The sequence below is a fragment of the Psychromicrobium xiongbiense genome (assembly GCF_030271165.1).
Taxonomy (GTDB): domain Bacteria; phylum Actinomycetota; class Actinomycetes; order Actinomycetales; family Micrococcaceae; genus Renibacterium; species Renibacterium xiongbiense.
On the sequence record NZ_JASSZH010000012.1, the window covers coordinates 56813 to 107372 of the forward strand.

The following is a 50560-nucleotide window of genomic DNA, read 5'->3' on the forward strand; positions in this document are numbered from 1 at the left end:
CGACGTACCTGGCCCGCATGCTCAAAACCATCGGCATCACGGTCACCCGTCTGGCCTCCGGCCTGCCAGTGGGCGGCGACCTCGAATACGCGGACGAGATCACTCTCGGCCGGGCCTTCGAAGGCCGCCGCAACGCACTGACGTAGTCGGCTCAGCCCTCGATCTGAGGGCTTCCGGCGATGTTGACCATCCAGGACACGCCAAACTGATCGGTCAGCTGACCAAAGCTGTCGCCCCAGGGCGCCTGGTTCAATGGCAGAGTGATCTGGCCCCCTTCGGCCAGCTTCTCCCAGTAGCCGCGGAGTTCAGGCTCATCGTCCCCGCTCAGGGACAGCGTGCCATTGGCAGAGAGTTCCATGCCTGGCATGCTCCGTGGAAGGTCTGCAGCCATCACCGTCAGCGGCCCTGCCAACAACATTCCATGCATGATCTTGTGGTCTTCAGAGGGGTCGGTGCCCATGGGGATATCGGCGAAGGTGCTCAGCGTCAGCTCGCCGCCGAAGACGCCCTGGTAGTAGGTCAGGGCATCGCGCGCGGTGCCGTCGAAGTTCAGATAAGGATTCAAACGGGTTGTCATGATGCACTCCCTCGGTGAACGCGTTGGGGCCCGGTCACCCCACCCGCACGGCTCATTCTAGAAGCCTCCGGAGCTCAGCAACACCCCCCGGTTCTCGCCGGCGGACATCTGACCAATCACGCCAAAAGTGTGCCCTGGGCGCAGGATTCACAGATAACTTCCCTCAAACATCAGATAAACCTGTTGACCGTCTGTGAATTTGCTATTAGATTCGTCTCAGCATTCTGCTCATTGTTTCACGGTTTTTCCACATTCTTCTCAAAGGAGAGATCTCTGTGCCACGACACCTCGGCGTACTCGCCAGCCTGACTGGGGTCCTGCTGCTGGCCACCGCCTGCGGCTCCTCGACCCCCACCAGTAATGTCCCCCAGGATGACAACGCAACCCTGGAGGTCTGGACCCGCACCACGCCTGGCGGCTCCGGCGAACAGGGGCTGAAAAAGCTGGCTGCCGCCTTCGAAGCCAAAACCGGCAAAAAGGTCAACGTCACCGCGATCTTCGATGACTTCGAAACCAAACTCGCCCAGAGTGCCGCACAGAAGCACCTGCCCGACCTGGTGCTCAACGATTCCTCCCAACTGGGCACCATGGTCACCCAGGGCATCGTTCGCGAGGTCAAGCTGGACACCCTCTCCAACGGCAAGGATCTGCTCGCACCGGCGCTTCAGGCAGCCAAGGCCACCGACGGAAAATACTATGGCGTCCCCTACTCCGCCCAGTCCTCCGCGCTGTTGATCCGCAAGGACTGGCGCACCAGGCTCGGGCTGCCGGTGCCCACCACTCGCGATGATCTTCTCGCCCTGGCGAAAGCCTTCGCCACGCAGGATCCGGACGGCAACGGCAAAGCGGATACCGCTGGTCTGGCGGTTCCTGGCTCCACCAAGCGAGGCTACGCCTCCTGGTATTTCTCCAATTTCCTCTGGGCAGATGGCGGCGATTTCGTCACGGCGAAGGATGGCGGAAAGTTCAGCCCCTCGATGAGCACGCCGGAGGCTGTGGCCTCCGCCCAGTGGTTCACCGATCTGCAGTGCAAGAGCAAGGTCATGCAGCCCGGTGCCGCCTCAATGGACACCCCGCCGACCAATGAGACCTTTGAATCCGGCAAGGCCGGGATGTACGTGGTGGGCCCCTACCTGCTGCCCCGTTTCGACAAGACTCTGGGCGCTGATAAGTATGAGGTGGTGCCGATGCCCAAGGGCGCCAAGGACGCTTCGGTGCTGGCCGAAGGCGGCAGCGTCTACCTGATGGCCGGGTCCAGAAATGAAAAGGGCCAGGATGCTTTTGCGGACTATGTCATCAGCCCGGAGGGGCAGAAGGTGGGCATGGAGGGCGATGGCGCCTTCATCATCCAGCTGCCGGTGAACAAGAACGTCAATGTCAGTGATGTCCGCAAGGACCCTCGCTGGGATGTGTACGCCAAGACCTACGCCGATGCCGGCCACTACGCCCCGTCTCTGCCCAACTGGACAGCGATCCGGCAGAGCAGCGCGGACACGCTCAATGCACTGATCGCTGACTGCAGCCTCAATGTGGGCTCCGAGTTGAAGAAGCTGGACGGCAAAATTGCCGAGTCGCTCGCCCAGCAGGGCATCGGCGCGTCATGACCGTCAGTTCCGCAGCCCGGCGGCGCCGGCGCTTTGGCCCCTGGTGGGTGCCGTGGCTCTTCCTGGCCCCCGCCCTGGTGTTGTTCACCTACTTCAAGTTCATCCCGATGGGCAATGCGTTTCTGATGTCCTTCCAGGACGTCAAGCCCTATCTGGGCAACGCCTGGGTCGGCCTGGCCAACTACACCGAAATTCTGGCTTCCTCCTCCTTCCGCGGCGCGGCCTGGAACACGGTGGTCCTGGCGCTGGGCCAGACTGTCGGCTCGCTAGGGCTCGGTCTGGTGCTGGCCCTGCTGGTGGAAGGCCAGACCCGCAAGCTCTCCTTCATCCGTTCGGCAGCCTTCCTGCCGGTCGTCGTCCCACTGGCCGTGATCGCCGAGCTGTGGCGGATCATGTACCACCCCACAGCGGACGGCCTGATGAACAGCATTCTGGGCCTGGTCGGGCTGGGGCCCTCGAGCTTCATCAACAGCCCGGATTCCTCGATGGCCTCCATCGTGGTGATGGGCATCTGGCGCGGGGCACCCTACGACATGATGATCATCCTGGCCGGGCTGGCCGGCATCGACCGCGGGCTGTATGAGGCAGTGACGGTCGATGGCGCCAACCGCTTCCAGCGCATCCTCCATGTCACGTTGCCAGGGCTGCGTCCGGTGTTCTCCATCCTGTTCATCCTGGCCGCCATCCGCGGATTCCGGGTCTTCACCGAGGTGTTCCTGATGACCAACGGCGGCCCGAACGGCTCCACCGAGGTGGTCATGACGCTGATCTACAAGCTTGGGCTGGAACAGAACCGACTCGGCGTGGGCTCTGCCGGAGCGGTGCTGCTGCTCCTGGCCACCCTGGTTCTCACCCTGTCCGTTCAGCTGCTGCGCCGAAGGAGCAAAGAAGCATGAGTGCCGCTACCGAAACCGCCCTTGGGCTGACCGAGAGCCGCGGCCCAGTGGCCCGCACGCTGAAGGTCATCATCTATGCTCTGGTGATCACGGTTTTTGCCGGCCCCCTGCTGGCCCTGCTGGTCAGTTCCTTCCTGCATGTCTCGGACCCGACGCAGTTGAGCATCATCCCGAACAACCCCACACTGGACAATTTCGCCATCGCCTTCAACTTCGGGGTGGCCAAATATCTGGCCAATTCCTTCTTCGTGGTGGGTTTCGGCCTGGTGCTGCAGGTCATCGTCTCGGTCCTGGCTGGCTACGCCCTGGCGCGTAAGAAGTTCCGGTTCTCGGCACTGGTCATGGTGGCGGTGCTGGCCACCATGATGCTGCCGGAGGAGATTCTGGCCCTGCCGCTGACCGTGATTCTGGGCGATCTACCGCTGCTGCACGTCAATCTCATGGGTTCGATCGCGGGCATGGTCCTGCCGCTGGGCGCCTGGGCTTTCTCGATCCTGGTGATGACGGAGTTCATGAAGGATGTTCCAGTGGAGCTGGAGGAGGCGGCCAGGCTCGATGGCGCCAGCGAGTTCCGCGTGTTCAGCCAGATCATCCTCCCGCTGTGCCGCCCGGCACTGGGGATCGCCGGAGTCTTCGGCTTCACCATGATCTGGGATCAGTACCTGTTGCCGCTGCTGGTGGCGACCAATTCCTCCACCTACACGCTGCCCCTGGCGCTACGGACGCTGCGGATCGATCCCGTGGTCACCCCTGGCGTTGTGATGGCCGCATCCCTGCTCGCTCTAGTGCCCTCCGTTATCGTCTTCCTGCTCTTCCAGCGATCCTTTGCCAAGGGCCTCACCTCCGGAGCCCTCAAAGGCTGATCTGTCACTACCCCTCGGCCAGACGGCCCCCAGACCCCTGCAACCCGCACTCTGCAACAGGTCACGTTATTCCTCATCCTCACTCAGGAGAAGTACATGAAACGTCGATTGTTCCTGTCCACCGCCGTCATCGCCGCCGGCACCTCAGCCCTCTCGGTGGCCACTGCGGTCTCCGCTCAGGCCCGGCCACTGGGGCCAGCCACCCAACAGGGCGGGGCTGCCGCCCGGACCTTCGGCCTGAGAATGGCCGGGGTCGTGCCGGTCTCCACGGTCAGCGAGCTTCGCACCGCGCTGACCTCGGCCGTCCCCGGCGACACCATCACCGTGGCCAATGGCAGCTATGCCGTGCCTGCCAGCGCCCCGATCGCGGTGACCAACGTCCAGGGCACCGCTGCCGCCCCGGTGACCGTGGTGTCGGCCTCCCGGGGCGGCGCGGTCTTCACCTCGGAGGCCAGCTTCGTCTTCAGCGGCTCCGCTTATGTGACAGTGAGCGGCTTTTCCTTCCGCCAGTCCACCACCCTGGAGATCGCTCCGGACAACCACCACATCCGCCTCACCCGCAATGATTTCCAGTTCGCGGACATCGAAGGCCTGCTCAATGTGATGGTGCGTGCCGATGACACCAAGATCGACCGCAACCACTTCCATGGCAAGTCCACGCTCGGCGTCTACCTGGGGGTGGAGGGCGCTGGTACCACCGAGATGGCACAGCGGGTCTACATTTTCCGCAACTACTTCTCGGACCACAGCTACCCCGGGGACAACGGCGGAGAGCCCATCCGTCTGGGCGTGAGCCCGCGCGCTCTGAGCAGTGCAAACGCCACGGTTGAATTCAATCTGTTCGAACGCTGCAATGGCGACCCGGAGGCCATTTCGGTCAAGTCCTCCGACAACACGATCCGTTACAACACCATCCGCAACAGCAAGGGCGGCATTGTGCTCCGGCACGGCAACCGGAACCGGATCGACGGCAATTTTCTGCTGGACGGACCCAATGGCGTGCGGATCTACGGCAACGATCATCTGATCGTGAACAATCACCTGGCCGGGGTGAGCGGTGCGGCCGTCGTGATCGGCAAGGGCACCGAACGGGACCACCTGCCCGATGAGGACCCGGCGGCCCGGCGCGGCAATGACGCACCGGACAGGGTGCAGATCTCACTGAACACCCTGGTCAGCAATGCCTCGGGCATCATCGGCGAGACCAGCCGACCGGAGGAACCTCGCGATCTGGTGATCACGGACAACGTGATCGTCGGTGACACCGGGCTGCTGGCCGACGTCCAGCAGTCCTCCGGCTTCCTCTGGAAGGGCAATCTGCTCTGGGGCGCGGCGGCCAATGGCAATATCCCCACCACCGGATTCAGCCGGGCCAACCCAGGGCTCACGATGGCGTCAGACGGCATTGCCCGCCCAGGTGCCGGTAGCCCGGTGATCAATGCTGCGAGCCGCTCCTATCCCCTGGTTCCGGCGGATATCAACGGCGTGGCGCGTGTGGGCATCGCCGATCTGGGGTCCCATGAGGTGGGATCCGCTGTTCGGTCCCCGCTCTCCCCTGCACTCGTGGGACCGAACGCCGCCTGATCAGGCCTCTGATCAGGCGAGCCTGGCGGGAAGTATGACCGCTTCCCGCCAGGCATCGGCCAGAATCCGGTGACCCAGAGCAGAGGGGTGGACGCCGTCCGGAGCCAGAGCGGGGCCGCCGTGCTCCCGGGCGGCTGCGGTCATCACCGCCTGGGCCGGTACCAACTGGGCGGAGAATTCCTGGGCCAGACGATGGACCACCTCGATTTTCGGAACAAGATCCTCCAGCCATTCCTGCTGCTCATCGGTCACCGGAATCAGAAAGGGTTCCACCATCACGATGGCCGCATTACTTTCCGAGGTGGTGCGCTGAAGAATACTGCGGTAATTCGCTTCGAATTCTTCAGCGGACGTCGGGTCATTCTGATCATATCGGCGCCAGGTGTCATTAATTCCCACCAATATCGACACCATTGCGGGCTGATGGGCCAGAACGTCCTCCTCCCAGCGAGCCGTCAGATCCCTGACCCGGTGGCCGTTGATGCCCCGGTTCAGCACGGCAATGTCCTGAGCCGCCAGCTCTGTGGCCAGCCGGGCGACGTATCCCTGCCCCAGCGCTGGGGCCCCGGGTTCCCGTCTGCCACAATCCGTCACACTGTCGCCAATAAATAGAACCATTTCCTCGGACTGGTCTGAAATATTCATCATCATGCCTTTCGCTATCCACACTGTTTTTCCCCGAATGTGAAGAAACCTAACTTTCACATCCATTCTTGTCAACCACTATCCACAGCACTCTCAAAGGATGAATATGCCTCTCAAACCTCTGGCCATCCTGGTGATGGAGCAGGATCGCCGCGCCGATGTGTACCCCGATCCGGTGATCGCCCGGCTGGACGAGATGGTCACCCTGCAGCGCCCCTTCCACACCCGGGAATCCCTGGCACACTGTCTCACCCTCGACCCGACGGCACTGGCGGAGACCCGACTGCTCTTCACCAGCTGGGGAGCGCCCCGGCTCGATGCCGGTCTGCTGAGCGCCATGCCCCGCCTGGAGGCCGTGTTCCACGCGGCAGGCTCGGTGAAGACCATCACCACCGACGAGTTCTGGCAGGCGGGCATCCCGATGGTGTCTGCCGCTTCCGCAAACGCCGTTCCGGTGGCCGAGTTCGCCGTCGCCCAGATTCTGCTGGGCCTCAAACAGACTCATCGGCTCAGCAGAGAGATCCGTGATCGAGGGGCGTTCCCCCCGGTCAAGCCTGTGCTTGCCGGGGCTGCGCAGTCCACTGTCGGGCTGTTGTCTCTCGGCGAGATCGGCAGTGCCGTGGCCAGCTGGTTGCAGTCGACCTCAGTGCGTGTGATCGCCCACGATCCGATGGTCTCCCCCGACCGCGCCAGTCGGCTGGGCGTGGAGCTGGTGGGTCTCGAGAAGCTCTTTGCGGCATCGTCCGTGGTCAGCATCCATACTCCGTTGCTCCCACAGACGCACGGCCTGGTCACCGGACGACTGGTGTCGATGCTCCCGGAAGGTGCCACCCTGCTCAACACCGCCCGGGGTGCAGTGATCGAGGAGGCTGAACTCGTGGAGGTGCTGGGGCGGCGCCCCGATCTCACCGCGGTCCTCGACGTCACCTGGCCAGAGCCACCCCTCCCGGGTTCGGCGCTGTATACGCTGCCCAATGTGGTGCTGACGCCGCATATTTCCGGTGCAATGGGAGTCGAACGGGGGCGGATGGGGCAGCTGGTGGCCAGAGAAGCTGGCCGCTGGGTACACGGAGTTCCGTTGAACCATGCGGTGCGCCGGGACCGGATCGCTCATATAGCCTGAGGTGGACCTCAGCGGACCCGTATGACCGGCTCTGTGTCACCACATGGCCTGTTGATTCTTCCGAGCCCTTGCCCGGCGGATAAACTGAGCACTGATCTGACCTCAACTCATTCAGGAGTTCACTCGTGCCTCAAATCCGTGTGGTTGCGCCATGGCGTTGATCGTGCAGAAGTACGGCGGTTCCTCGGTGGCCGATGCCGCCGGGATCCTTCGCGTTGCGCAACGGGTGGTCCAGACTCACCGTGCCGGGAACGACGTCGTCGTGGTGGTCTCCGCCATGGGTGACACTACCGATGAGCTGCTCGATCTGGCAGGCCAGGTGGCTGATCAGCCGCCCGCCCGCGAACTCGACATGCTGATGACCGCCGGTGAGCGGATTTCGATGGCGCTGCTCGCGATGGCGATCGACGGCAAGGGTGATACCGCCCAGTCCTTCACCGGTAGCCAGGCCGGCATGATCACGGACGGCATCCACGGCAAGGCCCGGATTATCGACGTCGATCCGCATCGGGTGCGTACCGCGCTGGACAAAGGCCATGTGGCAATCGTCGCCGGGTTCCAGGGCATGAGCCGGACCACCCACGAGATCACCACGATGGGCCGCGGTGGCTCCGACACGACCGCCGTCGCCCTTGCTGCCGCTCTGGGCGCCGATGTCTGTGAGATCTACACCGACGTGGACGGCGTCTACACCGCCGATCCGCGCGTGGTGCCCAGCGCGAAGAAAATCGACCGCATCTCCAGCGAGGAAATGCTGGAGATGGCGGCCTCGGGCGCCAAAATCCTGCACCTGCGCAGCGTGGAATACGCCCGCCGGTTCGGGCTGCCCATCCACGTCCGCTCGTCCTTCAGCGAGCATGAGGGCACCTGGGTCATGCCCAGCCCCGATGACAAGATCACCCTGGCCGAAGGAGCCGCTTTGGAACAGCCCATCATCTCCGGTGTTGCACATGACCGTTCCGAGGGGAAGGTCACCGTGGTCGGCGTGCCGGACATCCCGGGCAAGGCCGCCGAAATCTTCGGCATCATCGCCTCTGCACACTCGAATATCGACATGATCGTCCAGAACATCTCCACCCAGGGCCGCGGCAAGACGGACATCTCGTTCACGCTGCCGATGGTGGAAGGTGCGGATGCCCTTCAGGCGCTCAAGGATGCTCAGGAGCAGGTCGGCTTTGAGGATCTGATGTACGACGACGCCATCGGCAAACTGTCGCTGATCGGTGCCGGAATGCGCTCCAACCCTGGCGTCTCCTACACCTTCTTCAAGGCGCTCTCCGATGCCGGAGTCAATATCGACCTGATTTCCACCTCGGAAATCCGGATTTCCGTGGTGACCCGGGCTGACCGTCTGGATGCCGCCGTCCGTGCCGTGCACCAGGCCTTCGATCTGGACACCACGGAGGAAGCCACCGTCTACGGGGGCACCGGCCGCTGAGGCCTGCTACCCTCGCTGGTCTGCACGGACGGCGTGCATCGCCGCGTGCAGGAGTTCCCGTGCAGCATGAGATGCGGGGAGTTCGCCCCGTTTCCATACGGCGCCGAGCTGACGGTGAAAAGTGACGTGGTCTACCCGAACCCGGACCAACCGGCCGTCCTGGACGTAGGGCTCCGCCGGGCGAGTGCTGATCACGGCCGGTGCCACTGTGGCGACGGCAGCCTGGAGCACCGCAATGTTGCTGGGCAGCTCGAGCAGCGGAGCGGCGAATTCCGATCTCTCGACGCCGTGCTGGAGGAGCGCTGCGTGGAGCACCGCGCGGCAACCCGAACCCTGCTCGCGGGTGACGAGCGGGGTTCCGGCAAGAGTCCAGGAGCTGATGTGACCGAGCGCGGCCCAGCGGTGCGTCGGTGCGACGTAGACCGCAAGCTCGTCCTGCGCCAGGTCCTGGTATCGCAGGCCCTGCGGCGGCTCATTCCCCTCGACGAAACCGAGGTCTGCCTCGGACTCGGAGACCATCCTGACGACCTCCCGCGTGTTCGTTGCGCGTGATCTCACCGAACGCGGATCGTTGCCGTTCCTGGCAAAGGTCAGAATCCACTGTGGCAGAAAGTACTCAGCGACCGTAAGGCTGGCAGCCACCGTGAGCGGCCTTTCCGCGAGGAGAAGTCCCGCCAGTTCACCGTCCATGGCGAGAGCCGCGCCAAGAACGGGCCGCGCGATGGTGAGCAGCGCCGTGCCGTACTCGGTCAGCTCCGAGGAACGGGAAGCCCTGATGACGAGCTGCCTGCCCAGCCGTTGTTCGAGCCGGCGCAACCGGAGCGAGGCCGCTTGCTGAGTGACTCCCAGCTCGCCCGCCGCCAGAGTGATCGACGCGGTTCGCGCGATGGCGTCGAGCAACTCAAGCGCTCGAAGGTCGGGCATCTCTGAACTGAACACCGCCTCATCCTACACACAACCACACCTTGTGGAACGGCAACCTCCGGTTCGTTGTGGGGCACTTCTGCCGATCCTAGTGTTGAAAACAAGGGCGCCGACCAAATGCGCCCCGGTTGAAATTGGAGACATCGTGGCAAAAATCCTTATTGTGCTCTACCCGGACCCCGTCACCGGGTACCCGCCGGTGTACGCACGGGAGACCATCCCTGAAATCACGGAGTACCCGGGTGGGGTGACGGTTCCGTCTCCGAAGGCCATCGATTTTGTTCCCGGCCAGCTGCTCGGCAGCGTCTCCGGTGGGCTCGGCCTGAAAAACTGGCTGGAGTCCGAAGGCCACACCGTGGTGATCACCAGCGACAAAGAGGGCGCCGACTCCGTCTTCGAGAAGGAACTGCCCGATGCCGACATCGTGATCTCGCAGCCCTTCTGGCCCGCTTACCTCACCGCAGAACGCATCGAGAAGGCCAAGAACCTCCAGCTGGTCGTCACCGCGGGCATCGGCTCCGACCATACCGACCTCAACGCGGCTAACGAACGAGGCATCACGGTGGCCGAGGTCACCTACAGCAACAGCATCAGTGTGGCTGAGCACACCGTGATGCAGGTACTGGTGCTGGTGCGCGACTTCGTCAAGCAGCACCAGATCGCAGCGGAGGGCGGCTGGAACATTGCCGATGCCGTCGAGCGCTCGTATGACCTCGAAGGCATGCGGGTGGGCGTCTTCGCTGCCGGCCGCATTGGCCGAGCCGTCATCGAACGCCTGGCACCGTTTGGCGTGCGGCTGAGCTACACCGACCGGTTCCGCCTCCCGCAGGAATACGAGGAGAAGTACAACCTCACCTTCCACGAAAGCATCGAGGACCTGGTGAAGGAGATCGATGTGCTCACCGTGCACGCACCTCTGACCGAGGAGACTCGCGGCCTGCTGAACGACGAACTCCTGGCCACCATGCCACGGGGTGCATACATCGTCAATCCGGCGCGTGGTGCCATCGCCGATCGGGATGCGATCGTCCGTGCACTCGAGTCCGGTCAGCTTGCGGGCTATGCCGGAGACGTCTGGGATCCCCAGCCTGCGCCGGCTGATCACCCGTGGCGGACAATGCCGCACAACGCGATGACGACCCACACCTCAGGGACCTCGTTGTCCGGGCAGGCACGCTACGCCGCCGGAACCCGGGAAGTCCTCGAGGACTGGTTCGCGGGCTCGCCCCTTCGACCGGAGTACCTCATCGTCGAAGGCGGCAGCTACCGGGGAACGGGCGCACACTCCTACGCCCAGCAGCCGACCCACAGCGACGAGCAGCAGAACAACCAGTAGTCCGGCTGCAGAACGGGGCGGGCGAGAATCCACTCGCCCGCCCCGTCGTCACCTACGACACCGAGGATCGCCCACTACGCCGAGGAACCATATGAACAGCATGGGGCAACCGACTTCCCAGGAGACCACGGCGCGTGACAGCAGGCTCTCCTCCCTCCGCAACCGTCTGGGTCCGGCCCAGACCGTCATCCCCTGGCATGTCATTGTCGCCGCGTCCATCGCCGGTGGACTGACGATCGCCGTTCTCGCCGCCACGGGGGATCTTGTCGGAACACCGATTCTCATCGCCGCCTTCGGCTCATCCTGCGTGCTCGTCTTCCTCCTTCCGTACGCTCCACTCTCCCGGCCGCTCAACGTCATCGGCGGCCACTTCATCTCCGCACTGTGCGGCCTCGCCGTTCAGGCGTTCCTGCCCGTGGCCTGGTGGAGCCTCGGCCTGGCGGTTGGCCTGGCCATGGCAGCGATGGCCTCCCTGCGAGTGATCCACCCTCCCGCCGGCGGCACCCCCATTGCGATCTTGCTGACTCACGCAGGCTGGGGCTATCTCCTTACTCCCATACTGGCCGGCGCAGTGATTCTGAGTCTCTGCGCCCTCGGCTACCGGATGCTGCTCCGTTGGGCCGCCGCCCGAGCGGACTAGACTGAATTTCGACTGCTGCAACCCAATACTTCCGGCCGCACCAGCGCTCCCGGATCGACAGACTTCCAGGCAAACTGGCTGGATCCACCGAAAAGAAATGAGGAACACCATGGGCGACCACAACAAGAACGACGAACTGCGCGAGGAGCGATCCGAGCAGGAGGAGCACCGGCAGGACCTCCGCGACGAGGTGTTTGAAGAGGCCGACGGCGAGGTCGACGACCTCGGATCGCAGGATAAGCGACGTAAGGAAGGCCTGGGGCGCGCCTGAGCCTCACCGTCCAGAGATTGACCAATGGTCCAGGGAGTACTCCCTGGACCATTGGTGTTTCCCTGCCACGTCCTGTTCCTGACGGGTTCAGATGCGTCAAAGTTTTAAGCACTTACCCATCGAAGCAGCCAGTAGATCCCTGAATCGTCGGGGTTTTTCTGCGTGCCAGGCTCAGTAAGTGCTTGAACCTTTGACGCCATCCGCCCTCAGCACCCCACTAGGCTAGAAGCCACGCGTTCCCTCGGCTGAGGAGGCCTCTATGCATCTCGACATCCTGCTGCCCCTGCTCCTCGGAGCGCTCGTGGTGACGGCGATAGCCCGCAAACGCGGCTGGCCGGCACCCCTGCTGGTGACGGGCGTCGCCATCGCGGTCTCCTTCATCCCGGCACTTCCCGCGGTGGAGATCAACTCCTCGGTCATTCTGACCGTGGTGCTGCCACCGTTGCTGTATTCGGCCGCACTGGATATCTCGATCCAGGACTTCCGCACCTCACTACGGCAGATCCGCCGACTCGGCATCGGGCTGGTCATTGTCACCGCTCTGGTGGTGGGCGGCCTGGCCAATATCCTGCTCGGTGACATCTCGCTGGCCGCGGCCCTGCTGCTGGGCGCCATCGTGGCCCCGCCGGATGCCGTCTCAGCCACCGCGATCGGCAAGAAACTGGGGCTTCCGCGCCGCGTCATGTCCGTGCTCTCCGGGGAGAGCCTGATCAACGATGCCGCCGCGCTGACCATGTTCACGCTGTTCCTGAACGCGGTCACTCTGGGCACCGCGATCAGCGTGGGAGACGGCGTCGTCATGCTGCTCGTGGCGATCGGTGTGGGAGTGGGCGTGGGTCTGCTGATCGGCGTGGCCATTCAGTTGCTGCGCAAGCGGGTGCAGGATCCGCTGATGGAGACGGTATTCGGCCTGCTGGTGCCTTTCAGCGCCTACCTGGTGGCCGAGCATTTCCATGGCTCCGGTGTGCTCGCGGTGGTCGCCGCAGGGCTGTATCTGGGCTTCAACGCCCCGAAGGCGAGCTACGCGATGCGCCTGCAGGAGCAGCCCATCTGGGCCTCGCTGGACGTCATTCTGGAGGCGTTTGTCTTCGCGCTGATCGGCCTGCAGTTCAAATCGGTGCTCATCGACAGCGTGCACAGCCCGCACGGCCTCTGGCCCAGTCTGGGCTTCGCCGGAATCATCCTGGTGGTGACCATCCTGATCCGCCCGGCGTACGTCTTCGCCTCCTACTATCTGGGTCAGCTACCCCTCTTTGCCGCCCGGCGACGGCGCCAGAAGCATCCGGAACCGACCTTGAGCTGGCAGGACCTGACGGTCATCTCCTGGACCGGCATGCGCGGCGTGGTGACTCTGGCGGCAGCGGTGGCAGCGACCAGTGCGGCAGTGGAGCCCAAGGACCTGATCATGCTGACGGCCTTCGTCGTCACCATTGGCACCCTGTTGATCCAGGGCCTGACCCTGCCGTGGGTGATCACAAAGCTTGAGGTGACAGATCCGGATCAGGAGGATCGCGACCGGGCAGCAGAGAAGGCGCTGATGAAGCGCACGTACGAAGTCGCGATGACCGAGATGGCGCCACTCTGGCAGAAGCTGACCGACCGGCTGGGGCCCGATCGGGCGGAGCAGATCAAAAAGCGGGTCATCGGCTCCAGCATGGCGCGGATGGCGGTCAGTAGCTCAGCGAACGATGACGCCGAGGCCATCGCCGCGGACCGTGCCTCGCGCCGGGAGATGGCTACCTACCTGACCGAGGCCCGCCGTCAGCTCAACGAGTTGCGGCGCACTGTACTCCTGGATGAGCGGGAGCAAGGAAACCTCGACGACGAGGTGATGCGGACCGTGCTGCTGGAACTGGATACTGAACAATTCGCATTGGATACCTCCTGGCAGTCCCGCATGCGGTCCTGACGCAGCACTCGATGCACGTCAGTCGCCTTGCGGCAGTTCCCATACCTGATGGAGCATACGCTGGTAGCTCTGCCCCTCACTGGTGTCCAGAAACTGATTCATGTGCACCTGCCACGCCTGATCCAGCGGCTCCTTCGCCATACCCGCCGTGAACACCTCCCAGTCCTCCACTTCCACCTCGTGGAACAGCTCGGTGCCGGAGCGCCAGATCCGCCAGGCATGCACCCCATGCTTGCGCAACAGCACATCCAGCTCAGGCCAGATCACTGCGTGTGCCTCCTCATACTCCACTTCCAGGCCTGGACGGAGCCGGGTGTGCAGGGCGATCCTTTGCATAAGTTCCTCGCTGAACTAGGCCCAACACACCATCCGGCGTCGGGTAAACATATGATGTTGCCAACCATACGCTGGAAGGTTTCCAGCTGAAAGGGGACCACCATGACCAAGCCTGAGCCTCGCGTTGATTCTCATCACCATCTCTGGGATCTAGACATCCGACCACAGGACTGGATTGACCCGCAGTCGATGCTGGCGATCCACCGCTCCTTCCGGGCTGCGGACTTCGAGGCCGTCGCCCGGCCCGCCAACGTGGTCGCCAGCGTGCTGGTACAGACCGTCTGTGTACCCGAGGAAACTCCCGAGATGCTGCTGACAGCCCAGGCCTCCGAGGTGATCAGCGGCGTCGTCGGCTGGACAGATCTGGAAGCGAGGGACGTCGCCGATCAGCTGGCCGCGCTCCGCGAGGGTCCCGGTGGGCGTTGGTTGCGCGGCATTCGGCATCAGGTCCAGCAGGAAAGCGATCCCGACTGGCTGGCCCGGCCAGCGGTGCGCCGTGGCCTGCAGGCCGTGCACGATGCCGGGCTGAGCTACGACTTTGTGGTGCGCTCCTCCCAGCTGCCCGCAGTGGCGCGCACCGCGGAGGCTCTGCCTGAGGTGAACTTTGTGCTGGACCACGCCGGGAAGCCGCCCATCGCCGCCGCTCGGGAACCCGGCAGCCTGGAGCGGTGGCACCGAGACCTCCGACTGCTGGCACCGTTCCCGCAGCTGAGCTGCAAACTCTCCGGCCTGGTCACCGAGGCCGACTGGGAGCACTGGACGGAGGATGATCTGCACCCGGTGGTGGAGACACTGCTGGAGGTCTTTGGCCCCCAGCGGCTGATGATCGGCTCCGACTGGCCGGTCAACCTGCTCGCAACGCGCCCTCCGGCTGATCAGTCCGACGCTGATCAGCCGGAGCCGTACCAGCAGATCTGGGACAGCTACGAGCATCTGGTCTCCACCCTGAGCCCGGCTGAGCGTACAGCCCTGCGGTCCGGAACGGCGAGGCGGGTGTATCGACTGGGCTGACCCCCTGGGGGCGTTCGAACCCCGTGAACTCGAAGCTGGGAGAATAGACGCATGTCCACCAACCCAGTCGCCGAGGGCGCCGCCGCAGCACGCCCCGCTGCGGAGCTGACGCTGATGACTCCGGAGGAATGCCTCGCTCTCCAGGAGCACCAGGAGCAGCGGGTGGACCGCTACATCCAGCCCTATCTACAACGCCGTTCCGCCGGGCAGAAGCACCCTGTGGAGGATTTCCTCTTCACCTACTACTCGCTCAAACCAGCACAATTGCGTCGCTGGCACCCCGGAGCTGGGGTGGTGCTCTGCGGGGCGCAGGCCCGCCAGAGGCTCGACTGGCGCTTCTACCGGCCACTGACCGAGGCTGAGCTCCGTCAGCATGATCTGGCCGGGGACGAACCCGCCATCACGATGGACGTGGAAGCCTTCTGCCGCGAGCGCTCCGGTGCCATCGACTTCGCCCGGGTGATCCTGCACGGTACCGCAGCCCGGCCCGGCAACTTCGGCTGCTTCGGCCTGCATGAATGGGCGATGGCGTACCGCAGCGAAGACAATGGCGTGCGCCACGAGTACCTGCCGCTGCGGCTTGGCGCGTCCGGGACAGATGCCGTGGTGGAGGCCCACCGGATTCGCTGTTCGCACATTGATGCCTTCCGCTTCTTCACCCCGCAGGCCGTCAGCCTCAATGAGCTCCAGCCCAGCCGGGAGACCCAGCGGGAACTGGAGCAACCCGGTTGTCTCCACGCCAACATGGATCTGTATAAGTGGGCCTACAAGCTGTTGCCTTTAGTGCCCAGCGAGTTAGTGCTGGAGGCCTTCGAACTCTCCTGGCGCATCCGCATCATGGACATGCGGGCTTCGCCCTACGATCTGGCGGACTGGGGCTACCCGGCCCTGCCCATCGAAACCACTGCGGGCAAGGCCGACTATGTGAGCCTTCAGCGTGGCTTTGCCGACGATGCCGCCGGGCTGCGCGAGCGGATCGCCCGGGAGCTGGAGCAGCGGTTGTCACTCGGGGACGCCCCACACGATGCTGCACAGAACTAAGCTGGTGGCATGGCAATCACTCGCGTAACGGCGATCGTGACGCTACTGGTCCTGACGGCTTCCACGCGCGCGCTGGTCTCCTGCAGCCCACATCAACGGCCTTCTACCAGCACGCCCAGTTCTTCGGCCCAGCCCAGCACTCCCAACAGCTCGCTGCCCCAGTTCTCCGCTCCGGAAACCGGTGCCACCCCCGCGCCCCCGCAGAGCGGCACCGACCGTTCAGAGATCACCGTGCGGATCCATGCCTCGGCCACCGGGCCCGTGGTGACCGCGCTGCTAAGCTGCCAGGGATCCTCCGCGGCCTCGGCGGTCAACATCGCAGATCCGGCAGGTGCCTGCCTGGCGCTCGTCCAGCACGGCGCTGCCGCCTTCGCTCCCCCGGCCACCATCTGCACCCAGCAGTCTGGCGGCCCACAGACTGCGGAGGTGACCGGCATCGTCAACGGGCGTCAGGTCGACAAGACCTTCGATCAGCACAATGGCTGCACTATCGAACAATGGAATCTGCTGAAACCACTTTTCGGCTCCGCTGCCGGCGGCGGTAACTGAGGTCTATACACTGAGCCTATGGCCCTGACGGATGAAGCAATCAACAAAATCAAAGGCATGATTGTTGCCGGTGAGCTCGCCGCGGGTGACCGTCTGCCTCCGGAGAAGGAACTCAGCGAGAAGCTGGGGCTCTCCCGCAGTTCCTTGCGCGAGGCAGTCAAGGCATTGGAAATCGTCCGCGTCCTGGACGTCCGGCGCGGTGACGGCACCTACGTCACCAGCCTGGAACCTCAGATGCTCAACGAGGCCATCTCCTTTGTGGTGGACCTGCACCAGGACAGTACGGTGCTGGAGATCTTCGCGGTGCGCCGCATGCTGGAGCCGGCGGCTGCGGCGATGGCAGCCAGCAAGCTCAGCCCGGACGGTGTCGCCGCCCTGCGCGCGAATATCTCCTCCGTGAATGCCGCGGACACCACGATCGAAGAACTCGTCGAAAATGACCTGCAGTTCCACCGACTGATCAATCAGGCCAGCGGCAACCAGTACCTGCTCAGCCTGCTCGATGGCATGTCCAGCAGCACCATTCGCGCCCGGATCTGGCGCGGCCTCACCCAGGAGGGCGCGGTGGAGCGCACGCTCAATGAGCATGCCGCGATTGCCGACGCGCTGAGCAGGGGCGATGGCGAACTGGCCCGGGCACTGGTGACCGCGCATGTGAGCGGCGTCGAGGGCTGGTTGCGGAAGGCTCTGGAGCACCAGGAGTAAACGGTCTGGGCAGTTGTCCCCATGGCAGGCCGCACAGGCAGCACCCTAGGATTTTGCTATGACCCGCCCCACGCTGCGTCACCTCACTGCGGCCTGCGGGCTTGCCCTGATGATGGCGCTGACATCCTGCTCTCTTCTGCCCGGCGGCTCCTCGAGCCAGTCCTCCACGCCACCTCGACCAGCCCCGGCATCCATGGAGCAGATGCGCGCCCTCAATGTCTGTGCGCTGCTGCCTCTGAGCGATCTTCGGGCCACGCTGACCAGCCTCGGGGGTGCTCAAGCCTGGCGGGCCCTCGGCCGCGACCCGGATACCTGTGACATCTATACCGATGACCGATCTGGATCCACCGCCAGACCGACAGCGACGGTTCTGCCCCTTCTTCAGCTTCCGGCCGTTTCCGTGTCGGTGGACAATTTTCCAGACCAGGACACCTGGTCGCACAACTTCAGCGAGGGAAGCTACCTTAGATTAGATTCCGTCCCCGGCGGCTGGCTTGCCGCCCCTTCAACCGGGACCGGAAAAGTCTCGCACGCCTACAGCGCCAAGGGCTACGCCTTCACCCTCATCGCAGGCAGCTCCGCCGATTCCAGGGCCTCCGCGGCAATCGGCAAAATCCTGCTGAACGCGCTGGATTCTGGCACCAGCGCACCCGAGATTGCGTGGGCACCGCACAGCATTTTCACCGCGGATCTGTGCGCTCTGGCCCAGAGCAGCAGCTTCACAAACACTCTTGAGCCCCAGTTCGGAAAGGTTTTCGCCGCGAAAAATGCCACCCACCGCTCCTGCGATCTGGGCAAGGCCCCCACCTACGTCAACCTCTCTGCCACCTTAGACTCCGGGACGTCGGCCGGCGCTTCAACACTGACCATCGCTCGGCATCCGGCGACACTCAGCGAGGGCCCGGGTTCGTGCCAGCTCAAAGTGACGTTCCCGGACGATCCGGCAGTGGTGGGCAGAACCATCCCAGGCTCCGGAATTCCCACCCTTTCCGTGACGACCATCCAGGACAAGCCAGATTGCGCCACCCTGGTGACAGCGACCACCGCTCTGGTCGCTGAGTTGGACAAGCGCTGAGCCGCCCCGGGGCGCAATCGAGTGGTGACGTACGGCCGTCAACCGACCGGGTTGAGGGCCATACGTCACCACTCGACGCGCTATGGGTAGTCCTCTCCATAGTGATACTCCACGTAGCTGCTTAGGCTGACCACATGGAGCGGAGACCATCCCGGATCAGCATGGGCGCCACGGCCTGCATTCTTCTGGTGGCCATGGTCACCAGCTGTTCAACGGCACCGAGTGTTCCCAGACCGGCCGATCCCTCGCAGCAGGTGGCTCGTGGACTCGACGTCTGCACGTTCCTCCCGGTGGATGAACTTGCCGCGATACCGCTCAGCAGCAAGGGGGCGAACCCCGCCCTAGGCTGGGACTTCAGCCCGGCGAACGGCTGTGTCGTCTTCTCGGACGGGCCTTCGCAGCCTTCCTTCGGCCTGCCGGACTTTACCGTGTCCATAGAGAGCTCGCCCACGGACGACGGCGCGTGGGCCAGGATACTGAGCGACTCCCAGACCAGGAAGGTTACCGGCGGCTGGCTCTGGGAATCACCCCTCCACACCCTGGAGGCCTACAGCCCCAAAGGGTATTCCTTCGTCATCAACCCGCGGTACGGCATCAATTCCCCCGACAGCAGGTCGCAGGCCATCGCCATCAGCACTGTTCTGCTCAAACATCTGGACTCCACTGCGCCAGACCAGTTGCCAACCATCACCTGGGCGTCAGGAAACCTGCTCTCGCTGGACATCTGCGCCGCCGCCGAGCAGATTCATTTTGCACAGCTGGCCGGAGGGGACCAGTCTGCAAAAGTGGCCGCTGGCGATCCTGGTCACCGCGAATGCAGCGCTGGGTCCCTTGACGCCCCGCTGCAGTTCAACATCAAGGCAGCGCTGAGCGGTGGGCTGAGCGATCCGCAGCACACCGCCACATCCTTTGCCGTGGAGGGTCACCAGGCTCAGCATCTCTTTACCCCCAAGAGTTCCAGCAGCGTGAGCAAGTGCTCCGTCGCGGTGCAGTACCCGGACGACCCAGCACTGACCGGTCATGCGCCCTACTATCCATCATCGAAGCTGACTGTTCTCACGACCACCATCACCGGGCGGGACGAAAGCGCCTGCCCGGCGCTGATCACCGCGACCACAGCCCTGGTCGCTGAGTTGGACAAGCACTGAACTGGACAAGCGCTGAGCCCGTCGAGTGGTGAGATCTGGCCCCTAACAGTGACTGTTAGGGGCCAGATCTCACCACTCGACGGCACAAACCTACGCCGGGATCAGCCCCCGGCGGATCAGCTCCACCCAGAGTTCCTCCGGGACAGCAGTCTGGGCTCGCTCAACGTTCTGCTCCATCTGTGCGGGCGATGCCGCACCCACCACCACGCTGCGCACCGCCGGATAGCGCAGGCTGTACTGCAGCGCCGCCGTCGGCAGGTCCACCCCGAACTCCTGGCACACCTCCGCGAGTGTCCTGGCCCGCGCAATCAGCTCGGCGGGTGCCTGCGCGTAGTTGTAGTGCGCATCCTCGGGAACCACTGCCCGGGCCAGCAGACCCGAGTTGTAGACGCCCACATTGACCACACCCACACCGAGTTCCATACACAGCGGCAGCAACTCGGCCAGCGCGGGCTGCTCCAGCAGGGTATAGCGCCCGGCCAGCATGACCAAATCCAGGCCATGCCCCTGCTCATGAGCCGCACGCACGCACGCCACCAGCGCCTCAGCGGAGTTTGCACCGACGCCGATGCCGCCCAGCGCACCTTCCGCACGCAGCGTCGCCAGCGCGGGTAACCCCTCGGCGATGCCCTGCCCCAGATCGTACACATCCGGATCATGCAGGTAGGCAATGTCGATCCGATCCAGGCCTAGTCGCTCCCTGGATTCGTCCAGACTGCGGCGCACGCCCGCCTCGCTGGGATCCCACTGGCGACGCAGCGTGCCGGGGACGGCAAACCCGGAAGCCATATCGTCCTCAGTCGGATCCGGATTCGGCACCACGAGTCGCCCCACCTTGGTGGACACCAGGTACTCATCCCGCGGCTTATCCGCGAGCGCAGCTCCCAGGCGGCGTTCGGAAAGACCCAGTCCGTAGTGGGGTGCGGTATCGAAATAGCGCACCCCGCCGTCCCAGGCAGCCTGCACCGTGGCGGTGGCAACCTCATCGGAGACCTCGCGGTAGAGGTTGCCGATCCCGGCTGCGCCGAAGCCCCACCGCCCGAGCTCAGGATGCAAGTCCGCTGCGGGCATCAGGCGTCCTTCAGGAAAAGTTCGATGACGGGCACCGCGGATTCGGGCTGGCGCACGGGCAGCCGGAGGGTCAGGGTGCCGGCAGGTTGTGCCCCCGGCGTGGTGTTCTGCGCGCTCTGATTCGGATCAGCGCCGCTGAAGTGGATCTCCGAGGCATCGGAGAGCAGCTGCGCGTATTCCACCTTGCCGTCCAGATCAGGCAGGTGAACGTGCTCAAACGGCCAGGCGAAGAGGTGCAGATAGAGCCGGTTCCCGCGCTGGGTGTACCGGGCATCCGCGGGCGGCGCATACGCGGAGGGGCCGGCGCCGTAGACGGAGCGGGAGTTCAATGCCATCCACTCGCCGATCCCGGCCAGCGACTCCAGCGCGTGCGGGTCAAAGTTTCCGCGCCCTGTCGGGCCGACGTTGAGCAGCATATTGCCGCCCTTGGAGACGCCATCGACCAGCATCCGGATCAGCAGCGGAACCGATTTGTAGTCTTCGTTATCCCGGTCGTAGCCCCAACTGCCGTTGAGCGTCTGGCAGGCCTCCCAGATAATCGGCCGGCCAGCGGCATCGAGCATCTCCCCGGCCGGCTGGTACTGCTCCGGTGTGATGAAGTCGCCCGGGATCTCCAGACGGTCATTGACCACGATGCCCGGCTGAAGTTCGCGAACCAGCGCCATCAGGTCTTCAGAGCCCCAGTCCTGCGCACCCTTGCCACCCCAGACGTGACCGGAGATCCCCTCCGGGTAGGTGTCCGTGCTGTAGGAGAAATCGAAGAACAGGTAGTCGATGGTGCCGTAGTTGCTCAGCAGTTCCCGCACCTGCCCGTGCAGGTACTCCCGGTATGTGGCGATATCGCGGCTCTCGTTGAGCTGCGCGGCCTCCGGGTGGTTGCGCAGCGGGTGGTGGCCGTCGATCGGGAAATCCGGGTGGTGCCAGTCAATCAGCGAGTGGTAGAAGCCGACCTTCAGCCCCTCCTCACGCAGGGCCTGAACATACTCGGCCACCAGGTCTCGTCCAGCGGGAGTGTTGGTGACCTTGTAGTCGGTCAGGGCAGAATCCCAGAGGCAGAATCCCTCGTGGTGCTTGGTGGTCAGCACTACGTACTTCATGCCGGCGGCCCTGGCGGCCTTGGCCCAGGCACGGGGGTCATAGAGATCCGGGTCGAAGAACTGTGCGTACTTTTCGTAGTCCTCCGGTGCGGTCTGCTCGCGGGTCATCACCCACTCGTGGCGGGCTGGCAGGGCGTAAAGCCCCCAATGGACGAACATGCCAAAGCGCGCTTCGGTGAACCAGGGTGCGTGGGAAATCATGGTGCTCCGTTCAGAATGATTCGGTTAAGAGGATTTCAGAGAAAGCTCAGAAAACAGGGTCAGCGCCCACCGAGGCCGCTGGTGACGATGCCCCGGACCAGGTGCTTCTGCAGCAGGAGGAGCAGGGCGACGGTGGGTGCCATGGAGATCACAGCTGCCGCCATCACCAGATGCCACTGTGAACCCTGCTGGCCGAAGAACATCTGCAGGCCCAGCGGGATGGTGCCCAGCGTCTGGGCATCGTTGATCACGATCAGCGGCCAGAGGAACGAATTCCAGTAGGCGATGAAGGTGAACACCGCGAGCACCGCCAGGCTGGGCCGGGCCAGCGGCAGCATCACCGAGAAGAAGGTCCGCACCGTTCCAGCACCGTCCACCCGGGCAGCATCGTCCAGTTCCTGAGGCAGGCCCAGGAAGAACTGGCGGAGCAGGAAGGCGCCGAAAGCGGTGAAGGCCCAGGGCACGATGAGCGCCGCGAAGGAGTTGGTCAGGTTGACCTTCTGCATCATGACGAACATCGGTACCACCAGGACTTCCTGCGGGATCATCAGGGTCGCCAGGAAGACCGCGAAGATGGCATTCCGGCCCCGCCAGCGCAGCCGGGCGAAGGCGTAGCCGGAGAGCGCGGAGACCGCCAGAGTGATGGCGGTTCCCAGCACGGCAACGATCAGGCCGTTGAGCATGAACTTCAGGAAAGGAGCATATTTGAGCGCCTCCGCGTAGTTCCCCCAACGCAGTTCTGAGCCGAACAGGGTAGGTGGGATGGTGAAGATTTCGTTCGGCGGCTTGAGCGAGGTGGCCACCATGTAAATCAGCGGCGACATGAAGATCAGCCCGATCAGGCACAGCAGGGTGTAACCGATCGCCCGCCTGACCCTCTCACCCAGCGGACGGCTGCGTATCGCAAGCTTCCGTGCGGCGACGGCATCATGCGTCATAGTGCACCCACTTCTTCTGACCCAGGAACTGCACGGCCGTCACACCCAGGATGATGACGAACAGCACCCAGGCCGCAGCAGAGGCCAGGCCGAGCTGATGGAACTGGAAGCCCTGGTTGTAGATGTAGAGAACAATCGTGGACGTCGAGGATCCGGGGCCGCCTTTGGTCAGGATGAAGGGCTGTGCGAAGACCTGGAAGGAGGTGATCAGCGTCATCATGGTAGCGAAGAAAATGGACGGCGAGATCATCGGGAACTTCACCCGCCAGAACACCGTCCAGGCATTGGCGCCGTCAATCTGCGCCGCATCGGTCAGCTGCTCCGGGACCGCATCCAGAGCAGCAGAGAACACCAGCAGGTTGTAACCGAAGCCCTGCCAGACGCTCATCGCCACCACGGCCAGCAGCGCCCAGTGTTCGTCACCCAGGAAATTCGGCGCATGCGCTCCGGTGGTCGACTGCATCATCCCGTCGATGAACCCGCCCGGCTGATAGAGCATCCGCCAGACCACCACATTGGCCACCACCGGGGTGATGGCGGGAATGAAGAAGATCACCCGGAAGATGTGCCGGCCCTTGATCCGGGGCGTGAGCCATGCCGCCAGCCCCAGGGAAATGACCAGATTGAACGGCACGTACAGCACCACGAAAAGCACGGTGTTGAGAATGACCTGACCGAAGATCGGGTCATTGAACAGCTTCAGATAGTTCCCGATGCCGGTCCAGCTGGGTGTTCCCAGCAACGGCCAGTTAAACATGCTGATGATCAGCGAGGCGACGATCGGCAGGACGGTGAAGATCACCAGGCCTGCACCATGGGGTAGCGCAAAGGCGACGCCCCAGCCGCTCCTGCGCCCGCCGGTATCTGCGGCTTTCCGGTTGCGTCTGCCCCCGGAGGCCGCTACGGTCTTCCCCACGGCACCGGTGACAACATCCGTTGGGGCTGAAATCTGATGGATGACCACTGACTCACTCCTCTCCCCCACTCAGGCCGGGCGGTGCAGTTGCCACCCGGCCCGTGCGTGGTCAGTTGGCGGGTAGCTGGGAAGCGATGTCATTCATGACGTCGCTGGCCTTCTGCTGACCGTTGATGGACTTGATCAGGTACTGATTGAAGAGAGTTCCCAACTGATCACTGTTGGTATTGCTCGGCATCGGAGCCGCTGTGGAGGATGCCGTCTTGAGCAGGGCATCCACACCCGGAATCTTGGCATTGTTGATCCAGCTGGGCTGATCTGCGGTACGGGCAGGCAGAGCTCGTCCTGCCGCGCCGAGTTCGGAGAGGATCTTGTCCCCGGTCATTTCCTTCAACGCGGCAAACGCCTTATCCGGGGTGGCGCAGTTCTTGGAGATGCCCCACCCTGAGCCGGCGCTGTAGGTCTTTCCGCCACCCGGACCTGCCGGGAGGGTCGTCACGCCGAGGTTGAAGGAGACCTTCGCCTTGGCATCGAGCAGGGACCACGGTCCGTCGATATGCATGGCCGTAGTGCCTGCCTGGAACTGGTTGGTGCTGAAGGAGGTATCACCGCCGGGGAGCTGCGGCGAGACCTTGTACACATTGGTCAGATCCGAGACCCACTGCAGACCGGCGGAAAATGCCGAATTTTTGGGATCGAGCTTGGCATCGGTGGTGAGGACGCGCCCCCCGTTGTAGGCCAGGATCTGGGGTTCAATACTCAGATCAGCCGGATCCGGGGCGATGGCGTATTTGCCATTGCCGGTGAGCTTCTTCGCATCGGCCAGGAATTCGTCCGCCGTCCACCCGGGCTTGGGCTCCGGCAGACCGGCTGCGGCGAACATGTCCTTGTTGTAGAACATCACCACGGGGCCCACGTCGTAGGGCAGGGCGTAGAGATTGCCGTCCGCACTCAGCCCGTCAATCATCGACTTGTCGAAGGCGGAAAGGTCTACGTTGTTCTTCTTGACCAGATCCGCCAGGGGTAGCAGCCCGTCCTTGAGCTGGGCGGTGCGCAGGCTCTGCACGGCGACCAGACACGGGGCATTCCCGGAGGCAAGCTGAGTGCTCATTTTGGTGAAATAGTCCTGGAAGGTGGCACCCTGCAAGGTGATTTTGACATCGCCGAGCGTGGCGCTGGCCTCATCGGCGACCTTCTGCCAGGCGTTCTGATCATCGGTGCCGCTCACCCACATTCCCCAGGTCAGCTCGGTTTTGCCGTCAGCGGTCGTCGGGGTGGAATTTCCGCAGGCAGTGACACCCATCAGGCACAGAGCCAGTACCCCTGCCACAAGCGCTCCTTTGCGCATGATTTCTCCTTTTTGTCCGTGTGAACTTGTCGTGTGAACGTGTCCGTGAACGGGAGCCGTGGGGGAGGATCCCGCAGTGCAACTGTGCGCACCGCGCCGATGACATCGGGCTGATCAGTGCTTTGCGCCAAGCCTCCTCTCCCACTCCCGGCCATCCGGGAAACTGAAATCGCGCAGTGAGGCGGGGAACATTTCGTTCCCGGCGCCAGGGGTCGATGGCGGCCAGTAGCGGCCGGCGTGCACGTCCACCGGTGTCACGAAGTGTTCGTGAAGGTGGTCGACGAATTCGATCATCCGGCCCTCCATGGAGCCGGAGACGGCGACGAAGTCGAACATCGAGAGGTGCTGCACCGCTTCGCAGAGGCCCACGCCGCCCGCATGGGGGCAGACCGGCACACCGAACTTTGCCGCCAACAGGAGGATGGCCACGTTTTCGTTGACTCCGGCCACGCGGACGGCATCGATCTGCAGAACTTTCAGCGATTCCGCCTGGAGCATCTGCTTGAAGATGATCCGGTTCTGCACATGCTCACCAGTGGCCACCGGCACCGGGGCAATTCCCCGGGCGATGGCGGCGTGGCCCAGGATGTCGTCCGGGCTGGTCGGCTCCTCCACCCAGGCCAGGTCGTAGGGGGCCAGGGCCGTGATCCAGTCAATGGCCTGCGCTACCTCCCAGCGCTGATTGGCGTCGACCGCCAGCCGGATCCCCGGTCCGATGGTCTCGCGGGCCAGCCGGACCCGGCGTACATCGTCGTCCAGATTGTCGCCGACCTTGAGCTTGACCTGCTCGAAGCCGTCCGCCACTGCCTCCCGGCAGAGCCGGACCAGCTTCTCATCGGAGTAGCCCAGCCAGCCCGGGCTCGTGGTGTAGGCCGGGTAGCCCAGCTCCTGGAGCCCCGCGATCCGCGCGGCTTTGCCGGGTTCGGCGGCCCGCAGGATCTCCAGCGCTTCCTCCGGAGTGAGTGCATCGGTGAGGTAGCGGAAATCGACCAGTGCTACCAGTTCCTCGGCTGTCATGGAGGCCAGCAGCTGCCAGAGAGGCAGGCCCGCACGTTTGGCTTTGAGGTCCCACAAGGCGTTGATCACGGCACCGATGGCCATATGGATGACGCCCTTTTCCGGGCCGAGCCAGCGCAGCTGGGATTCGTGTACCAGGGTCCGCCAGGTGGCACCCATATCGCCCAGCAGGGCATCCAGCTCAGCACCGAGCAGCATGGGCTCCAGCGCACGGATGGCGGCAACCTCCACCTCATTGCCCCGTCCAATGGTGAAGACAAAGCCGTGGCCCTCCAGGCCATCGACGGAATCGGTGACGATACGCAGATAGGCGGCGGAGTAGTCCGGGTCCGTGTTCATCGCATCGGATCCATCGAGGCTCTCCGAGGTGGGGAACCGCACGTCGGTGATCTCCAGGGACGTGACACGCGCCTGGGCGGGAACCGGGCAGGCCTCGCTGATCTCTGTTCCGTCTACCGTAAGTGCCACTGCGTTCCTTCATGATCTGGTGGTTGCATCAACAACCCCACCTAAACATCCGATGTATAACTTGTCAACAGGAAATTTCTGCGGAAGAATGTCGATGAAGACCGTCAAGAGTTCAGATGATTCACCACAACGGGTGGCAAAGCCTCCGGGCGAAGGGAACTCAGCATCAGGCAAAGGAGCAGTGCATGCGACTCATCCGGGTAGGTGCCCCCGGCCAGGAACGACCGGCTGTACTGACAGAGGATCCGAGCGGAGGCATTCCCGGGCAAGCCTGGGACGCCTCCAGCGTGACCGCGGACTACGATGCCGAATTCTGGACTACCGAAGGCCCGGCACGACTGCGCGACGCCCTGGCGGCAGGTCAGCTACCGGCGCTGGATCTGAGCGGACTGCGGATCGGCGCTCCGGTCACCCGTCCCGGGAACCTCGTGTGCATCGGGATGAACTATGCGGCGCACGCCGCCGAGTCCGGCGCCGCTCCGCCCACGATCCCGGTGGTCTTTCTCAAGCCCACCAACACGGTCGTCGGCCCGGACGATGCTGCCCCCATTCCCCCGCTGAGCGAGCGCTATGACTGGGAGGTGGAGCTGGCCGTCATCGTCTCTCAGCGACTCAGCTATGCCGCCAGCCCCGAGGAAGCCGCCCGGGCGATCGGTGGCTATGCGGTGGCCAACGACCTCTCCGAGCGTGACTACCAGCTTCCGGGCGCAGCCGGCCAGTGGACCAAGGGCAAGTCACTGCCCGCCTCCACACCGCTGGGCCCCTGGCTGGTGCTGGCCGAGGACATCGATGCGAGTGATCTGCGCCTGCGCAGCTGGATCAACGGTGAACCCCGCCAGGATTCCAGCACAGCGGACCTGATCTTCAAGGTCCCCTTCCTGCTGCACCACCTGAGCCAGTACATGGTGCTTGAACCCGGTGACGTGGTACTCACCGGCACCCCGGAGGGCGTCGCGCTCTCCGGCCGCTTTCCCTATCTCCAGGACGGCGATGTCGCCGAGCTGGAGATTGCCGGCCTGGGGCGGATGCGCCAGGAGTTCTACCGCGCTGTTCCCGGCTCCACTCAGGGAAGCCAGTCCACCCAGGGAGCACAGTCATGAGCCAGGACTTCGATCAGCTGGTAGCCGTCGTCACGGGCGGCGCCTCCGGAATCGGCGCGGCAATTGCAGCCCGACTGCAGGAGCGCGGCGCCTCGGTGGCCGTGCTGGATCTGCGGATCGATGACCTATCGGAGGGGCAGTTCGGCGTCGTCTGTGACGTCTCCGACGACGATGCCGTCCAGGCAGCGATCGCGGCCGTCACCGACCACTTCGGCCGGCTGGACGTACTGGTCAACAATGCCGGGATCGGCGCGCAGGGCACCGTTGAGGACAACACGGATGAGGAATGGCATCGCGTCTGGGACGTCAACGTCCTGGGCCTGGTGCGGCTCAGCCGTGCCGCCCTGCCATGGCTGCGCCAGTCCCCTGCGGCCGCCATCGTCAACACCTGCTCCATTGCCGCGACGGCAGGCCTGCCGCAGCGTGCCCTGTACAGCGCCACCAAAGGTGCGGTGCTCTCGCTCACCCAGGCGATGGCTGCCGATCATCTGCGTGAGGGCATCCGGGTGAACTGCGTCAACCCGGGTACTGCGGATACGCCGTGGATAGGCCGGTTGCTCGGCACCGCCCCGGATCCGGCTGCGGAGCGCGCTGCCCTGGAGGCTCGCCAGCCGCACGGACGCCTGGTCTCCCCGGCAGAAGTGGCCGAAGCCGTGGCATATCTGGCCAGCCCACTGGCCGGCTCCACCACCGGGACCTCGATTGCCGTCGACGGCGGCATGCAGGGCCTGCGCCTGCGCCCTGCTGGGAGCTGAGCCAGGGCGGGATCTAAGCCCGCCGAAAGCCCGCCGAAAGCCCGCCGAAAGGGCGCCGCAGTGCGCGAGTGGTGAGGTTATGCCCTCAAGCGACGCGCTTGAGGGCATAACCTCACCACTCGCGCGGGCACAGGGACACTACCCTGAAGTCACGAGCTCGTAGTACCCGTTCCACGCTGGGCTAGCGAGGCAGAGTCAGAACACGGCTACGCCGGAAGCCACCAAGGCAAGGCAGTCGTAGGTCAGCCAGTCAGTATTGGCCACGAGCGTCACACCACTGCATCCCAGCTCATGCGTGACCTCATCGATTCTTTGTAGGTAGAGCCTCCGGTCACAACGGAAACCGGCTCAGCTGACCAGGTTGTCCGGCGAACAGGATGGACATCCGCAGGGAGCCTTCCAGAGACTCCCAGGAATCCAGCACCGGCTCGGTCCGCGGCACTGTGGCCGTACCGCCATCGGCCCTCATCTGGCTGCTTTTCCCGCTCTTTAGACCGTATCCCTGAGGAGAACTCCTATGCGTCACCCGGGGGTGCCGACCACGCCGTCCAGGTAGAACCAGCGGCCGTCCTGCCGTATAAAGCGGCTCAACTCCTCCTGCACCCCGCGCCGAGAGCTCGGCGCGGCTCCGCCGTTGGGCTCCACGCGGTAGCGCGCACGGAAGCTCACGGTACCCTCCATGTCGAAGGGGCCGCCCGCAGTGCTGGCGAGGATGTCCAGGCGAGTCCAGTGAATCTCCGGGTCCAGCGCCAACTCGGTGGGCCTCGTGCCCGGGTGCCAGCTCGCCAGCAGATACGCGGCCTCGCCCAGAGCAAAGGCGCTGTAGCGCGAGCGCATCAACGCCTCCGCCGTAGGAGCCTGCGCCTCGCCCCGGTGGAACCGCCCGCAACACAGCACATAGTTCTCCCCACTCAGGCAGGGGCATCGCTGCGGCGTCGGGGATTCCGGAGTGCAGGATTCCGGTCTCTGGGAAGGGTCCATTCCCCCAGAGTAAACGGGACGTGGCACCTACGGCACACCCGGTAGACTGGTGGGGCAAGCTCGCGGAGCGCTGGATGCACAGAGCGGCACCTCCTGGAGGTGTCTGCGGGTGTCAGCGTGAGACGGCACCCGTTTAACGCTGATCCTCTGGACAGCTCACCTCCGCGATGTTTTCTCCGCCCCGTGAAATGAAAACAAGAGGTGACCGGATGCCCCGGATCGTTGTCGATGTCATGCCCAAACCCGAGATCCTCGATCCGCAGGGCAAAGCCATTGTGGGGGCTCTCCCCCGCCTGGGATTCACCGAGTTCTCTGCCGTCCGTCAGGGCAAGCGCTTTGAACTGACCGTAGAGGGCGAGGTCACGGAGGCCCTTCTGGCTCAGGCCCGGGAAGCCGCGGAGACGCTGCTCTCCAACCCGGTGATCGAAGACGTCGTGAACGTTGAGGTCGTCGATGACTGAGCTGCTTTCCACTGACATGCCGACCGACTCGCTGACCGCGGACGTCTCCGCCGCCCGGGTGGGCGTTGTGACCTTCCCCGGCACGCTGGATGACCGGGACGCCATCCGCGCCGTCCGCCTCTCCGGTGCCACCGCGGTTCCACTCTGGCATGCGGATTCCGAGCTGCAGGACGTGGACGCCGTCGTCATCCCCGGCGGATTCTCCTATGGGGACTACCTGCGGGCCGGCGCGATCTCCCGCTTCGCCCCGCTGATGTCCCGCATCGTCGATGCCGCCACCTCCTCTGCCAGGCTGCCCGTGCTGGGCATCTGCAACGGTTTCCAGATCCTCACCGAGGCGCATCTGTTGCCCGGATCGATGATCAAGAACGACCATCTCAAGTTCCTCTGCCGCGACCAGGTGCTGCGCGTGGAGAACACTGACACCGCCTGGACCAACGCCTATGCGGCTGGTGCGGAGATCACCATCCCGTTGAAGAACCAGGATGGCCAGTACATCGCGGACGAGAAGACGCTCGATGAGCTGGAGGCGGAGGGCCGAGTGGCCTTCCGCTACGTCGGCTTCAATCCGAACGGCTCCCGCCGCGACATCGCCGGCATTTCCAACGCCGCCGGCAACGTGGTGGGCCTGATGCCGCACCCTGAGCATGCTGTGGAAGCTGGCTTCGGCCCGGAATCCCTCCCCGGTGAAACCCAGAACGGCACCGACGGCCAGGGCTTCTTCACCTCTGTTCTGACCACCATCCTGACCCATGCTGCGGAAGGCGCCCGATGACCGCGGAAACCGCCAAGAAGTTCAACATCGACACCGTCGAAAACGCCGCCAGGACCCCTGACGTCGAGCTGCCGTGGGCCGAGCTGGGCCTGAAGCAGAACGAGTTCGACGACGTCGTGAAGGTCCTGGGCCGCCGCCCCACCGGCGCCGAGCTGGCCATGTATTCCGTGATGTGGAGCGAACACTGCTCCTACAAGTCCTCCAAGAACCACCTGCGCCAGTTCGGTGCGAAGGTCACCGAGGAAATGAAGAAGGACATGCTGGTGGGCATCGGCGAGAACGCCGGCGTGACCAACCTGGGCGACGGCTGGGCCGTGACCTTCAAGATCGAAAGCCACAATTCGCCGTCGTTCGTGGAGCCCTACCAGGGTGCCGCCACCGGCATCGGCGGCATTGTCCGCGACATCATCTCGATGGGCGCCCGCCCGGTGGCCGTGATGGATCCGCTGCGTTTCGGCGCCATCGACCACCCGGACACCGCCCGCGTCATGCACGGCGCAGTGGCCGGCATTGGCGGCTACGGCAACTCGCTGGGCCTGCCGAACATCGGCGGCGAGATGGTCTTCGACGCCATCTACCAGGGCAACCCGCTGGTCAATGCCCTGGCCGTGGGCGTCATGCGCCACGAGGACATCCGCCTGGCCAATGCCTCCGGCAAGGGCAACAAGGTGGTCTTGTTCGGTGCACGCACCGGCGGCGACGGCATTGGCGGCGCCTCGGTGCTGGCCTCGGAGTCCTTCGATGACACCAAGCCCTCCAAGCGCCCCGCCGTCCAGGTGGGCGATCCCTTCGCCGAGAAGGTGCTCATCGAGTGCTGCCTGGAACTGTTCAAGGGCTCCCTTGTCGAGGGCATCCAGGACCTGGGCGCCGCGGGCATTTCCTGCGCCACCTCGGAGCTCGCCTCCAACGGCGACGGCGGCATGGAGGTTGAGCTGACCTCCGTCCTGCTGCGCGATCCCACCCTGACCCCGGGCGAAATCCTGATGTCGGAGTCGCAGGAACGCATGATGGCGGTTGTCACCCCGGAGAACATTGCCGCGTTTGAGGCCGTCATGGAGAAGTGGGCCGTGGAATACTCCTGGCTCGGTGAGGTCACCGACACCGGGCGCCTGATCATCACGTGGGAAGGCGAAGTCATTGTCGACGTCGACCCGCGCACCGTGGCCCACGACGGCCCGGTCTACGACCGCCCGTACGCCCGGCCCGAGTGGCAGGATGCCCTGCAGGCCTCCCGTTTTGCGGGCTCGGAGGCCGATGCCGACCGCCCCACCGATGCCGAGGGCCTCAAGGCAGCCGTGCTGGAGCTGGTCGCTTCGCCGAACATGTGCTCCAAAGACTGGATCACCAACCAGTACGACCGCTACGTGGGCGGCAACACCGCCATGGCGTTCCCGGACGATGCCGGCGTGGTCCGTGTGGATGAGGAAACCGGTCTGGGCGTGGCCCTGGCCACCGACGCCAACGGCCGCTACACCTTCCTCGACCCGTACCACGGGGCGCAGCTGGCGCTGGCCGAGGCCTACCGCAACGTCGCCACCTCCGGCGCCGTGCCGATGGCCGTCAGCGACTGCCTGAACTTCGGCTCCCCCGAGGATCCGGATGTCATGTGGCAGCTGGCAGAGTCCATCCGCGGACTCTCCGACGCCTGCATGGAGCTGGGCATCCCGGTGACCGGCGGCAACGTCTCGCTGTACAACCAGACCGGCACCACACCCATCCACCCCTCCCCGGTGGTGGCTGTGCTGGGCAAACTGGACGACGTCGCCCGCCGCACCCCCTCGGGCTGGAAGGAAGACGGCCAGGCCATCTACCTGCTGGGCACGACGGCGGCCGAGCTGGATGGTTCCGAATGGGCCAATCTGCGCGGACACCTCGGCGGGCTGCCGCCCACAGTTGACCTCGCTGCCGAGCGCGCCCTGGGCGAGATCCTGATCAACGCCTCCCGCGACGGCATGATCGATGCCGCGCACGACCTCTCCGAGGGTGGCCTCGCGGCAGCCCTGGTGGAGTCTGCGCTGCGCTACGGCGTCGGCGCCCGGGTGGGGCTGGCTGAGCTGGCCCAACGCGACGGTATCTCGATTTTTGAGGCGCTGTTCTCTGAGACCCAGGCCCGAGCGCTGGTCGCCGTGCCGCGGTCGGAGGAAGTCCGCTTCAACGACATGTGCTCGGCACGGGGCTTCGCGCACCTGCGGATCGGTGTGGTGGACGCACAGTCCGGGACGCTGGATGTTCAGGGAGCGTTCAACTGCTCACTGGCGGAGCTCCGCGAAGCGCACGAAGCGACCCTGCCGAAGTACTTCGGCTAGGAGAATCTCCCCGCTCTGCGCAGCCCTCTCCCCCTCCCAACTAGGTAGCAGAGGGCTACTGCGACCTAGTTGGGAGGGGAACACAGGGGCCCGGCATCAGCGCCAGAAGTCGTTGAGCTGCCCGGCGAACGCCTGCCCCTGCCGGTAGCCGCCCTGGGCTGCCGGTACACGGGTTGACGGGTCCAGGGCGTTGGCGTTGAACACATCGCCCGCACCGGCATCCGGGAAGACGGTCTCCACGGCGCTGCCCGCCGCGCGCAACTCAGCGACCTGTGTTTCCAGGTCCATCCCCCACCCGAGAGGATGCCGCGACCGGCCGCTGAAGGGATCCAGCACCAGGACCCTTCCGTATCCAGCCGCCAGGTCGGTGTTGGAGCTACGCCGGTAGCCTCCGTTGAGGTAGCGGTTCTCACCGATCCAGTAGGGCGTCATCGCGGAGGTGCTCGCAGCGACGGCATCCACCAGGTCGATGCCGCTATGGCGAGCGAAGACCACCGGCTCCCCGGTCCGCGCATCGACCGCGGCGATCAGAACGCGCTGCTCCGGCCATTCGTGACGCGGAAGCCTGGCCTCGACGACGGTCCGCCAACGGGCCGCGTCAGCACCATCGGAGGTGTCCCGCTCGAGCGCAGCGGAGCCCATCGCACGGCGCATGGCTGCGGCGTCCTCCGAGGCAGCGATGATGCCGTCCGACCACTCCAGGTAACTCTGGCCGTTGAGAGTCGGGCCAGGACGGCGAAGCGATCCGGCAGAGCCAGCCCGTGGCGGCTGAGGCTGCTGGCTTCCTGCGGCAAGGATGGCGGCGTACAAGTCAGCGGGTTGCGTTCCGCTGGTGATCTGGGCCGCGACCGTTGCTCCTGCCGAGGTGCCCACGATGAGCTCGGCCTCAGTGAGGTCGACGCCGGCATCGGCCAGGCCGGCAATGAGCCCGAGCTGCCACGCGTTGCCTGCTGCGCCGGCACCGGCCAGAACCAGAGCCCGGTCGGAAGAGTGCGAGTGTGAAGAATTGATGTTCATGGGAGTCCCCTTTCGCGAAGTGCTTGTCGGGGCTCCCGGGTGGCGACTGGACTAACTGACTAGTTCAGCCGTGGAATCGTGGTCTGCAGGGGAGCACCCATTGCGGATACTGCATACATGGGTCTCACCTCCTCTTGACGGCTCACGATCACGGCAATGTTTGCATATGTTCCCTGCCGCGCGCAATCGGCCGATGCCGCAGCCTGGGGCCACGGCCTAGGCTGCTAGCCGTTCAGCGGCGCGCAGATACCGCTTCGTCACCAGCGACTGGACCGCCCGCGCCACGGGCGCACCCAGAGTGTACAGGCCCGGCGAAGGCACGCTGTAGGCAAGGATCACGCAATGCACAGCTCCGTCATCGTCCAGCTGAGCTGCGAACGCTTCCTCGCCCGATGCCGGATGGCCAGGCAGCGTGCCATAACCGAAGCCGATCAGCCTGGGACCTGATTCCGCCCAGACCACCCGGCAAGGCGCAGGCAGCCGGAAAGAGCCCCAACCGAAGCCGGTGACGACATCGGCCCCTACGGTGACCGGAGCGGAAGCAGACACGCTCAGCCCGGCCCCGCGCTGGATTCCCCAGCCAAGAATGGCGCTTCCCAGCCGCTGAAAGATGTCTTCACCGTGACCGACGGCCACACGATGGCGCACCGCGCGGAATCCGGCAGGCCAGGCCACAGGCCGCCGCGACACTCCAGAACCGGCCTGATCGGAACCGGCAGGGGTGGCCAGAATGTGGTCCGAATCCAGCAATATCCGGCTCATGCCGACCGGCTGGTACGTCAGCTCCTCGACGTTCACTGGCTCTCCGTTCCTCTGGCGACCAGCCCACGCCACTCCAGCGCCTCCTGCTGTGATTTCGGCAGACCGGAGACCACCAGATCATAGGAATCTTCGATCAGATCACGGATCAGTTCCTCCGGGAGCCCGCCCGTACAATCCACCGTATTCCAGTGCTTTTTGTTCAGGTGATAGCCGGGGATGATCTCGGGATGGGCCGCCCTCAGCTGCTCGGCGAGCGTGGGATCGCATTTCAGCGACACGGTCAGCGGGATGCTGTCCTCACGGAAGGCCGCGAACATCTTTGCGGGAGCCCCGGCAGTACTCACCGCCCGGACCTTCAGGACGGAGGTCTCCGGCCCGAACGGGAAATCCTCAAAGGCTCCCGGCATTCCCAGGCAGAGTCGACGCAGTTGATCAGCGTTCATCAGGCCAGTTTAAGGTAGTCCTCCAACAGCACCACCTGCAGTCCGGCTGCCTTCTGCGCCGCCTGGAAAGCAGCAAAGTCCTGAGCGAACTCAGGCCGGAAATGCATGAGCACAATGTCGCCGGGACGTAGCGATTTGCCCGTCTGGTATTCCATTCTGCCCGCGTTGGCCTTGGTCTCCCAGTCGACAATCGCCTTCATCCCGCAGTCGGCAACCGCCTTGCGCACGGACGGCGTATACGGGCCGCCCGGCGGTCGGAAAAGGACCGGGCGGCGGCCGTAGGTCTTCGCCTCAAAATCCGCCATCCCACAGATCTCCGCTTTCTGCTGCGCATAGGAGAGCTGAATCAGGTTCAGCGGGTGGGTCATGGTGTGGTCCTCGACCTTGCTGCCGGTCGCGGTGAGTTGTTTGAAGTACTCCGGGTCATTCTGGATGAACATGTGTGCCAGGAACAGGGACGCCTTGACCTTGTTCTGGTTCATGACCTGGATGATCTCCGGAGTCTTGGTCCCGCCATCGTCGATTGTGAGGAAGACGACTTTCTGCTGGGTGGGAATCCGCGTGATCACCGGGACCATGCCATTTTCGATGGGCGGCAGCACATAGTCCGGAACAATGTCCGGCTCGGCGGGGGTCGGCGTGGCAGTCGGTGCAGCCGAAGGCGCCGTCGGCGTTGGGCTGGGCTTGGAAACACCCGCGATCATGGCAGATTCACCGGAAATCCCCGTGCCTGCCTGCGGTGAGGCATTGGTCACCGTCCGGTAGACAAGGAAACTTCCACCGGCCAGCACGATGACGGCCAGCCCAGCGACCAGCGCCCAGAACCAGGGTTTGCGGCGCTGGGCAGGCAGCGGTGCATCAGACATAAAACATCCTGAGAAGCGAAGGTACTTCCCGTCCAGCGGTTGCTGGCGAGCGAGGATAATGCGGCGTTAATCTGTGGCTTCTCGGTCCCCCCGGACAGCCTCTGGCTCTATGATAAGCCACCCGCGAGGCGCGGTGCTTCAATCGCCGGGCACATGTCCATGACCACGGCGAGCCCGGCCTTCTGAGCACGGTGCGCTGCTGCCTCATCGATGACTCCCAGCTGCAACCAGACGGCCCCGGCGCCTACCGCGATGGCCTGATCCACCACCGTTCCGACCCGCTCGGAATTCACGAAGCAGTCCACTACATCGATGGGTCCGGGAACCTCTGCCAGGCTCTGATAACCCTCAGCGCCGTGCACCCCTTCGCCCCGAGGATTCACCGGAATGATCTCCTGGCCCAGATCGTGCTGAAGGAAGCGGGCCACGCCATACGCCGGACGCGCTGTGTTGGTGGACAGCCCTACGACGGCCCAGCGTCCACGGGTGGACAGCAGCCTCCGGATGGTCGCCTCGTCACGGTACTCGCTCATACCGCCAGCGTACGCCCATGAGCCCTGAGATCTGCTCCGACTTCTCCTCCCCAATGGCGCTGCCGGGACCTTTATCCACATATCGCCCGTTGTGGCGCGATCGGCCTGTTTCCTGGCCCTGAATCCTTGCACTGTGAATGGACCCTTCACTCACTACCGGAAGACTTCCTCATGACAGTGCTTCGTTCTCGCAGATCGCCCATTCTCCCTCGTCGACTTCTTCGCCCCCTCGCCCCTCTCCTTCTGGCTCCCCTACTCGGCGTGACTCTGTTACTGGGTCTTTTTGCCCTGCCAGCGCAGGCGGTCGGCACTGGCTGGACGCTAGGTGCGGGCCTGGGAAACTCTGCGATCTGGGTCGGGCAACAGCGCAATGTGGACGGACTGGTGGTCTACTGCACGGATCAGCCGCTCGCCGCCCCGGCCGTTGCCGATAGCTACAGCGACGGCCACCGGGGAGGATTCGTTCGCCACGATGGGCAGTCTCTGCCTGAGGCACACAATGCTGCCGTTTCCTATCTTCTGCACCGCTGGGGATCCACCACGGACCGGGCGACGGCCGCCGCAGTACAACTTGCGGTCTGGGCTTTCACCTCACCGAATGCCCAGTGGGGATCAACGGGGATGCAGGCCATTCTTCAGGCAGCGCAGCTCCCAGCCGCCGTGGTGGACCAGGCCCGCACGATGACCGAGCAGTCACTGCGGTTTGCCGGCCCGTACCGGGTGGATGTGGCGTGGCTCGAACCCGGGCTGGCGTCGGTTCAGGTACTGGGCGCTGCCGGAGTCCCCGTGCCGGGGCTCGGCGTCCGTGCTGAGGTCGGCGGAGCAGCCCAGCTGGGTGGAGCGCCATCGTGGGTCAGCGCAGAGACGCCGCAGACTGTGGCCGTCGCGCGGTCCTCCCGGCAGAGCGCAGAGCTGCGGATCACCCTTGACGCCGCACCCCAGCCACATCTGCAGTGGTTAGAGCCCTCGAATCCCGGCGCACAGCGTCTTTTCACCCAGGCGGTCACCGGGGCACTCAGCGTGGCCGCGACCCTGCCGACCCCGGCTGCCGTGCAAATGCAGGTAGTGACTCAGACTTCGCAGAATCGGCTCGCTGCAGGCGGCGCACTGGGAGACGCACTGCAGGTCTCGCTCGCGAATGGTGCAGCCTGGCCACGGGATCTCTCCTCCGGTGCGGCACTGGGCGTCAGGGTCGATTCAACCCTCTGGGGTCCTTTCGATCAACCGCCGGTGGAGAGTGATGCCGTCCCGGTGGGCTCGCCGACTGTCGGTACGGTCAGCACGGCGGTCAACGGCCCGGGGCTCTACCAGACCGCCACACTGACGGTGCAGAAGCCCGGCTACTACGTCTGGACCGAAACGCTCAATCCGGCAGCCCAGGGTCCCGACGGTGCAGCCTTCCTGCCCTGGGCCTCCCGCTTCGGCGTGGCCAGTGAGACCACCGCGGTGCCCTGGTCACCGCAGCTCTCCACCGTACTCACAGCGGTTCAGACCTCTGACGGCCATGCACTGACCGACACACTACAGATCCTTGATACCCCGGCTCAGCCCGGTCCGCTGACCGCAACGCTGACCTTGTATGGCCCGCTCGCTGACCGCCCGACGCTCTCGGCGACAATACCGCCTGGTGCCCCGGTGGTGCGCAGCGTCCAGGTGCCTGCCGTGAATGGAACGCAGGTCGACCTCGGCGTGGTGGACGGCATCGGCTGCTACACCGTGGTGACTGCGCTCGATGCCGCAGCCACGGTCAATGCCGTGACGAGTGCCTTTGGGGAACCGAGTGAGACGTTCTGCAGGACTGCGCCGGTCAGCAGCACCTCAACGACCACAACACCCGTGACGGAGCACCCCGCAACGGCACCTCACCTACCGGAACCCGGGCCGGAGTTGGCAGCCACCGGGATGGTCACCTCAACAGGGTGGCTGGCCGTCGTGGGCCTGGGATTGCTTGGCACCGGTCTTTTGCCCTTCGCCTGGCATCCGGCAAGCCGACGCATTGCCCGGAGGCGACACTGAAGGGGCCACGGGCGCAGCGGGATGAGACGACGCGACGGGACCACGCCTCAGTGGGCGGGTACGATCTCCCGCACGGACGTCAACCGACGGTTCTTGAGCACCGGCAGGAATTCCCGGACTTCCTCAATGCGCTTGATCGTGACCTCTGCGCTCACCAGCCCCACCGGCTCCTCGTTGAGATAGGCCATGGGAACGCCCATCGGATCCACGATGGCGGAGTGACCAATGCAATGCGCGCTGGTTGAGCCGGCTGCGGCGACCCAATAGGTGTTCTCAATGGCACGGGCCTTGAGCAGGGTCTCCCAGTGATCGATCTTGTGCTCACCCTTGAACCAGGCGGCAGGAATGCACAAAAGATCGACGCCTTCTTCCGCCAGGGCGCGCGCCAGCTCGGGGAACCGCAGGTCATAGCAGGTCATCATGCCGACCGTGAACTCACCGATGCGGACCGTGCTGAGACCACCGTCACCGGGCATGATGCGCCGCGACTCCTGGTAGGAGAACGCATCATAAAGATGCAGCTTGCGGTAGGTGCCCAGAATGGAGCCATCCTCGGCGACCGCAACAAGGGTGTTGTAAGGACGTTCGTCATTGCTCGGCTCATAACCACCAGCGATGATCGCCACCGAGAACTCAGCTGCGATCAAGGTCAGCTGCTGCACAAAAGTGGTCCAGTCTGCCTCCACGGCCTGACGGAAGTCGCCCTCCACCTGGCCCACACTGAACATGGCCTCTTCAGGCAACAGCACCAGCTGACTGCCCTCTGCCGCAGCTTCAGCCACCAGCTCCCGAATGGTCTGGAGGTTCCCCTCCACGACGCCTTCCGGGCTGAACTGCGCAACGCTGACCTTCATGGCTACCCTCTCATCGGGCCGAATCGGTGCCACTCCGGCATCAGGCCTCACTGCCAAATGCCACCGCTGCACCGAAAATGCCTTCTCAGAATAGCGGACCACTCCGCCGCTTCCACACCTCAGTAAACAGGTGACGGAGGCTCTGACCCCTCGCCTCAGACATGCTGACGGGGATACCATATCCACAGGGGCGGGGCGAAAGATGTTGTGGACCAAACTGCTGGCGGAGATCCATGCCGATCTGGCGAGACCCGACAGTCTGGGAGTGCTATTGGTGGGGCCTTCCGGAACAGGCAAAACCACCGTCCTGGCTAGATTGCGTGCTGAACTGACCGAGCACAGCGAGATTCTGCAGTTCACACCGCATCAGGCCATCTCCAGTCTTCCTCTTGCTGCGGTATCAGCAGCGATCGCCCTGACCGGTACCACCTCAACATCCTTCGCAGGGGGACCTTCTTTTCAGGCCGCTCTCGCTGCGGTGCTCACCAGGCTCCGGGAACTGACCAGCTCCGGCTCGCAGGCATTTCTCCTGGTGGACAACGCCCATTTCCTCGACCAGCAAAGTGCCGCGGTACTCTCCCAGGCCGCCAGCATCAGCGGTGCCCGCCTGATTCTGGGCCAGCGGTACGGAGCCAACGCGAACGCCCTGACGCAGTTGTGGCGGGACGGTCGCCTGGTCAGGCGGGAGATCGGTCCGATGAGCCCCAACGATTCGCTGGCTCTGTTGAGCGAACTGCTGCCGGGGCAGATCTCCACCACTGCCAGCAGTTATTTCATCCAGGGGGCAGCCGGGTCTCCGCTGGCGCTTCAGGGTCTGGTCAGCGGTGGTCTCGAAGAGGGATCCCTGACCTGCGAAGACGGCCTCTGGATGGTCTGGAGTCCGAGCGGACGCTTCGGGCGTGAGTCTCTGGAGGTCGTCCGTGAGGATCTCTCCGCCCTGGAACCCGGGTGCCGTCAGGCCCTGGAGCTGCTGGCACTCGCTGGCCCGCTGCCCCCAGTTGTCCTCCTGGACCTCTGCGGGCGGGACAATTTTGATGCCATGGAACTGGCTGGGCTGGTCGTTCTGGACCAGTCCGTGCACCGCAGGGTGCGGCTCAGCTACCCCGCTCATGCCCACGCCATCGCCCAGTTGGTCAGCTCCGGGCATTCGCTGAGCCTGCGTGAAAGTTTGCAGACAGCCTTCGATCCCTGGACCACAGGTACGCCGGAGAACAGAATCGCAGATGCCATCTGGGCCCTGGAGTTGGGAGCTCCGATTCCGGACGCACGCCTTCTCGAAGCCGCTACTGCGGCCAATGAGGCTCTGCACAGTGACCTTGCGTTACGGCTGGCCACCGCTGTCGCGGATCCGGACTCACGGGCCGCCGCACTCGCGGAAGAAGCAATGGCGCGGTTCTTCCTTCATCAACCACAACTGGCCATCGCCGCCGCCCAGCAGGCCCTGCTGCTGGCCTGCGATGCCGAGACGGCTTCCCGAGCCATGTCGACCTTGCTCAGCATCCACCTGGCGATGCCTGGATCCCTCTGGGCGAGCGGTGACAGGATCCGACGGTACGCTGCCGACTACCCGCCGGGCCAGAATACGACTGCGCGTACGTCCGCGTCCCCCAGTTCCGGCTCTCCCGACTCCATGCAGTCGCACGCGTTGATTGCTCTTCTTGACACCGTGGAGGCCGCATCCCGCGGGGACTTCAACACAGCGCACCAGGTCGCGGCGGAGGCCTGGGAATACCGGGATGCGCTGCCACTGACCCTGAGACCGGTCTGCACGCGTGCCGTCTGCACCGTATGGACCGCGAGCGGAGATTCGCGCCGCGCCGTCGCCCTGTTCCAGGAGATCCTGAGTGAGCCCGCAGCTGAGGGGCCCGAAACCTCTGCGGAGCGGCTGCTGATGTTCAGTGTTGCGCTCTCAGCGTTTCTCCACGGCGGGGCGGGGGTTCTGGCCCAGGAGTTGTTGGACAGCGCCTCAAGCTATGAGCCCACGCTGGGGACCCAATTGAGCGGGCTGTGCCAGCTCGGACTGGGGATTATCAATCTGGTGAAGGGGCACCCCTCGGCCTCCCTGAGTGAACTGGGCGCCGCGGTCATCTCGCTGCAACGGTACGACCCCTGGGGAGTCTTGCCACTGGCTCAGGGCTATCGCGCCTATGCCCTGGCGCTGAAGGGACTCACAGAGAGCGCACGAGCCCAGATCAGAGACATTGAGAGATCGACCAGCAGCCTTCCTGACACCCATCTGATCGAGGCGCAGGCGCTGGCCGCTGCGGCACGAGGCTTCCTCGGAGAGCGAGAGGAGGCCTCGGCCAGGTTGATTCAGCTCGGCGCCGACAGTGAATCAGCCCGTCACCGATCGGTGGCGTTGACCATTCATGCCCTCCGGGTGCGGATCATGGACACCTCAGGTCTGGACGCCTTCCAGCAACTGGCGGAATCGATGCGATGCGAACGCGCTCTGCGGTGGAGCCTACTGATACCTGTTATTCAGAATCGGGACGCCAGCGCCCTGGAGAAGGCCTCGCTGGCGACCCTCCGAGCGGGTGATCCGCTGCTTGCTGCGGAGCTTCAGTCCATGGCAGTCCGCGCATATCAGGGCCGCGGTGAGTCTGAGGAGAAGCACCGGGCCGGTCATCGCCTGGCTCAGCTGGTCCAGCGTCTTCAGGGCCTCAGTTCACCCTGGTTGCAGTCCGTCGATGCCCCGGGGCTCACCCGCAGGGAACAGGAAGTGGTCAAGCTGGTGATCTCCGGCCTGAGCAACCGTCAGATCGCTGAACACCTCAGCCTGGCGGTGCGTACGGTGGAGGGCCACCTGTACCGCATTTTCGCCAAACATGGCCTCTCCTCCCGCGAGGAGCTCGCCGATCAACTCGGGCTTCTTCTGGGTCCAGGAACCGAACAATCCTCCTCCGATGCGCGCAGCTTCGGTTAAGAGTGGTCCGCTCACAGAAAACGAGTGCTCATCACTCAAGACCAGTACAGCTGACCCTCCTAGGCTAGGCAGCGGGAACAAAACGTAGCCGTACGGCCGATCAGTATTGGGGGGATACCGGACGTAGGGGACCCGTTGTCGCACCTATGAGGACGCAACGCAGAGAAGGGTCGCACTGGGGGGAATCAGTGCGACCCTTCTGTTTACGCGGAGTCGATGTTCACGCGGAGTCGGTCAGGCCGCTGTCAGTCGATCAGATCGTGCAGGACGATGGTCTGATCGCGATCAGGCCCCACCCCGATGGCAGAGAACCGGGTCCCGGACATCTTCTCCAGCTCCAGCACGTAGTTCCGGGCATTCTCCGGCAGGTCTTCGAGGGTCTTCGCATCTGAGATGTTCTCAGTCCAGCCGTCGAAGTACTCAAAAATCGGCTTCGCATGGTGGAACTCGGTCTGCGTCATCGGCATCTCGTCATGACGCACCCCGTCGACGTCATAGGCCACGCAGACCGGAATCTTCTCGATGCCGGTGAGCACGTCCAGCTTGGTGACGAAGTAGTCGGTGAAGCCGTTGATCCGCGAGGCGTGGCGAGCCAGCACCGCGTCGTACCAACCGCATCGACGGGGGCGGCCGGTATTGACGCCGAACTCGCCGCCGGTCTTCTGCAGGTACTCGCCCATCTCGTCGAAAAGCTCGGTCGGGAACGGACCGGCACCCACCCGGGTGGTGTAGGCCTTGATGATGCCCACGGTCCGCTTGATCCTGGTCGGCCCGATGCCGGATCCCACCGACGCCCCACCTGCGGTCGGATTCGAGGAGGTGACGAAGGGGTAGGTGCCGTGATCCACGTCGAGGAAGGTCGCCTGACCGCCCTCCATCAGGACGACCTTGCCGTCATCGAGCGCTCGGTTGAGTTCGATGGTCGAGTCGATCACCAGCGGCCGCAGCCGCTCCGCGAAACTCAGGAAGTAGTCAACAGTCTCGTCAATATCAATGGCGCGACGGTTATAGACCTTGACCAGCAGCTCGTTCTTCTGGGCCAGCGAGCCTTCCACTTTCTGGCGCAGGATCGAGGCATCAAAGACGTCTTGCACCCGGATACCGAGCCGCGCCACCTTATCCATGTACGCCGGGCCAATACCGCGGCCGGTGGTTCCGATCGCCCGTTTGCCCAGGTAGCGCTCGGTCACCTTGTCCAGCACCTGATGATAGGGGGCCACCAGATGGGCTTCAGCGGAGATCCGCAGCTTAGAGGTGTCCGCGCCGCGTGCATCGAGCGCATCGATCTCTTCGAAGAGCGCTTCAAGGTTGACGACGCAGCCGTTGCCGATCACCGGGATCGCATTGGGGCTGAGGATGCCGGCGGGAAGGAGCTTGAGCTCGTACTTCTCACCGCCGACGACGACGGTGTGGCCGGCATTGTTGCCGCCGTTCGGCTTGACCACGTAGTCCACGCGGCCGCCGAGCAGGTCAGTGGCCTTGCCCTTACCTTCATCGCCCCACTGGGCGCCGACGATCACAATTGCTGGCATGGGATCCTCCCTGAGGATTCGGCAAGACTTGACCCATCCAGCCTAGTCGATTGCAGCGTGGCGACCGTCCGCATCGGCAGAGCGGGATAGGAGGAATGTGATCACGAGAGATTGGTGCAGGTGGCACCAAGGCTCAGAATGACCCCCATGGCGACCTTCACTTTAGCGGGCACGGACGCCCAGGGTGCGGTACCAACGGTCATCACGATGGCAAGGTCCTTGGTGGCACCCAGCCCCACGAGGCTTGACAGCAGGGTCATCGAAATCGATGTGGTGTATTCCGCAGTGGTACCCGTCGTATTGGCGGCAACATCAAAGGTGGTGCTGCTCACCGGAGCCAGAGGTGTGCCGGTTCCACCTGTCGAGAGGTACAGGGAGGCATTGGCTTTGGTATACCCAGCCGGTGGAGCCCAGTAGATACCCACATAGGCCCCGATGCCGGCGATTCCGGCGTTGTAAAAACAGGGCTGGGTCAGCGATGCTGCGGGTACCGAAGCAGCCGCCCCCAGCGACCGGCCGTACACCCACTCGTGGTCGCTCCAGGCTGCGGAACTTGCGGCGGTCGTCCCAGCCACCAGCACCAGGGCAGTCAGCACCGCGAGCGCCATCATCCGGAGCGGACGGCCCAGCAGTCGTTGGCACAGCGAGGGTAGGGTCCCGATCATCGAGCCGCTCCTCCCCTGCCTCTGTGACGACCAACGTGACGGCCACGCATCAGCACGCCGACGCTGCCCAGCGCCACGAGCCCCAGGCCGGCCAGCACCGCCGGAACCAGCTCGGCCCCGGTGACGCCGAGCTCTCCCGGAGCGGGATCATCCCCCAGGCCGGTCACCCCGATGCCGAGTTTCAACAGGGGGCTCTCCGCCGATGGCGCGGAAAGTGAGCCGCCTATTCCCGAGGTGGACGATGCCGTCTGAGCTGGTGCAGTCTGGGCTGGCCGCTTCAGGGTGAACTTCAGAAAGGAGGGCGAGCCCTGGTGGAGGTCGGCGAGCGGCACCCGGACCGCGCTGTTGACTGCCGAGAGCGGAACACTGGCGACTCGCTGCATGCCACCACCGGGGCAGGCCAGGACCTGATTCAGACCACTGCTCCCCTGCCACGGCTGAGCGCATTCCTCCACTGCAATCTCATCACTCCAGGCGTCCCCCAGGGAGCCCTGCGCGGTGAGCTGCAAGGAAGCAGTCGCGGTCGGTCGGGAACTCAGACTCACCCGGACCTGCCAGCTGAAGGAGTTACCTGCAGTGAGCGCCGGAAATTCCAGAGGGTAACGCGAGGAGGCCAGCGAGACGTAACCGGGAATACCGGTCTCCGGCACCGCAATGAACCCATCGTCCGCGTGTGCCGGGGTCGCTCCCCACGGCCCGGGTAGGCCGGACAGCCATCCCACCGGCAGCATCGCCCCCAGGAGCAGGCCTGCCACGACGCTCCGCCGGGAGACTCCCCGGGAGGCGCGCGCCTTCCAATGTCGGCCAGCCCCGGACAATCCGGCAGCTGAGACACCCGATGACGCGTCCAGACCACCGGGAGCACCCGGCCCGACGGACTCCGGGCCAGCAGACGTCGCCTCAACAGACTCCGGACCATTCGGCTCCGCACCATCCGGCGTCGAACGCCGAGGCCAGAAGGCCCAGACCACCAGGGTTGCCAGAATGGGCGTGGCAGCACCGATGAACCAGGGTCCACGTGCGGCCATGATCCAGCCGCCCAGCGAGGGAACCGTCAGAACGACCTTCTGAGCCGTGGTCACCTCATAGGGCAGCGGGTCCTCCACAGTGTTGGCATCCCCCTTGAGGGTCAGCGAGGTGGTCCCACCCGGCGCAGCAAGCGGGGAAACCCGCACCACCCGGTGTGTCACCAGGGCACCGCCATCGGTCCGCTTGACTGACACCACATCGCCGGGCTGCAGATCCTGTGCCTTCTCCTGCACGGTCAGGGACAGGGCACCCACTGGGTAGAGCGGCTCCATGGAGCCGGTTCTGAAGACGACAAAGGAAGCCTTGACAAAGAATCCCAGAACCAGAGCGGCCAGGCAGGCCAACCCCAGAAGGGCCAGCACCGTGAGCACCGTCTCCCGGCCCGCGCGCAGGAGAACCCTCGTCACTGCATTCACAGTGCTGGCCTTTCCGCTGTTCTGGGCACTACCTGCGCTGGGCCGGTCGTCCCCATACCCGGATGCTTAGGAGCCCACCGTGCTGGTGAAGCGCCACAGCGGAACCGTCGCCTGCCCCTGAAGCGTGCTAGGGGCAGTGGTAGGCAGCGTGATGGCGAAGCAGACATCCACCGCCGTCCCCGGGACCGCCGAGGTGGCCCCGGCCGGAAGGGCGATCGGCACGGCTGAGGCAGTGCTCAGAGCAGAGCCCGCCGCGACCAGATCGGTAGCCCCGGTCAGCACACCAGCCGCGCAATTGGCCTTGGTCACACCCAGCATGGCCCGGTACGTCAGGGCGGTGTACAGGGCTGTGGTGTTTGTGGTCGTGTTCGCCCCGGCCAGCTGCACGCCCTGGGCCAGGGTGGCGGTGAGCGCCTGGGACCCTGCGGCGGCACGCAGCTGCATCGGTGCGTACACAGTGGTACCGGGGAGCATGGCGGAGGAGGTGACACCGAAGGTCAGCGCACCGTCCACGTTCGCATCCGGAAGTGTGGGCATGTTCGGCTTGGCGCTCCAGGCATCGGCGCCGGTGCCATTGGTATTGGAGAAGGTGTTCTGCTCCATGTGGTAGACCTTGGTTCCCGGGCCGTTGTTGCCGCCTGAGCTGCCGAAGAGCCATTCGTTGTCGGTCCAGGCCGCCAGTGTGAAGGTGGCACCGATGCCAAGAATAATGCCGCCGGCCAAGAGTGCACGGATTTTGGTGGCTTTGGTGCTGCGATGTCGAGTGGTGGGTGTGCTGTTCATGATGCCCCCGGGCGATCGGTCGCGCCAGAGGAGAGTTCCCGGGGCACGAGATGGAGATTTTTCAGTCTGAGCCCCCAGAGAACAGATGTGTGCACAATTCTTCACTGTGACAGTTATTTGTCAACGTCACAGAAGATAGAGTTTTCACAAATGTGAAAAGGCTGAAGCCGGATCCGATGTCGAGGAGCCTCATGAGCGCCACCACCGCCCACCGATCAGCACGCAGCCGCCGGCTGCTGCCCCTGATGGCACGCCGTCATCCCCATGAGCCACATCGCACGGCCACCCCGCTGGAGCTGCTCTTCGACCTCGTCTTTGTGGTCGCGGTGGCCTTCGCCGGCAGGTCCTTGCTCGGCTATGAGGAAGAAGGCCATCTGGCGGTCGGCATCCTCGGCTACGCCATGGCCTTCGCTGCGATCTGGTGGGCCTGGATGAACTTCACCTGGTTCGCCACCTCCTACGACACCGATGATTGGTACTACCGGATCCTGACCATCGTCCAGATGGGCGGTGCCCTGACCTTCGCGGCAGGTATCCCGGGCATCGCGAATCCCGAGCATCCAGATTTCACGTTGGGGGTGACCGGCTACCTCATCATGCGCCTGGCCATGGTGGCGCAATGGCTACGCGCTGCCGCCAGCGACGCCGTCGGGCGGAAAACGGCTCTGGCCTACGCTATCGGCATCACCGTGGTCCAGGTGTACTGGGTGATCTACGCGCTCACCCTGCCGCCCGGCGCCACCGTGGCACTTTTCTGGCTGGGCATGGCCCTGGAGCTCTCCGTCCCCGTAGTGGCGGAGCGATTCAAGCTCACCGAATGGCACCGTCACCACATCACCGAACGCTACAGCGGCTTCACCATCATCGTGCTGGGCGAATCCATCCTCGCCGCCGCCACCGCCGTCGCCGAGGTGCGCAAGGAGGCCGATCCGGCCGGCATCGTGCTGATCGCGGTCACTGGGCTGGTCATTGTGGCGAGTATGTGGTGGATCTACTTCGCACTCCCCCAGCACGAACTGCTCACCAACCTGCGTCAGGGCCTGTTCTGGGGTTACGGCCACTTTGTCGTGTTCGCCTCCGCCGCGGCGGTTGCGGGCGGCATCGAGATTTCACTGCTGACCGAACAGCACCATCTGGACGCCCTCAGCTCGGTAGAGGCTGCTGCGACCCTCACCGTCCCGGTGGCCCTGTACGTTCTCATGGTCTGGCTTCTGGTGGTGCGCCCGCAGAGCACCCTGCCCACTCACCTCCTCATGCCGTTGGCTGCGGTGCTGATCGGCTTCAGCGCCTTCCTGCCTGGCTCCGCCCAGATCACGGCCGGGGTGCTGGTGGCGCTCGTGGCGTTCCTGACCATCCACACGGTGCCGCATCGGACCAAGCATCTCGACTAGGCCCCATGGCTAGACAACCAGTGCCTGCACAGGCTGTCCGCAGCCGGAGGAACTGTTGGCAGTTTGTCCATCGCAGGTTGGTGAACTCTTGTCGAACAAACCCCTCCGAAGGCTTAACTCCTGCTGTCAGAGGCTACCGATGGCGGTATTTTCGTCATGGTGCATCACCGTCAGATCACGGTGGGCACCAACTCCCAGGGGGATATTTCTCAAGACGCAAGAATCGCACGTTGCGCGTATCTAAGGACACCTCATGAACCTTCGCAGGAAACATACTCTGGCCTCAACCTTGGCGGTAGGCCTCACGGCCAGCAGCCTGGCCCTCGGACTGATCGGCTCGCTCCCGGCATCCGCCGCAGACGGGCCCTCGACCACCTCACCGATCAAGCACCTCGTGGTGATCTTCGGCGAAAACGTCTCCTTTGACCACTACTTCGCCACCTACCCGAAGGCCGCGAACCTGCCCGGTGAGACGCAGCAGGGCAGCGGGGCAGCCGCGCCTGCTTTCCAGGCAGCGCCGAATACGCCCAAGAACATCGCCACCCTGGCGCAGGCCGATCTTTTGGCCCCGAACAACCCCAACTCGGTGCAGCCGGCCCGGCTGACGCCATCGCAGGCCGTCACCTGCGACCAGGACCATGAGTACACGGCGGAGCAGAAGGCCTACAACGGCGGCCTGATGAACAAGTTCGTCGAAAACACGAGCATGGACAGCTGCGCCGGCAAGTTCGGTCAGCCCGGACTGACCATGGACTACTACGACGGCAACACCGTGACCGGCATCTGGAACTACGCTCAGCACTTCGCGATGAGCGACAACTCCTTCGGGACGACCTTTGGCCCCTCCACCCCCGGGGCGCTCAACCTGGTGGCGGGCCAGACCCATGGCGTCACTGAGTTCACTGCGGCGGGGGTCCCGGTGAAGCCGACCTCCAGCACCTACACGGTGAAGTTCCCGAACGCCAACGGTGTGGGCACCATGACCGAGGACCCTGACCCGGTCTATGACGACTGCTCCAACAGCAGCCACGCCAATAGCTACAACCTGGCGGCGATGCAGGGCAAGAACGTGGGCGATCTGCTCAACGCCAAAAACGTCAGCTGGGGCTGGTTCCAGGGCGGTTTCACCCCGACGACGGCAGCCACCGCGAGCAGCCCGGCCGCCTGCCTGAGCTCGCACACCAATGTCGCCGGGGCGAAGGCCACCGACTACAACCCGCACCACGAGCCCTTCCAGTATTACCAGTCGACGGCCAACCCGCACCACCTGGCACCGGCCACCACGGCGGAGATCGGCCACAACGGGCAGGCCAACCACCAGTACGACCTGACCGACTTCAACAAGGTGGTCAACTCGGACAACATGCCTGCCGTCTCCTTCCTCAAGGCAGCGAACTACCAGGACGGGCACGCCGGATACTCCGATCCGCTCGATGAGCAGGCCTTCGTCACCAGCCAGCTCAACGCCATCCAGCAGTCAAAGAACTGGGACAGCACCGCCGTCATCCTGATGTACGACGATTCGGACGGCTGGTACGACCATGTGGCCGCGTCCCCGAAGAACTCCTCCAACACCACCGACGACGCCGCCTGGTGCCTCAATGCTGCCAAGCAGGGTGTGCCGATGGCTGGTGGCTACGCGGACCGTTGCGGCCCGGGACCGCGACTGCCGATGATCGTGGTCTCTCCTTACGCCAAGAAGAACTTTGTGGACCACACGCAGACCACCCAGTCTTCGGTGCTGCGCTTCATTGAGGACAACTGGAGCACTGGACGTCTGGGAGATTTCTCCGCGGATGCGACCAGTGGATCGCTGAGCAATATGTTCAACTTCAACCACCAGCGGGATATCAAGCTGCTACTGAACGTGAACAACGGCACCGTGGCGCAGAAAACCGGGCCTGGGCACAACGATCAGGGTGACCAGGGCGACGACAACCAGGGCAATCAGGGCCAGGACGGCTGATTCCGCCTAGCTCTGGCCTGGACTCTGGCTTGGACCAGGCCCCTGAGCATGACGGCCGTTGTGCCTCCCAGCTGGGAGGCACAACGGCCGTCATGCTCAGGGGCCTGGTCCAAGCCAGAGTCCAGGCCAGAGCTAGGCGGAATCAGCCGTCCTGGCCCTGATTGCCCTGGTTGTCGTCGCCCTGGTCACCCTGATCGTTGTGCCCAGGCCCGGTTTTCTGCGCCACGGTGCCGTTGTTCACGTTCAGTAGCA

General features: G+C 64.4%; 48 protein-coding genes (1 of these 48 only partly in view). 26 read left to right on the top strand and 22 right to left on the bottom strand.

The annotated features are described in order from the left end of the window. Positions 1-146, top strand: partial view of a recombination mediator RecR gene (gene recR / locus QQM37_RS05125; protein ID WP_285725501.1) — the final stretch only. The gene continues 454 nt to the left of window position 1, outside the view; 146 of the gene's 600 nt are visible here — the last part of the coding sequence; the start codon falls outside the window, past its left edge; its stop codon occupies positions 144-146. Between the two features lie 5 nt (positions 147-151). Here recR and QQM37_RS05130 read toward each other — a convergent pair whose 3' ends face one another. Beyond that, complete coding sequence (locus QQM37_RS05130; RefSeq protein WP_285725502.1) at positions 152-577, bottom strand: VOC family protein; 426 nt, start codon at positions 575-577, stop codon at positions 152-154. A gap of 275 nt (positions 578-852) precedes the next feature. Between QQM37_RS05130 and QQM37_RS05135 the strand changes: the two genes are divergently transcribed. From QQM37_RS05135 to QQM37_RS05150, 4 genes are all read left to right on the top strand, one after another. Next, a complete protein-coding gene (locus QQM37_RS05135; protein WP_285725503.1) occupies positions 853-2181 on the top strand; it encodes a sugar ABC transporter substrate-binding protein in 1329 nt (442 codons plus the stop codon). Continuing rightward, positions 2178-3077, top strand: a complete 900-nt coding sequence (locus QQM37_RS05140; protein ID WP_285725504.1) for a carbohydrate ABC transporter permease — start codon at positions 2178-2180, stop codon at positions 3075-3077. Before QQM37_RS05135 ends, QQM37_RS05140 begins: the two co-directional genes overlap by 4 nt. Next, positions 3074-3940, top strand: coding sequence for a carbohydrate ABC transporter permease (locus QQM37_RS05145; RefSeq protein ID WP_285725506.1), 867 nt, complete (start codon positions 3074-3076; stop codon positions 3938-3940). Before QQM37_RS05140 ends, QQM37_RS05145 begins: the two co-directional genes overlap by 4 nt. 96 nt (positions 3941-4036) lie before the next feature. After that, a complete protein-coding gene (locus tag QQM37_RS05150; protein ID WP_285725507.1) occupies positions 4037-5524 on the top strand; it encodes a polysaccharide lyase 6 family protein in 1488 nt (495 codons plus the stop codon). 12 nt (positions 5525-5536) lie between these two features. On the opposite strand, the gene QQM37_RS05155 is transcribed toward QQM37_RS05150, so the two are convergent. Continuing rightward, on the bottom strand, positions 5537-6169 hold the full coding sequence (locus QQM37_RS05155; protein WP_285725508.1) for an SGNH/GDSL hydrolase family protein: 633 nt from the start codon (positions 6167-6169) through the stop codon (positions 5537-5539). A 106-nt stretch (positions 6170-6275) separates the two neighbouring features. On the opposite strand from QQM37_RS05155, the gene QQM37_RS05160 reads away from it, so the two are divergent. Continuing rightward, positions 6276-7292 carry a hydroxyacid dehydrogenase gene (locus tag QQM37_RS05160; protein ID WP_285725509.1) on the top strand — a complete coding sequence of 339 codons (1017 nt, stop codon included), beginning with the start codon at positions 6276-6278 and terminating at the stop codon, positions 7290-7292. A gap of 151 nt (positions 7293-7443) precedes the next feature. Next, a complete protein-coding gene (locus tag QQM37_RS05165; RefSeq protein WP_285725510.1) occupies positions 7444-8730 on the top strand; it encodes an aspartate kinase in 1287 nt (428 codons plus the stop codon). Positions 8731-8736: 6 nt separating this feature from the next. On the opposite strand, the gene QQM37_RS05170 is transcribed toward QQM37_RS05165, so the two are convergent. After that, positions 8737-9654, bottom strand: coding sequence for a LysR family transcriptional regulator (locus tag QQM37_RS05170; RefSeq protein WP_285725511.1), 918 nt, complete (start codon positions 9652-9654; stop codon positions 8737-8739). A 145-nt stretch (positions 9655-9799) separates the two neighbouring features. Here QQM37_RS05170 and QQM37_RS05175 point away from each other — a divergent pair, with 145 nt between their 5' ends. From QQM37_RS05175 to QQM37_RS05190, 4 genes are all read left to right on the top strand, one after another. Continuing rightward, complete coding sequence (locus QQM37_RS05175) at positions 9800-10990, top strand: NAD-dependent formate dehydrogenase (RefSeq protein WP_285725512.1); 1191 nt, start codon at positions 9800-9802, stop codon at positions 10988-10990. Between the two features lie 100 nt (positions 10991-11090). Further along, positions 11091-11630, top strand: coding sequence for an HPP family protein (locus tag QQM37_RS05180; protein WP_285725513.1), 540 nt, complete (start codon positions 11091-11093; stop codon positions 11628-11630). A 109-nt stretch (positions 11631-11739) separates the two neighbouring features. After that, on the top strand, positions 11740-11901 hold the full coding sequence (locus QQM37_RS05185; protein WP_285725514.1) for a hypothetical protein: 162 nt from the start codon (positions 11740-11742) through the stop codon (positions 11899-11901). 259 nt (positions 11902-12160) lie between these two features. Beyond that, the gene (locus tag QQM37_RS05190) at positions 12161-13810 is read left to right on the top strand and encodes a cation:proton antiporter (RefSeq protein ID WP_285725515.1); all 1650 of its coding nucleotides are present in this window, start codon (positions 12161-12163) and stop codon (positions 13808-13810) included. A gap of 18 nt (positions 13811-13828) precedes the next feature. Here QQM37_RS05190 and QQM37_RS05195 read toward each other — a convergent pair whose 3' ends face one another. Further along, entirely contained in the window at positions 13829-14146 is a 318-nt protein-coding gene (locus QQM37_RS05195; protein WP_285725516.1) for an L-rhamnose mutarotase, read from the bottom strand. Between the two features lie 102 nt (positions 14147-14248). On the opposite strand from QQM37_RS05195, the gene QQM37_RS05200 reads away from it, so the two are divergent. The 6 genes from QQM37_RS05200 to QQM37_RS05225 all read left to right on the top strand — a co-directional run bounded on the left by QQM37_RS05200 (position 14249) and on the right by QQM37_RS05225 (position 19675). Then, positions 14249-15157 carry an amidohydrolase family protein gene (locus QQM37_RS05200; protein ID WP_285725517.1) on the top strand — a complete coding sequence of 303 codons (909 nt, stop codon included), beginning with the start codon at positions 14249-14251 and terminating at the stop codon, positions 15155-15157. 51 nt (positions 15158-15208) lie between these two features. Next, positions 15209-16198 carry a 3-methyladenine DNA glycosylase gene (locus QQM37_RS05205; protein WP_420030123.1) on the top strand — a complete coding sequence of 330 codons (990 nt, stop codon included), beginning with the start codon at positions 15209-15211 and terminating at the stop codon, positions 16196-16198. A gap of 9 nt (positions 16199-16207) precedes the next feature. Next, complete coding sequence (locus QQM37_RS05210; RefSeq protein ID WP_285725518.1) at positions 16208-16747, top strand: hypothetical protein; 540 nt, start codon at positions 16208-16210, stop codon at positions 16745-16747. Positions 16748-16765: 18 nt separating this feature from the next. After that, the gene (locus QQM37_RS05215) at positions 16766-17452 is read left to right on the top strand and encodes a FadR/GntR family transcriptional regulator (RefSeq protein ID WP_285725519.1); all 687 of its coding nucleotides are present in this window, start codon (positions 16766-16768) and stop codon (positions 17450-17452) included. 58 nt (positions 17453-17510) lie between these two features. Next, a complete protein-coding gene (locus QQM37_RS05220) occupies positions 17511-18527 on the top strand; it encodes a hypothetical protein (RefSeq protein ID WP_285725520.1) in 1017 nt (338 codons plus the stop codon). Positions 18528-18661: 134 nt separating this feature from the next. Next, positions 18662-19675: a hypothetical protein gene (locus QQM37_RS05225; protein ID WP_285725521.1), complete on the top strand. Its 1014-nt coding sequence runs from the start codon at positions 18662-18664 to the stop codon at positions 19673-19675. Positions 19676-19765: 90 nt separating this feature from the next. On the opposite strand, the gene QQM37_RS05230 is transcribed toward QQM37_RS05225, so the two are convergent. The 6 genes from QQM37_RS05230 to QQM37_RS05255 all read right to left on the bottom strand — a co-directional run bounded on the left by QQM37_RS05230 (position 19766) and on the right by QQM37_RS05255 (position 26704). Beyond that, positions 19766-20746 (bottom strand): aldo/keto reductase, encoded by a 981-nt coding sequence (locus QQM37_RS05230; RefSeq protein WP_285725522.1) that lies wholly within the window; start codon positions 20744-20746, stop codon positions 19766-19768. Further along, complete coding sequence (locus tag QQM37_RS05235; protein ID WP_285725523.1) at positions 20746-22044, bottom strand: alpha-L-fucosidase; 1299 nt, start codon at positions 22042-22044, stop codon at positions 20746-20748. Before QQM37_RS05235 ends, QQM37_RS05230 begins: the two co-directional genes overlap by 1 nt. A gap of 59 nt (positions 22045-22103) precedes the next feature. After that, positions 22104-22982, bottom strand: coding sequence for a carbohydrate ABC transporter permease (locus QQM37_RS05240; protein ID WP_285725524.1), 879 nt, complete (start codon positions 22980-22982; stop codon positions 22104-22106). Beyond that, on the bottom strand, positions 22972-23946 hold the full coding sequence (locus QQM37_RS05245; protein WP_285725525.1) for a carbohydrate ABC transporter permease: 975 nt from the start codon (positions 23944-23946) through the stop codon (positions 22972-22974). The genes QQM37_RS05240 and QQM37_RS05245 overlap by 11 nt, the downstream gene beginning before the upstream one ends. Positions 23947-24007: 61 nt before the next feature. Further along, on the bottom strand, positions 24008-25246 hold the full coding sequence (locus QQM37_RS05250; protein WP_285725527.1) for an ABC transporter substrate-binding protein: 1239 nt from the start codon (positions 25244-25246) through the stop codon (positions 24008-24010). 114 nt (positions 25247-25360) lie between these two features. Next, positions 25361-26704 (bottom strand): L-fuconate dehydratase, encoded by a 1344-nt coding sequence (locus QQM37_RS05255; protein WP_285725553.1) that lies wholly within the window; start codon positions 26702-26704, stop codon positions 25361-25363. A 212-nt stretch (positions 26705-26916) separates the two neighbouring features. Between QQM37_RS05255 and QQM37_RS05260 the strand changes: the two genes are divergently transcribed. Both QQM37_RS05260 and QQM37_RS05265 read left to right on the top strand, forming a co-directional pair. Next, positions 26917-27831 carry a fumarylacetoacetate hydrolase family protein gene (locus tag QQM37_RS05260; RefSeq protein ID WP_285725528.1) on the top strand — a complete coding sequence of 305 codons (915 nt, stop codon included), beginning with the start codon at positions 26917-26919 and terminating at the stop codon, positions 27829-27831. Further along, positions 27828-28586: an SDR family NAD(P)-dependent oxidoreductase gene (locus tag QQM37_RS05265; RefSeq protein ID WP_285725529.1), complete on the top strand. Its 759-nt coding sequence runs from the start codon at positions 27828-27830 to the stop codon at positions 28584-28586. The genes QQM37_RS05260 and QQM37_RS05265 overlap by 4 nt, the downstream gene beginning before the upstream one ends. 331 nt (positions 28587-28917) lie before the next feature. Here the strand turns inward: QQM37_RS05265 and QQM37_RS05270 are convergent, their stop codons facing one another. Then, complete coding sequence (locus QQM37_RS05270; RefSeq protein WP_285725530.1) at positions 28918-29055, bottom strand: hypothetical protein; 138 nt, start codon at positions 29053-29055, stop codon at positions 28918-28920. A 53-nt stretch (positions 29056-29108) separates the two neighbouring features. Further along, positions 29109-29567, bottom strand: a complete 459-nt coding sequence (locus QQM37_RS05275; protein WP_285725531.1) for a YchJ family protein — start codon at positions 29565-29567, stop codon at positions 29109-29111. Between the two features lie 209 nt (positions 29568-29776). Between QQM37_RS05275 and purS the strand changes: the two genes are divergently transcribed. The 3 genes from purS to purL are packed head-to-tail and all read left to right on the top strand — an operon-like array spanning position 29777 to position 33109. Further along, positions 29777-30028 carry a phosphoribosylformylglycinamidine synthase subunit PurS gene (gene purS, locus QQM37_RS05280; protein WP_285725532.1) on the top strand — a complete coding sequence of 84 codons (252 nt, stop codon included), beginning with the start codon at positions 29777-29779 and terminating at the stop codon, positions 30026-30028. Continuing rightward, on the top strand, positions 30021-30803 hold the full coding sequence (purQ, locus tag QQM37_RS05285; RefSeq protein WP_285725533.1) for a phosphoribosylformylglycinamidine synthase subunit PurQ: 783 nt from the start codon (positions 30021-30023) through the stop codon (positions 30801-30803). Before purS ends, purQ begins: the two co-directional genes overlap by 8 nt. Beyond that, positions 30800-33109 (top strand): phosphoribosylformylglycinamidine synthase subunit PurL, encoded by a 2310-nt coding sequence (gene purL / locus QQM37_RS05290; RefSeq protein ID WP_285725535.1) that lies wholly within the window; start codon positions 30800-30802, stop codon positions 33107-33109. The genes purQ and purL overlap by 4 nt, the downstream gene beginning before the upstream one ends. Positions 33110-33205: 96 nt before the next feature. Here the strand turns inward: purL and QQM37_RS05295 are convergent, their stop codons facing one another. The 5 genes from QQM37_RS05295 to QQM37_RS05315 all read right to left on the bottom strand — a co-directional run bounded on the left by QQM37_RS05295 (position 33206) and on the right by QQM37_RS05315 (position 36730). Next, complete coding sequence (locus QQM37_RS05295) at positions 33206-34126, bottom strand: patatin-like phospholipase family protein (protein WP_285725536.1); 921 nt, start codon at positions 34124-34126, stop codon at positions 33206-33208. A gap of 216 nt (positions 34127-34342) precedes the next feature. Further along, positions 34343-34924, bottom strand: coding sequence for a DUF1990 family protein (locus tag QQM37_RS05300; RefSeq protein WP_285725537.1), 582 nt, complete (start codon positions 34922-34924; stop codon positions 34343-34345). Further along, positions 34921-35331, bottom strand: coding sequence for an MmcQ/YjbR family DNA-binding protein (locus QQM37_RS05305; protein WP_285725538.1), 411 nt, complete (start codon positions 35329-35331; stop codon positions 34921-34923). Before QQM37_RS05305 ends, QQM37_RS05300 begins: the two co-directional genes overlap by 4 nt. Beyond that, positions 35331-36197 (bottom strand): polysaccharide deacetylase family protein, encoded by an 867-nt coding sequence (locus QQM37_RS05310; protein WP_285725539.1) that lies wholly within the window; start codon positions 36195-36197, stop codon positions 35331-35333. The genes QQM37_RS05305 and QQM37_RS05310 overlap by 1 nt, the downstream gene beginning before the upstream one ends. Before the next feature lie 107 nt (positions 36198-36304). After that, positions 36305-36730, bottom strand: coding sequence for a CoA-binding protein (locus QQM37_RS05315; protein WP_285725540.1), 426 nt, complete (start codon positions 36728-36730; stop codon positions 36305-36307). A gap of 261 nt (positions 36731-36991) precedes the next feature. Here QQM37_RS05315 and QQM37_RS05320 point away from each other — a divergent pair, with 261 nt between their 5' ends. Beyond that, positions 36992-38746, top strand: coding sequence for a hypothetical protein (locus QQM37_RS05320; RefSeq protein ID WP_285725541.1), 1755 nt, complete (start codon positions 36992-36994; stop codon positions 38744-38746). Positions 38747-38793: 47 nt separating this feature from the next. Here the strand turns inward: QQM37_RS05320 and QQM37_RS05325 are convergent, their stop codons facing one another. Next, on the bottom strand, positions 38794-39600 hold the full coding sequence (locus QQM37_RS05325; RefSeq protein WP_285725543.1) for a carbon-nitrogen hydrolase family protein: 807 nt from the start codon (positions 39598-39600) through the stop codon (positions 38794-38796). 202 nt (positions 39601-39802) lie between these two features. On the opposite strand from QQM37_RS05325, the gene QQM37_RS05330 reads away from it, so the two are divergent. After that, complete coding sequence (locus tag QQM37_RS05330) at positions 39803-42526, top strand: helix-turn-helix transcriptional regulator (RefSeq protein ID WP_285725544.1); 2724 nt, start codon at positions 39803-39805, stop codon at positions 42524-42526. A gap of 245 nt (positions 42527-42771) precedes the next feature. On the opposite strand, the gene QQM37_RS05335 is transcribed toward QQM37_RS05330, so the two are convergent. The 4 genes from QQM37_RS05335 to QQM37_RS05350 all read right to left on the bottom strand — a co-directional run bounded on the left by QQM37_RS05335 (position 42772) and on the right by QQM37_RS05350 (position 46951). Beyond that, positions 42772-44058, bottom strand: coding sequence for an adenylosuccinate synthase (locus tag QQM37_RS05335; protein ID WP_285725545.1), 1287 nt, complete (start codon positions 44056-44058; stop codon positions 42772-42774). 101 nt (positions 44059-44159) lie between these two features. Beyond that, positions 44160-44723 (bottom strand): hypothetical protein, encoded by a 564-nt coding sequence (locus QQM37_RS05340; RefSeq protein ID WP_285725546.1) that lies wholly within the window; start codon positions 44721-44723, stop codon positions 44160-44162. Next, on the bottom strand, positions 44720-46159 hold the full coding sequence (locus tag QQM37_RS05345) for a signal peptidase I (RefSeq protein ID WP_285725547.1): 1440 nt from the start codon (positions 46157-46159) through the stop codon (positions 44720-44722). Before QQM37_RS05345 ends, QQM37_RS05340 begins: the two co-directional genes overlap by 4 nt. Positions 46160-46234: 75 nt before the next feature. Next, positions 46235-46951 (bottom strand): hypothetical protein, encoded by a 717-nt coding sequence (locus QQM37_RS05350; protein WP_285725548.1) that lies wholly within the window; start codon positions 46949-46951, stop codon positions 46235-46237. Positions 46952-47142: 191 nt separating this feature from the next. On the opposite strand from QQM37_RS05350, the gene QQM37_RS05355 reads away from it, so the two are divergent. Continuing rightward, positions 47143-48342 carry a low temperature requirement protein A gene (locus QQM37_RS05355; protein ID WP_285725549.1) on the top strand — a complete coding sequence of 400 codons (1200 nt, stop codon included), beginning with the start codon at positions 47143-47145 and terminating at the stop codon, positions 48340-48342. 253 nt (positions 48343-48595) lie between these two features. Then, on the top strand, positions 48596-50308 hold the full coding sequence (locus tag QQM37_RS05360; protein WP_285725551.1) for a phospholipase C: 1713 nt from the start codon (positions 48596-48598) through the stop codon (positions 50306-50308). Positions 50309-50560 lie beyond the last annotated feature (252 nt).

Coding starts and splice junctions, on each gene's coding strand:
- QQM37_RS05130 (WP_285725502.1), bottom strand. CDS start 577: ATGACAACCCGTTTGAATCCTTATCTGAACTTCGACGGCACCGCGCGC.
- QQM37_RS05140 (WP_285725504.1), top strand. CDS start 2,178: ATGACCGTCAGTTCCGCAGCCCGGCGGCGCCGGCGCTTTGGCCCCTGG.
- QQM37_RS05145 (WP_285725506.1), top strand. CDS start 3,074: ATGAGTGCCGCTACCGAAACCGCCCTTGGGCTGACCGAGAGCCGCGGC.
- QQM37_RS05150 (WP_285725507.1), top strand. CDS start 4,037: ATGAAACGTCGATTGTTCCTGTCCACCGCCGTCATCGCCGCCGGCACC.
- QQM37_RS05155 (WP_285725508.1), bottom strand. CDS start 6,169: ATGAATATTTCAGACCAGTCCGAGGAAATGGTTCTATTTATTGGCGAC.
- QQM37_RS05160 (WP_285725509.1), top strand. CDS start 6,276: ATGCCTCTCAAACCTCTGGCCATCCTGGTGATGGAGCAGGATCGCCGC.
- QQM37_RS05165 (WP_285725510.1), top strand. CDS start 7,444: ATGGCGTTGATCGTGCAGAAGTACGGCGGTTCCTCGGTGGCCGATGCC.
- QQM37_RS05170 (WP_285725511.1), bottom strand. CDS start 9,654: ATGCCCGACCTTCGAGCGCTTGAGTTGCTCGACGCCATCGCGCGAACC.
- QQM37_RS05180 (WP_285725513.1), top strand. CDS start 11,091: ATGGGGCAACCGACTTCCCAGGAGACCACGGCGCGTGACAGCAGGCTC.
- QQM37_RS05185 (WP_285725514.1), top strand. CDS start 11,740: ATGGGCGACCACAACAAGAACGACGAACTGCGCGAGGAGCGATCCGAG.
- QQM37_RS05190 (WP_285725515.1), top strand. CDS start 12,161: ATGCATCTCGACATCCTGCTGCCCCTGCTCCTCGGAGCGCTCGTGGTG.
- QQM37_RS05195 (WP_285725516.1), bottom strand. CDS start 14,146: ATGCAAAGGATCGCCCTGCACACCCGGCTCCGTCCAGGCCTGGAAGTG.
- QQM37_RS05200 (WP_285725517.1), top strand. CDS start 14,249: ATGACCAAGCCTGAGCCTCGCGTTGATTCTCATCACCATCTCTGGGAT.
- QQM37_RS05205 (WP_420030123.1), top strand. CDS start 15,209: ATGTCCACCAACCCAGTCGCCGAGGGCGCCGCCGCAGCACGCCCCGCT.
- QQM37_RS05210 (WP_285725518.1), top strand. CDS start 16,208: ATGGCAATCACTCGCGTAACGGCGATCGTGACGCTACTGGTCCTGACG.
- QQM37_RS05215 (WP_285725519.1), top strand. CDS start 16,766: ATGGCCCTGACGGATGAAGCAATCAACAAAATCAAAGGCATGATTGTT.
- QQM37_RS05220 (WP_285725520.1), top strand. CDS start 17,511: ATGACCCGCCCCACGCTGCGTCACCTCACTGCGGCCTGCGGGCTTGCC.
- QQM37_RS05225 (WP_285725521.1), top strand. CDS start 18,662: ATGGAGCGGAGACCATCCCGGATCAGCATGGGCGCCACGGCCTGCATT.
- QQM37_RS05230 (WP_285725522.1), bottom strand. CDS start 20,746: ATGCCCGCAGCGGACTTGCATCCTGAGCTCGGGCGGTGGGGCTTCGGC.
- QQM37_RS05235 (WP_285725523.1), bottom strand. CDS start 22,044: ATGATTTCCCACGCACCCTGGTTCACCGAAGCGCGCTTTGGCATGTTC.
- QQM37_RS05240 (WP_285725524.1), bottom strand. CDS start 22,982: ATGACGCATGATGCCGTCGCCGCACGGAAGCTTGCGATACGCAGCCGT.
- QQM37_RS05250 (WP_285725527.1), bottom strand. CDS start 25,246: ATGCGCAAAGGAGCGCTTGTGGCAGGGGTACTGGCTCTGTGCCTGATG.
- QQM37_RS05260 (WP_285725528.1), top strand. CDS start 26,917: ATGCGACTCATCCGGGTAGGTGCCCCCGGCCAGGAACGACCGGCTGTA.
- QQM37_RS05265 (WP_285725529.1), top strand. CDS start 27,828: ATGAGCCAGGACTTCGATCAGCTGGTAGCCGTCGTCACGGGCGGCGCC.
- QQM37_RS05270 (WP_285725530.1), bottom strand. CDS start 29,055: ATGAGGGCCGATGGCGGTACGGCCACAGTGCCGCGGACCGAGCCGGTG.
- QQM37_RS05275 (WP_285725531.1), bottom strand. CDS start 29,567: ATGGACCCTTCCCAGAGACCGGAATCCTGCACTCCGGAATCCCCGACG.
- purS (WP_285725532.1), top strand. CDS start 29,777: ATGCCCCGGATCGTTGTCGATGTCATGCCCAAACCCGAGATCCTCGAT.
- purQ (WP_285725533.1), top strand. CDS start 30,021: ATGACTGAGCTGCTTTCCACTGACATGCCGACCGACTCGCTGACCGCG.
- purL (WP_285725535.1), top strand. CDS start 30,800: ATGACCGCGGAAACCGCCAAGAAGTTCAACATCGACACCGTCGAAAAC.
- QQM37_RS05295 (WP_285725536.1), bottom strand. CDS start 34,126: ATGAACATCAATTCTTCACACTCGCACTCTTCCGACCGGGCTCTGGTT.
- QQM37_RS05305 (WP_285725538.1), bottom strand. CDS start 35,331: ATGAACGCTGATCAACTGCGTCGACTCTGCCTGGGAATGCCGGGAGCC.
- QQM37_RS05310 (WP_285725539.1), bottom strand. CDS start 36,197: ATGTCTGATGCACCGCTGCCTGCCCAGCGCCGCAAACCCTGGTTCTGG.
- QQM37_RS05315 (WP_285725540.1), bottom strand. CDS start 36,730: ATGAGCGAGTACCGTGACGAGGCGACCATCCGGAGGCTGCTGTCCACC.
- QQM37_RS05325 (WP_285725543.1), bottom strand. CDS start 39,600: ATGAAGGTCAGCGTTGCGCAGTTCAGCCCGGAAGGCGTCGTGGAGGGG.
- QQM37_RS05330 (WP_285725544.1), top strand. CDS start 39,803: ATGTTGTGGACCAAACTGCTGGCGGAGATCCATGCCGATCTGGCGAGA.
- QQM37_RS05335 (WP_285725545.1), bottom strand. CDS start 44,058: ATGCCAGCAATTGTGATCGTCGGCGCCCAGTGGGGCGATGAAGGTAAG.
- QQM37_RS05340 (WP_285725546.1), bottom strand. CDS start 44,723: ATGATCGGGACCCTACCCTCGCTGTGCCAACGACTGCTGGGCCGTCCG.
- QQM37_RS05350 (WP_285725548.1), bottom strand. CDS start 46,951: ATGAACAGCACACCCACCACTCGACATCGCAGCACCAAAGCCACCAAA.
- QQM37_RS05355 (WP_285725549.1), top strand. CDS start 47,143: ATGAGCGCCACCACCGCCCACCGATCAGCACGCAGCCGCCGGCTGCTG.
- QQM37_RS05360 (WP_285725551.1), top strand. CDS start 48,596: ATGAACCTTCGCAGGAAACATACTCTGGCCTCAACCTTGGCGGTAGGC.